Genomic DNA, 57,123 nt, shown 5'->3' with positions numbered 1-57,123 from the left:
GCCGGATTCGACCAACCGACGACGCGGTGGCTCGCCACCCACCGGGATCTGTGGCTGACCACCGCCCTGAGGGTGGTGACCGGAGCGGGGAGTCCGCTTTTCCTGGCCGCGGTCGCCTTGCCGATCTCGGTTGTCGCCGGTTGGCGGTGCCGGTCGTGGCGGCCCGTGGTGCTGGCACTGGTTGCCGGTGTGGGCATCCCCCTGGTGCTGTTCACGGCGAAGGTCTTGGTGGGCCGGCTACGCCCGGCCCTGCCGTTCGCCCTGGTCGACGCGGACGGCTATTCGTTTCCGTCCGGGCACGCGACCGGCACCGCCGCGAGCATGGTCATCTCCGCGTGGCTGCTGACCCGCTGGCTCGTCCCGTGGTGGACCGGGCGGGTGATCGTCTGGGCGATGGCCACCGCCGTGACGTTCGTGGTCGGGTTTTCCCGCGTTTATCTGGGGGTCCACTACGTCAGCGATGTGCTGTCGGGCTGGCTGCTGGGGATGGCCTGGGCCGGCACCGTCATCCTCGTCGGCTCCTGGTGGGACGACACCCGACGGGCAGGCGGCTCAGCGTCGGTCGCCCCGTAAGTACGCCGGCACGGCGGTGCCCGGAGTCAGGTCGCCGGCCGGCACGGGCGGCCCGGCCGTCAGGCTCAGCGGCAGCACGCCCGCCCAATGGGGCAGCGACAGGTCCTGCGGATCGTCGGCCGGCGGGCCGCTGCGCACCTTCGCCGACACCTCGACGAGGTCGAGGGCGAGCACCCCGGTCGCGGCGAGCTCGCGCGCATCGGGGGCTCGGCAGTCGGCGGCGCGCCCCGGCGCGATGTGATCGAGCAGGCCGCCCAGCGCCCGCGACTTCTCCGCCGGATCGTCCACCACGCGCGCATCGCCCAGCACCACCACCGAGCGGAAATTCACCGAGTGGTGCATGGCCGAGCGGGCCAGCACCAGACCGTCGACCAGGGTCGCGGTGACGCAGACCGGCAGGCCCGACCCCGCGGCTTCGGCCGCCTTCGCCGCCAGCACCGGGCCGCCGCCGGACGAACCGTGCAGGTAGAGCGTTTCGTCGAGCCGGGCGTGCGTGGTGGGCAAGACCACCGGTCGACCGGCGCTCAGGTAGCCCAGGTGGCAGATCAGCGCCTCGTCCAGGATGGCGTGCACCGTGGGCCGGTCGTAGTGCGCCCGCTCCCGGTAGCGGGTCGGCGTGGTGCGTGCGGTCGGTTGGTATGCGGTGTCCACGGCGTTGCCCTCAGATTTGTTCTAGTACATAATATATTGCGTGCCAGTACAAAACAGCATAACCGGAACCGGCGCGGAGTCCATAGCCGCCAGCGTCGAGGCGGCGATATCGGGCGGCGCTTTGGCGCCCGGCGACGCGCTACCGCCGGTGCGGGAGCTGGCCACCCAGCTCGGCGTCAACGCCAACACCGCCGCCGCCGCCTACCGCCTGCTGCGTCAGCGCGGTGCCGTCGAGACCGCCGGCCGGCGCGGCACCCGCGTGCGCCATCGCCCGGCGACCACCCCGCGCTCGCTGCTCGGGCTGGACGTGCCCGCCGGCGTGCGCGACCTGTCCACCGGAAATCCGCACCCCGCCCTGTTGCCCATCGCGGGCACGTCGCCGCCCGGCCCGGACGCGAAGCCACCGGTGCTCTACGGCGAGCCGGCCGTCTCGGCGGCGCTGGGGGAGTTCGCCCGCCGCGCGCTGTCCGCCGACGGGGTCCCCGCCGACCACCTGGCGGTGACCAGCGGCGCGCTGGATGGCATCGAACGCGCGCTCACCGCGCACCTGCGGCCCGGCGATCGCGTGGCCGTCGAGGATCCGGGCTGGGCCAACCTTCTCGATCTGCTTGCCGCACTGGGTCTTTCGGCAGAACCGGTGCGGGTCGACGACGACGGCCCGCTGCCCGACGATTTGGCCCGCGCGCTGGGTGGCGGGGTGCGCGCGCTGGTGCTCACCAACCGCGCCCAAAACCCCACGGGCGCCGCGTTTTCCGCCGATCGTGCCGCTGCGCTGGGCGCGCTGTTGGCGCGGCGAGCCGACGACCTGCTGGTGGTGGAAGACGACCACTGCGCCGGCATCTCCGGCGCACCGCTGCACACCCTGGCCGGCCGCACCGCGCACTGGGCGTTCGTCCGCTCGGCGTCCAAGGCCTACGGCCCCGACCTGCGGGTGGCCGTGCTTGCCGGCGACCATCGCACCGTCGAGCGGGTGCACGGCCGGTTGCGGCTCGGGCCGGGCTGGGTGAGCCACATCCTGCAGCGGCTGGCCGTCGACTTGTGGTCCGACCCGGCGGCGGCGCAGCTGGTGGCGACCGCCGAGCGGGACTACGCCCAAAGCCGAACCCGCCTTTGCGATGCCCTGGCCGAGCGCGGCGTCGAGGCGCACGGGCGCTCCGGGCTCAACGTGTGGGTGCCGGTTCCCGACGAGGCTGTCGCCGTGTCGCGCCTGCTCGCCGCGGGCTGGGCGGCCGCACCGGGCAGCCGGTTCCGGATGCACACGCCGGCGGGCATCCGCATCACGATCTCCGGGCTGACCGCCGACGAGATCGATCCGCTCGCCGACGCGGTCGCCCGGGCGGTGCGCCCGGCCGGCCGGGCCATCGTGTAGCCGCCGCTCAGGCGCCCTCGTCGTCATTGGCGCCGGGTCCGGGACCGCTCCACAACAGCTCAATGCCGGGATGCGGCGGCATGTCATGGCGCACGGCGTTCCGGCCCGACGGCGGATTGGTGGCGCGGCGGCTCGGCTTGCGCCGGCAGATGCGTCGCAGTGGGTGACCGAATTCAGATTGACTCATGGCGGCATCATCGGGGGTCAGCCCGCCCGGCCGCTATTCAGTTGTCCACAGCCCGCTCACGTCGAGAGAATCGCGATGAAGAATCTGCGAGGATTCCGGCGGCTCGGGCAACTTCGCCGTACGCGGCCGCCAGGCTCGACAACGTCGAATGAGCGTTGCGGCCACTCGGGTTGGGAACCACCCACAGCTCGGTTGCGTCATATGGCGACGCTTGCTTGCCCGCCTCAGCGCGGCGCTGACCGAAAGCGTCTCGGTATGCGGTGATCCCGAGGACTGCGACGACACGCGGGACGAATTTTTCGACCATCCGGTCCAGTTTCCGCTTGCCGTTGATCAGTTCGGCGGCGGTGAGCTCGTCGGCGCCCGCGGTCGCCCTGTCGACCAGGTTGGTAATGCCGATCCCGCGCCGCACCAGGTATTTCCAGTCGTCCGGCGCAAACCCTGACGAGGCGTCGATTAAGTGATCGGTGATGCCGGCGCGGTACAACGCCGGCCAGAACCGATTGCCGCGCGGCGCGAAATGTGCTTGTACGGCAGCGGTTCGCAGGCCGGGATTAATGCCCACGAACAGCAGCCGGACCTGCTCGGAGATCAGGTCGGGCACGGTGCTGCCGTGGAATCGCTTCAGTTCCTCCCGGGTGAAGCGGAGCTCATCCATGGTCGGACGAAGCGCGATCAGCCGGAGCCACCCGTGCTCCGCAATATCGCGAATGAATGCCCAGGCAGCTCGGTGCTGTCGGGATGAACCGCCGGCTCGTCCCAGGCCAGCACCAGCTCACCGGTGACCGGGACGCGCACCTGCTCGGCGCCCAGGTTGCACACGATGCGCAACCGTCCGCGCGCGAGGACGATCCAGCCTTGGTCCTCGTCGTAGTCGACGGTGAGGTTCTCCAGCCAGGGGTCGGCGAGGTCGGGATCCTCGCGCCGCAACGCGATCAGGTCGCGGTAGAGGCGGTGCAGCCGGGCGTGCTCACCGGTGTCGACCTCGGCCCAATCCAGCTTGGAGTTGGCGAACGTCTGCGGGTCCTGTGGGTCGGGAATCTCGTCGGCGTCCCAGCCGTGTTCGGCGAACTCGGCCTTGCGTCCCTCGGCGGTGGCCTTCGCCAGTTCCGGCTCGGGGTGCGAGCTGAAGAACTGGAACGGGGTCGACGCCGCATATTCCTCACCCATGAAAAGCATGGTGGTGTAAGGAGATCCGAGGACGAGCGCGGCCTTGATCGCCAGCTGGCCGCCGGTCAGGTTCTGCGACGGCCGGTCGCCCAGGGCCCGGTTGCCGACCTGATCGTGCGTGCAGGTGTAGGCGACCAGGCGGGTGGCCGGGATGCCGGATTCCGCGCTGGTGTCCAGCGGCCGGCCGTGCCGGCGACGGCGGAACGACGAATAGGTGGCGGCGTGAAAGAAGCCGTGGCGCAACGTCTGGGCCAGGGTGGCCAGGCTGCCGAAGTCGGCGTAGTAGCCCTGGCGCTCGCCGGAAACCGCGGTGTGGATCGCGTGATGAATGTCGTCGGCCCACTGCCCGGTCAGGCCGTAGCCGCCACGCTCGCGCGGGGTGATCAGCCGTGGATCGTTCAGGTCGCTCTCGGCGATCAGCGACAGCGGACGCCCCAATTGCTGGGCCAGCCAATCCGTTTCGGTCGCGAGCTCCTCGAGGATATGGATCGCGGTGGTGTCCACCAGCGCGTGGACGGCGTCCAGGCGCAGGCCGTCGGCATGGAAGTCGCGCATCCAGCGCAGCGCGCAGCCGATGATGTAGCGGCGCACCTCGTCGGAGTCGGCGTCGGCGATGTTGATGCCCTCGCCCCACGGGTTACTCGCCGACGACAGGTAGGGCCCATAGCGCGGCAGATAATTGCCCGACGGGCCGAGGTGGTTGAACACCGCGTCGATCAACACCCCCAGCCCCTTGGCGTGGCAGGCGTCGACGAAGCGCACCAGCCCGTCGGGGCCGCCGTAGGGTTCGTGCACGCTGTACCACAGCACGCCGTCGTATCCCCAACCCTGCGTGCCGGCAAAGGAATTCACCGGCATCAGCTCGACGAAGTCCACGCCGAGCTCGACCAGGTAGTCCAGCTTGTCGATGGCCGAGTCGAAGGTGCCCGCCTCGGTGAACGTGCCGAGGTGCATCTCGTAGATCACCGCGCCCTCGACCGGGCGGCCCGTCCACGCGGTATCGGTCCACGCCGCGGCGGCCGGATCCCACAACTGCGAGCGGGCGTGCACGCCCTCGGGCTGGCGCGGTGAGCGCGGGTCGGGCAGCACGGTGGGGTCGTCGTCGAGCAGGTAGCCGTAGCGGGCGTCCGGCGCGGTGTCCACGCTCGCATGCCACCAACCGTCGGCCGAGCGCGTCATGGCGTGCGTCTGGCCGTCGACGTCGAGGCGAACCAGCGCGGGCTTGGGCGCCCAGACCCGGAAGTCAGTCGTCTGCAATTCAGTCATGGTGGCGCTCCAACAGCACGACGGGCAGGTCGGCGAACAATTGTGCCGCCGAGGTGGGGCCGTCGGCGATCACGCCGGTGAGCGCGTCCTTCCAGGTTCCGTCCGGCAGCGGCACAACCGTATTGCCCCAGCCGCTTTCGGCCAGCCGCACGGTCCAGCGGGTCACCGCCACCACGATGTCCTCGCCGCGGCGAAACGCCAGCACGTGGTCGCTGGCCTCGCCGTTGGCCAGGATCGGGACGTACTCGCCGTGCAGGAAGGTGTCCACGTGCTGGCGGCGCACACGCAGCGCCGTGGTGACGACCCGGATTTTCGGATGTTTCAAGTCCTGCAGGGCGGCGCGCCGGGCCGAGTAGTCCACGGCCCGGCGGTTGTCCGGGTCCACCAGGCTGTCGTCCCACAGCTCGGTGCCCTGGTACACGTCGGGAATCCCGGGCACGGTCAGCGCCAGCAGCTTCTGGGCCAGCGCGTCGCTGGCGGCATGCGGATTGAGTTGGGCGACAAGCTCGGTCAGCTGGCCGGCCACCGGACCGTCGAGCACGCTGTCCAGCCACCGGTGCACCGCGTCCTCGAATTCGGCGTCCGGGTCGTTCCACGAGGTATGCCAGGACGCCTCGCGGATGGCCTTCTCGGCGTAGGCATGCAGTCGCTCGCGCAGCTCGGCGGTGACCTCGCCGCTGACCGGCCATACGCCGAAAATGTTCTGCCACAGGAACTGTCCGGTCGCCGGATCGGGGGAGGGGGCGCGTTTCTCCCAGCGGGTAAGGAACTCGGTCCACAGCGACGGCACCTGCGACAGCACCGAGATCCGGGCCCGCACGTCCTCGCCGCGCTTGGTGTCGTGCGTGGTGAGCGTCGTCATGGTCTGCGGCCACAACCGCGCGCGGGTGGCGGCGCTGTGGTGAAACTCGGCGGCACCGACACCGAAGCGGTGCGGCTCGCCGCCCACCTCGTTCAGCGCGACCAGCCGGGCGTCGCGGTAGAACAGGCAGTCCTCGACGGCCTTGGCGGTGACGGCCCCGCAGAGCTGCTGCAGGCGGGTGGCCGGTTCCCCGCCGCGGGCCAGCGCCGCGGCCAGCACCTGCAGTGCGGGCCCCAATTCCGGTGCGGCCGCTTGGGTTTCGGCCAGCGCGGTGGGCAGCAGCGCGACCAGGCCGGGGTAGTCGCTGCGGTAGACCCCGATGTGGGTGAGCAGCGCGGCCACCGCCTCGGGCAACCGCGGGTGGTCGACGCCGGCCGCGGCCGCGATACTGCGACGCAACCGGCGCAGTTCGCTTGCCAAGGTTTCGGTGGCCGAACGGATCTTGAGGTCCACCAGCATGTCCGGCATCGCCCCGTAGTCCACCCCGGCGGATTCCACCAGCGCGGTCAGCGCGGGGGCGCCGTCCGGATCCACCAGCACACCGCCGATTTCGCGCAACACGTCATAACCGGTGGTGCCGCCGACCGGCAGGGTGGGCTCGAGCGCCTCGTCGACGGCCAGGATCTTCTCGATCACGATCCAGGCTTGCGGGCCGGTCAGTTCGCGCAGCCACGCCAGGTACCCGCACGGATCCGACAGGCCGTCGGGGTGGTCGATGCGGATGCCGTCGACCAGCCCCTCGGTGAACCACCGGCCGACCTCGGCGTGGGTGGCGTCGAAGACCGCGCGGTCCTCCTGGCGCAGCCCGGCCAGCGAGGTGATCGAGAAGAAACGACGGTATCCGCACACGCCGTTGCGCCAGCCGACCAGCCGGTAGTGCTGGCGGTCGTGCACCTCGGGTCCGGTACCCCCCGCGGTGCCGGGCGCGATCGGCAGCGCCAGATCACCCAGCCGCAGCAGGTCCCCCTCGACGGTGAGGTCGGCGGCGTCGTCGTCGGATCCCAGCACCGGCAGCACGATGCGGCCGTCGTCGTCGAGGTCCCAATCGATGTCGAAATACGTTGCGTAGGGCGAGGAACGGCCGTTGCGCAGGACGTCCCACCACCACGGGTTCTGCTGGGGCACGTCGATGCCCACGTGGTTGGGCACGATGTCGACGATCAGGCCCATGCCGCGCTCCCGCGCCGCGGCCGACAACCGCGCCAGGCCGTCGCGGCCGCCGATCTCGGGGGACACCGTCGTCGGGTCGGTGACGTCGTAGCCATGGCTGGACCCGGGCGCCGCGGTCATGATCGGCGACAGATACAGGTGCGACACCCCGAGGTCGTTCAGGTAGTCGAGCAGGTTTTCCGCGTCGGCGAAAGTGAACGCGAACCCACTGGATTCACCACGTAGTTGCAGCCGGTAGGTGGAGATGACGGGTAAGGCCATGCGTCACTGCGTCTTACGCAAGACCAGCAGCGAGCGTGAGGGCAGCGACACCTTCTCCTCGGCGGTCACCACCTGGTCGGCCCCCTCTTTGCGGCCCGTCGGTTCGTTGGTGTCCAGTTCCACGGTCCACTCTTTCGCATAGTCACTGTTCGGCGTCGCGAACTCCACCGGCTCTTCACCGGCGTTGAAACACAACAGGAATGAGTCGTCGACGACCCGTTCACCGCGCGCGTTGGGTGCGCTGATGGCCTCGCCGTTGAGGAACACCGCCACGCACTTGTGAATGCTTTCGCCCCAATCCTCGTGCGTCATCTCGCGGCTGCTCGGATTCAGCCAGGCGATGTCGCGCACCTCGTCGCCGCTGCGGATCGGCTCGCCCTCGAAGAACCGGCGCCGCCGAAACACCGGGTGCCGCTTGCGCAGCGTGCTCACCCGGCGGGCGAACTTCAGCAGGTCGGCGTTCTTGTCGACCAAAGACCAATCCATCCAAGACAATTCGGAGTCCTGGCAGTACACGTTGTTGTTGCCGTTCTGGGTGCGGCCGAACTCGTCGCCATGGGCGATCATCGGCGTGCCCTGGCTGAGCATCAGCGTCGCCCAGAAGTTGCGCATCTGGCGGCAGCGCAGCTCGGTGATGTCGGGGTCGTCGGTGGGGCCTTCGACGCCGCAGTTCCACGATCGGTTGTGGCTCTCGCCGTCCCGGTTGTCCTCCCCGTTGGCCATGTTGTGCTTCTCGTTGTAGGACACCAGGTCGTTCAGGGTGAACCCGTCGTGCGCGGTGACGAAGTTGATGCTGGCGCTGGGACGCCGGCCGGTCGCCTCATACAGGTCCGACGACCCGGTCAGCCGGGAAGCGAACTCGCCCAGGGTTGCGGGCTCGCCCCGCCAGTAATCGCGCACAGTATCGCGATACTTCCCGTTCCACTCGGTCCACAAACCCGGGAAATTTCCGACTTGATAACCGCCCTCGCCGACATCCCACGGTTCGGCGATCAATTTGACCTGGCTGACGATCGGATCCTGCTGCACCAGATCGAAGAACGCGCTCAACCTGTCGACGTCGTGCAGCTCGCGGGCCAACGTGGCGGCCAGATCGAAGCGGAACCCGTCGACGTGCATCTCGGTCACCCAGTAGCGCAGCGAATCCATGATCAGCTGCAGCACATGCGGGTGGCGCGGGTTGAGGCTGTTGCCGGTACCGGTGTAGTCCTTGTACCGCCGCAGGTCGGTGTCGACGAGCCGGTAGTAGGCGGCGTTGTCGATGCCGCGGAAGTTGATGGTCGGCCCCAGGTGATTGCCCTCGGCGGTGTGGTTGTACACCACGTCGAGGATCACCTCGATGCCGGCTTCGTGGAAGCTGCGCACCATCGACTTGAACTCCGCGACGCTCGACGTGCGGTTGGCCGCGTATTGATTGTGGGGCGCGAAATAGCCGAAGGTGTTGTAGCCCCAGTAGTTTCGCAGACCCAGGTCCAGCAGCCGCTGGTCGTGCATGAACTGGTGCACCGGCATCAGCTCGATGGCGGTGACCCGCAGCGAGTGGAGGTGATCGATGATCGCCGGGTGGGCCAGCCCGGCATAGGTGCCCCGCAGCTCCTCGGGGACGCTGGGATGGGTCTGCGTCATCCCTTTGACGTGGGCCTCGTAGATGACGGTCTCGTGATACGGGGTCAGCGGCGCGCGGTCGGATCCCCAGTCGAAGAACGGATTGCTCACCACGCTGGTCATGGTGTGGCCCAGCGAATCGACCATCGGCGGAATCCCCGGGTCGAGCCCGTCGGCGTTGGGACCGTTCGGGCTGACGGCCTTCAGGTCGTAGGAGAACAGCGCCTGACCGAAGGTGAAGTCGCCGTGAAAAGCCTTGCCGTACGGGTCGAGCAGCAGCTTGCTGGGGTCACACCGGTGACCGGCCGCCGGCTCGAACGGGCCGTAGACGCGAAAGCCGTAGCGCTGTCCGGGAGTGATGTTCGGCAGATATGCGTGCCAGACGAATCCATCCACCTCGTCCAAGGGAATCCGCGACTCGCTGCCGTGATGGTCGATCAGGCACAGCTCGACCTTCTCGGCGATTTCGGAGAACAACGAGAAGTTGGTCCCCGCGCCGTCGTAGGAGGCGCCGAGCGGATAAGGGTTTCCCGGCCACACGGTGGCCAGCTTGGGTTGGTGGTTACCGCCTGGTTCTGAAGCGGGACTGTTGGTTGACACCTATCGACCTTATCCGCGCGCGGTTGCCCCCACCCGCGTTAGCGGCCAGGAGTAAGGCGGGTCACCACCAGCCGGTGGCCTCGGCGATCTGGCGGCCCAATTCGGGTGCCATGGTCCGCACATAGGTGGGCGAGAGGTGGTGGGCGCCGTGATAGATCAGGATGTTTCCCTCGACTGGGCGGCACACGTCGGCGCGGCAGATCGCGTCGGTCATGTCGAGCACCTTGAGCTGCGGGAATTGCGTGACGAAGTCCAGCGTCTGGTTGCGGTCGGAGAGCATGTCGGAACGCTTGATGGCGCAGGACTGCGGGGTGCCGTTGCGTTTGGCGAGGCAGTCCGCCGGGTCGAACGGCTGGCCGTTCTTCACCAGCCACGGCGTGTCCCGCATCCCGAGAATCGGAATGTTGTTGTCGGACAACGTCTGCCAGATGCCGATATAGGTGGCGGGCATCACGTCGCCGGACTTGATGTTCCACGGCCGGGTGGTGGTGGTGAACACGTAATCGGGCCGGTCGGTGACCAGTTTGGTCATCGTTCGCTGCACCCACTCCCGGCATTGCGGGTAGGGGGCGTTGTTGCCCATGATCAGCGGGACCTGCTCGGTCGACAGGGGACAGCCCATCTTCAGATACGTCACGACCTTGAAGTGGTGCAGCTTGCCCAGGATGTCCAGCGCGGGCAGCCAGTGTTCGGCGTGCGACCCGCCCGCCAGCGCGATGGTCCGGTCGGCGGCCACATCGCCGTAGGTGCAGGTGACCACCGCGGGGTTGACGAAGTCGCTGATGCAGCCGTCCCGGGTCGAGGCGGGCAGGTCCTGCTTGACCTCTAAGACGGTGGGCCGCATGGGCAGAGCGGGCACCCGCACGCGTTCGGTGAGGGCGCGGGCGCCGGGATAGTCCTGCGGGTTGAGGACGCTGAGCTCCTTGCCGGCCGACCGCAGGACGGTGACGTGCTGGCGCCAGGTGAACGAGGTCGCCGTCAGGGTCACGCCCAGCAGCACGACCGCCGATCCCAGCGCCATCGTCGGCCGGGCCAGGCGCGTCGCCCACGGAATCGCCGGCGCGGCGGCCGGCTTCGAAGAGGCGCGGTAGCGCAGCGGATCCTCGACGAGCCGGTTGGTCAGATAGGCCAGCACCCCCGACACCAGCAGCAGCACCGCGCCTTCGACGAAACTGGCGTGCTTGTGACCGCTGTAGGACAGCCAGAAGATCAGCAGCGGCCAGTGCCACAGGTAGAGCGCGTACGCCATGGCGCCCAGCTCCACCAGGGGCCGCGTCGCCAGCAGCCGGTTGGGCAGCGGCAGCCGGCCACCGGCGCCGCTCTGCAGGTTGGCTCCGACCAGGATCATCAGCATGGCGGCGCCGACCGGCACCAACGCCCACGGGCCGGGGAACTCCTGCACGCCGTCGATCAGCGCCCCGCAGGACAGCACCGCGCCCAGCGCGACGGTGGCCAGCACCGTCCGCAACCACATGGGCCAGTGGACGCGGGTCACCAGCGCGCCGACCAGCGCGCCCAGCAACAACTCCCAGCCCCGCGCGAAACTGTTGTAGTAGGCGGCCGCCTGGTCCTGCTGATGGGCGATGATCGCGTAGACGAATGAGGCCACCGTCAACGCGGACAGGACCACCACGAGCGCGATCCGCAGCCGGGCCGCGCGCCGGAACAGCAGGGCCAGCCCGGCGATCAACAGCAGGAAGCTGACGTAGAACTGGCCCTGCACCGACATCGACCAGATGTGCTGCAAGGGGCTGACGGCCTCGCCCGCCCGCAGGTAGTCCGAGGCGGTGTTGGCCAGCTCCCAGTTCTGGTAGTAGCCCAGGCTGGCCAGGCTCTGGTCGGCGAAGGTCTCCCAGCGGGTCTCCGGTTGCACCAGGATGGTCAGCACCGCGCACCCGGCCAGCACCACGACCAGCGCGGGAACCAGCCGCCGGACGAGCCGGACCACCTCGGCCACCGGCGACAGCGGCACGGCCGGGTTCAGCGCGGTGCGGATGATCTTGCCGCCGAAGAAGAATCCGGACAGCGCCAGGAACACGTCCACGCCGCCGGAGACCCGGCCGAACCAGATATGGAAGACGGCGACCAGGGCGATGGCGATGCCACGCAGGCCGTCGAGGTCGTAGCGATAGAACCCCTGGGACCCCGTTTTGCGCGCTCCCGTCGCGGCCGGATCGGCGGTGGCGTCCGGTGCAGGAGACGGTGGCGGGGTCGGCATGATCGCCAGTTAATTTACCGAAAACCCGCCACGAGCTCCCGACAGCTCGCGGCGGCGAGGCCGCTCAGCGGGGCGGGGAAGCCAGTGGCGGGTGTCGGACGGCCAACACACGGCCCGGAAATTACCTGCCGATGCCGGCGCCGGTCGGCTGCAACGGCGTCTGCTGGGCCGGCAGCTGCACAGGCGCCTGCTGGAACGGCGACTGCTGCGTCGGGGCTTGTTGCAGCGGGGCCTGCTGGGTGGGCAGCTGTTGCGGGCTCTGCTGGTAGGGCGACTGCTGCAGCGGGGCCTGCTGCGTCGGGGCCTGCTGCAGCGGGGCCTGCTGACCGGGCAGCTGTTGGGGGGCCTGTTGGTAGGGCGACTGCTGCAGCGGGGCCTGCTGCGTCGGGGCCTGTTGGGCGGGGGCCTGCTGGCCGGGCAGCTGCTGCGGTGCCTGTTGCAGCGGCGTCTGCTGCGCCGGCGTGGCGCCGAGCACCCGGACCATGTACGGCGTCATGCCGTTGGCGCGCACCGGGGAGACCTGCACAACGTCGCCGACCTCGAGCATCTGGTTGTTGCCCAGGTACATCGCGACGCTCTGGGTGCCCTCGGGGCCGTAGAAGATCAGGTCACCCTTGCGGGCCTGCTGCGGTAGGATCTTCTGTCCGACCCGGTAGATCGCGCCCGACGACCGGGGCAGCTTGATGCCGGCGCCGGCGTAGGCGTACTGCATCAGCCCGGAGGCGTCGAAACCGACGGTGTTGATGCCGGTGCCGGTGCCGCGGGTGGGGCCGTTGATGCCGCCACCGGCCCAGGAGAACGGCACACCGCGCTGCGACAGACCGCGGGCGATCACCACATCGGTGGCCTGCTGGTAGTCCATCGATCTGGCGCCCGGGTCGGCGGTCGCGATGGTGGGAGCCACCATCGGCGCCCCGAGCAGGGCCAAACCGATCGCGAAGGCGTAGATGCGTTTCATTTTTGTGGCCTTTCCCTGGCCTCTCCAGGCGCTCAATGGGCCTCGACGCGGTGACCTCGCGCGTCCGCCCCCGGTTCATGAACCGAGCGGCGGCCTCCACGCTGGGGCCGACGCCGTCCATGGCACTTGCGAAGTGACTCAGCGGTCGCCCGCTGATTCACATCAGTCACACAAGCCACTTTGACAACAGATGGTGTTAGCCGCCAGGCCCAGGCGGGATTTTTTGTCGTACCGTGACCGGACGGTGACACGAGCACCGAATTCCGTATGCGCAGTTGTGATTTCGGTCTCAGTCGGCGACGAAGCCGCACGCCGGGGCCGACGGGGCCAGCCGGGTGATCAGAGCCAGTAGCGTTCGCTGAACATCGTCAGCAGCGACCCGGCCACCGAGCTGACCATGACCAGCGCCAGCGCCAGCACCGGCCAGAAGGACATGTACCAGCCCTTCAGGATCGAGACGACCGGGCCGACGACGGCGGCGGTGATGGCCGCGCCGATGCCCCCCCACACCACCGGGTGGATGTAGAGGTCCAGGCCGTAGGGGACCGGCCCGCAGGTCTCGTCCTCGCAGACGTTCGCCAGAAAGCCGAAAAGCCGCGTCGGCCAGGTGGTCGCCGTGGCCAGCACGGCGAGCAGGACCAGGAGCACGACCGTGCAGATGATGTCCCAGGGCGCCACCCGCACCCGCAACACGCGGGGCCCTGCGGCGGTTTCGGCGTCGTAGTCCACCAGCGGGTAGTGCGTGTCCCTGGACCAGCCCGGCCCGAGCGCGGGGTCGGCCTCGGGTCCCGGCGCTGCGCCCTCGGACTGCTGCGACGTGGCCATGCTGTCCCATGCTTCCCGACGTCGCAGTTTTGCGCGAATCGGCTGCTTTACCCTCGATCACTATGCCGGCGGCGAAGGCCGGGCTGACGCCCGAGCAGATCAGCGCGATCGACGCCGCGCACCTGTGGCACCCGTACAGCACCATCGGCGCCGAGTCCGTCGCGCCCGTGGTCGCGGTCGGTGCCCGCGGCGCCAACCTCACCCTGATCCGCGACGGCGAGCCAGTCGAGGCGCTCGATGCCATGAGCTCCTGGTGGACCGCCATCCACGGGCACGGCCACCCGGTGCTGGACGCGGCCCTCACGGCCCAGCTCGGCGCGATGAACCACGTCATGTTCGGCGGGCTGACGCATGAACCCGCGGCGCGGCTGGCCCAGTTGCTGGTGGACATCACCCCGGCGGAGCTGCAGACGGTGTTCTTCAGCGACTCCGGCTCGGTGTCGGTGGAGGTGGCGGTGAAGATGGCGCTGCAGTACTGGCGCAGCCGCGATCGGCCCGGCAAGCACCGGCTGATGACCTGGCGCGGCGGCTACCACGGCGACACCTTCACCCCGATGAGCGTCTGCGACCCCGACGGCGGCATGCACTCGCTGTGGACCGACATCCTGGCCCGGCAGGTGTTCGCCCCGCAGGTGCCCCGCGATTACGACCCCGCCTACAGCGCGGCGTTCGAGGAACAGCTGGCCGGCCACGCCGCCGAACTGGCTGCGGTCGTCGTCGAGCCAGTCGTCCAGGGCGCCGGCGGCATGCGCTTCCACGACCCGCAATACCTGCGCGACCTGCGCGACATCTGTCGACGGCACGACGTGCTGCTCATCTTCGACGAGATCGCCACCGGCTTCGGGCGCACCGGCGAACTCTTCGCGGCCGACCACGCCGGGGTGAGCCCGGACATCATGTGCGTCGGCAAGGCGCTGACCGGGGGATACCTCACCCTGGCCGCCACCTTGTGCACCGCCGACATCGCCCACACCATCAGCGCGGGTGAGGCGGGAGCGCTGATGCACGGCCCCACGTTCATGGCCAACGCGCTGGCCTGCGCGGTGTCGGTGGCCAGCGTCGAGATGCTGCTCGGGCAGGACTGGCGGTCACGGGTCGCCGAGATCGGCGCCGGGCTGGCGGCCGGTCTCGAGCCCGCCCGGGCGCTGCCGGGCGTGCGCGACGTGCGGGTGCGCGGCGCCATCGGCGTCATCGAATGCGAGCGGCCGGTCGACCTGGCCGTCGCCACCCCGGCGGCCCTGGATCACGGCGTCTGGCTGCGCCCGTTTCGCAACCTGGTCTACGCCATGCCGCCCTACATCTGCACGCCCCGCGAGATCGCGCAGATCACCTCGGCGATGGTCGAGGTGGCGACGCGAACGGGCTCTCGTAGGCTCTAGGGCGATGAAGGCACCCATCGAGGTCTCCCCGCTGGCCTGGCTGGAGGCGGTGGAACGGCAGCGCCGCGAGGCCGGGCTGCGCCGCGCGCTGCGGCCGCGTCCGGCCGTCGCCACCGAGCTGGACCTGGCCTCCAACGACTACCTCGGGCTGTCGCAGCATCCCGACGTGATCGACGGCGGCGTCGCCGCGCTGCGCATGTGGGGCGCCGGTGCCACCGGATCCCGGCTGGTCACCGGCGACACCGAACTGCACCAGCAGTTCGAGGCCGAGCTGGCCGATTACGTGGGCGCGGAGTCGGGCCTGCTGTTCTCCTCCGGATACGCGGCCAACCTGGGTGCCGTCGTCGGGTTGTCGGGCCGGGGTTCACTGCTGGTCTCCGATGAGCTCTCGCACGCGTCGCTGGTGGACGCCTGCCGGCTGTCGCGGGCGCGGGTGGCGGTGACGCCGCACCGCGACGTCGGCGCCGTGGCGGCCGCGCTGCAGACGCGCGCCGAGGAGCGCGCGGTCGTCATCACCGAGTCCGTGTTTTCCACCGACGGCGCGCTGGCGCCGCTGCGCGAATTGCACGAGGTGTGCCGCGCGCACGGCGCCCTGCTCATCGTCGACGAGGCGCACGGCCTGGGCGTGCGCGGCGGCGGGCGCGGGCTGCTGCACGAGGCCGGCCTGGCCGGGGCGCCCGACGTGGTGATGACCACCACGCTGTCCAAGGCGCTGGGCAGCCAGGGCGGCGCGGTGCTGGGGCCGGCGTCGGTGCGGGCGCATCTCATCGACGCGGCGCGCACGTTCATCTTCGACACCGGCCTGGCCCCGGCGGCGGTGGGCGCCGCGCGGGCCGCGCTGGGTGTGCTGCGGTCCGAACCCTGGCGCCCGGACGCGGTGTTGCGCCACGCCGCCATGCTCGCCGAGGTCTGCGGGGTGGCCGAGGTGCCGCAATCGGCGGTGGTCTCGGTGATCCTGGGCGACCCGGACGTCGCGGTGGCCGCCGCGACCGCCTGCCTCGACGCCGGCGTGCGGGTGGGATGCTTCCGCCCCCCGACCGTGCCCGCCGGGACGTCGCGGCTGCGGCTGACCGCGCGCGCGTCGCTGGACGACGCCGAGCTCGAGGTCGCGCGCAGGGTGCTCTCCGATGTGCTCGCCGAGCTGGGTTGAGGCACACCGGTGACGGTTCTGGTCGTCACCGGCACCGACACCGGGGTCGGCAAGACGGTCGTCACCGCCGCGCTGGCCTGTCACGCCCGTCAGGCCGGCATCGACGTGGCGGTGTGCAAGCCGGTCCAGACCGGCGTCGACGCCGGCGACGACGACCTCGCCGAGGTGGCCCGGCTATCCGGGGTGACGCAGCTGGCGGGGTTGGGCCGCTATCCGCTGCCGATGGCGCCGGTGGCCGCCGCCGAGGCGGCCGGAATGCCGCTGCCCACCCGCGAGCAGCTGCTGGCGCTCATCGGTGAGCTGGACCGGCCGGGGCGGCTCACATTGGTCGAGGGGGCCGGGGGACTGCTGGTCGAGCTCGGCGAAAACGGTGTCACCGCACGCGATCTCGCCGTCGCGCTGGGCGCCGCGGTGCTGGTCGTGGTCGGGCCGTCGTTGGGTACGCTCAACCACACCGCGCTGACCCTGGAATCGCTTGCCGCGCATCATGTTTCGTGCGCTGGTCTGGTCATCGGCAGCTGGCCCCGGCGGCCCGGCGTGGTGGAGACGACGAATCGGTCCGCGCTGGCCCGGCTGGCCGCGGTGCGCGCCGCGCTGCCCGAAGGGGCCGCAGCGCTGGACGCCGCCGACTTTGCGGCGCTGTGCACCCAGGCTTTCGACCGCGACTGGGTCGCCGCGCTGGTCGGCTGATGGTCGGATCCGTCGAGCTGGTCTTCGACCGCGACACCGAGGCGGCGATCCGCAACATCTGGGAGGCGCTGGCCGCGGCGGGGATACCAAGTCAGGCCCCGGCCAGCCGGCCGCACGTGACCCTGGCCGTGGCCGAAGGCATCGCGCCCGACGTCGACGAGCCGCTGCGCGCGGTGAGCGAACGGCTGCCGCTGCCCTGCGTCATCGGTGCACCGGTGTTATTCGGCCGCGCCAGTGCGGTTTTCGCGCGGCTGGTGGTGCCGACCGAAGAGCTGTTGGCCCTGCACGCCGAGGTGCACCGCTGCTGCGGGCCGCATTTGAGGCCGGGACCGATGCCCAACAGCCTGCCCGGCCAGTGGACCGCGCACGTCACCATGGCACGGCGCGTCGGCGGCGCCCAACTCGGCCGGGCGCTGCGCGTCGCGGGCCGGCCCGCCCAGATCGAGGGCAGCTTCACGGGTTTGCGCCGCTGGGACGGCAACAAGAAGGTCGAGCACCCGATTTAGTGGCGATCGCAAGCGCGGCGGGTCGCCGGGCGCGGCGGGTCGCCACCATCGGATCAGCCGCCCGTCGTCGCGAACTCCGGCGCGATCGCCTGCTGCACCCGGGCGCGCCGCTCGTCGATGGTTCGGCCCAGGTCCTGCAGCAGCAGCGGCTTGCCCGTCACCAGCTGGACCAGGTGATCGCGATTGATCTCCAGCGCGGTCACCTCCCCAATGGCCTGCGCGTCGGCCAGGTTCGGCTGACGGGTCAGCGCGGTCACGCCAAGAAACGAGCCCTCGTCCAGCTCGCCGACCGCGACGGCCGTGCCGTCCGTGGCGGTGGCGGTCAACCGCACGCCGCCCTCGACCAGAAACGTGATCTTGGCGGGCACTCGCCCGGCATGCTCGACGATCTCGTCGGCCCCGTACCGAACGATCCTGGCGTGCGCCACCAACGCCTGCTGGTCCGGTTGGCTGAGCCGCAACGCCGGCGCCACCACCGTGCGCAGCGCCTTCTCGACACGCTCGGTCGTCGAGATGTCATCCTGGGCGCCGTCGAGGTGCAGGCCCTCGCGCCGCGCCGCGTACCACAGCCAGCGCAGAAACGCGGCCTGCGCGGCGGAGTCCTCCGCCGGCGACTTCAGCCCGACGGTCACCCGGTACTCGGCGGCCCCGGCGGGCACCGCCGTCGCCACGGCGTTGGGCCTGCGTTGCGGCAGTGCGTTGGCGACCCGCTCCAGCAGCGCGCACACCCGATCCGGCGGATCGATCTCGGAAAACGTTGTGGTGATGGCTAATTGGTGCGCACCGGCCGGGCGGCTGAGATTGGTGAACGAGGTGGTGGCCAGCACCGAGTTCGGCGTGATCTGCAGGCCGTGGCCGGACTGGATGTGCACGGAACGCCAGTTCGCCTCCACGATGCGGCCCCGGGCCGACGGGGTGTCGAGCCAATCGCCGATCCGGAACGGCTGCTCGAACAGCATGAACAGGCCCGACACGATCTGACCGACGGAATTCTGCAGCATCAGACCGATGACCACCGACGTCACGCCCAGCGCGGTGAAAAGGCCGCCGACGCGCACGCCCCAGACGTAGGAGAAGATGACCGCCAGACCCACCCCGATCAGCACGAACCGGGTCACGTCGAGGAAGATGCCCGGGATTCGCTGGCGCCAGGACCCCTGCGGTGCGCCCTCGAAAACCGTTGCGTTGAGCCCGGACAGCAGCAGCACCAGCACCACGAACCCGAACACCGTGGCGAGCACCCGAACCGACGTGAACTGGGCTGGCATCCTGGCCACGTTCACCAGCAACACCAACAGGGCGCCCAGCGGAATCAGGTAACTGCGCAGCAGCAGGACGGGCCGCGCCAGCGGACTGTTCTTGCGCAGGAGGCTCTGATGCCACTCGGTCAGGGCGATCAGCAGCAGCGGCAGACCGAATACCACCCCGGCGGCCCAGTAAAGCGATGACGAGTCGAAGGTTCTCACTGCCCCTGCCCTTCCGACAGTTTCCAGATCTGCTGCTCGACGCCGCCGACCGTGATGGTGCCCGCCGGCGTGAACTGACGGATGTCGTGCATCACCTCGTAGACCTGGGCGGTGACATAGATTCCGGATTGTGTTGTGCTGCTGCGGGTTTGATGGGCCAGGTTGACCGCTGCGCCCCACATGTCGTAGACCACGCTGGATCGCCCGACCAGCCCGCTGATCACGTTGCCGGTGTTGATGCCCGCCCGCAGGGCCAGGTGGTAGCCCGTCTTGCTGTTGAAGCGCGCGATGATGTCGCGCATCTCGACGGCGAATTCGACGGTGCGGTGCACGCTGTCCAGGCGGGGGAAGTTCAGGCCGCAGCTGGCCAGGTAGCCGTTGTGCAGCGTGCGAATCGGTTCGATGCCCAGGGATTCCGCGGCCGAATCGAGCTCGCGGACCAGCTCGTCGACGATGCCCACCAACTCGCGGCCGGACAGCTTGCCCGAGATGTCATCGAGGCCGACGATGTCGGCGAAGATGACCGTGACGTCCTGGTGCTCCTGGGCGATGGTCTGCTCACCCTCGCGGTAGCGCCGGGCCACCGGTTCGGGCATCAGCGAGGCGAGCAGCCGGTCGTTCTCCTTGCGCTGTTCGTTGAGCAGTTCTTCCTTGATCTGCAGGTTGCGGCTCATCTCGTTGAAAGCGGCCATCAGCTCGCCGATTTCGTCGCGTGAGGTGACCGGGATCGAGACGTCGTAGTTGCCGGCGCCGATCTCCCGGGCGCCGGCCTGCAACCTGCGGATGGGCCGCACGAATATCTGGGCGACCAGCAGCGCGGCCACGCAGATGACGAAAACCATTGCGGTAGTGGTCAATATCAGTGTCTGGGTGAGCGACGCCACCCGGGCGTTGGCCTCGGAGGTTTCCCGGGTGGCCACGATCGACCAGTGCAGGTCGGAATTCGGCAGGGACAGCGGGGCGTAGGACGCGAGCTCACGTTGGCCCAGATAGCCGGTGTCGGTCACCGTTCCGGTCTCACCGCGCTGCGCTGCGCGCACGGCCGTGGTGGCCACGGGCTGGACCAGGGTGGTGCCGCCCCATCTGATCGCGGTGTCGACGGTCTCGCGCCGGGCACCGGCGGCCAGCGCCTCTCGCCGGTATCGCTGCGGGTCCTCGATGAATAGCCGTGAATCGGAACGCATCAGGTTGTCCGGCCCCGCGAGATAGGTCTCGGCGGTCTGGCCCATGCCCGCGGCGCGCCACTGCTTGTCGGCGGTCATGATCCGGTTCACCTTTGCGATCGGCAGCGGCAGCGCCAGCACCCCGGCCGGTCTGCCGGGTGGGCCGATCGGTGCGACCAACCAGGCGATGGGCTGGCCGAGTTGTGGCTGATACGGCTGAAAGTCGGTGATCCACACGAAGTTCACCGAGTTCGCGGCCATCGCCTTCTCGTAGGCGTCGCGCAGATTGGACTGGCGATACGGGCCGGTGAGCACGTTGGTGCCCAGCGAGGCGCTTTTCCGGACGGTGTAGACGACATTGCCGCGGGTGTCCAGCAGCAGCGCGTCGCGGTATTCGAAGCGGGTGGCGATCTCGCGGAAGTAGTCGTTGAAGCGGGCGTTGGCCGCCGACCAGGCGCTGCCGTCGCCGGCGTCGTCGGGCGCGGACCCGTTCGAAGACCCGTGCGCCGCAACGGTGTAGTGCGCCTGCAGATAGCGCTGTGAGTTGTTGCTGGGCAGCACCGCATCCAGGGCGAGCCTGTTTCCGGTGTCGCGCTCCAACGGTTTGATCAGCCGCTCGGTGTAGAAATCCACCAGCGCCCGCTGCTGGCCGGGGTCGACGGGCGCGTTGGCCAGCTGGTCGAAGCCGGCCGTGAAGGCCTGCACCGCCTCCAGCGCGGTGGTGCCCCGGCTGTAGACGACCAGCGAATCCGACAGGTCCGAGAACAGCGTCTCGATCGCGCGTTTCTGCGCCTCGCGCAACTGCGTCATCCGCTCGGACGCCGCGGGCAACAACGCGTTGCGCGCGGCGACGTACTCGACGGTCCCGATCACGCCCAGCGACGCCAGGCTGGACACCAGCAGCATCAGCATCACCTTGGACTGAATGCTGATCCAGGACAGCGCGCGCGGGGGACGCATCTTTTTCCGGCCCGGGTCCTGCTCGGCCGCGGGGATCGACTCGGTGGGCCGCATCAACCGACCCGGCGTGGACTCGGCCCCCGACGCCGCGGCGCGGCTTCTTCCGACGGCGTGAGGTAGCGCACGCCCGGACGCCTACCCCCCGAAGAGCAGATACAAACCGGTGAAGGTGTAGCCGACCATCACCAGCATCATCGTCAGCTGCCCGGTGAGCTGATGGCCGGCGGGCAGCAGCCGCAGCGCCTTGTCGTGGGCCGCGATCACCGCGACGATGTGCCCGGTGACCACGCAGGTCACCTTCACCGCGGCGAGTACCGGCGGGTGCATGGACAACACGTACGCCACATGCAGGTGCGCCAGGCCGAGCAGGTTCCAGCCGTGGCCGAACGGGTCGGCCAGCGCGAACACCGCCTGCTGTCCGCGCTCCACCAGGTAGGACAGGTAGTGCGCGAAGATGTAGCCCACCACGATCGGGATCAGCGAATGCGCCATCTGGCCGGGCAATTCGCGACGCTGCTCTGCGCCGACGCCGCCGGTGGCGCGCGCGGCGAGCGAAAAGGTCACCGCCACAACGCAAATGAAGACGATCAGCCCGACGGTACGCAGCATCGACGACGCCAGTGTGGGGGGCGCGCCGAATTCGCGGGTGAGCTGATCGGAGAAGCCGCGCCACGTCGGCGACGACGAGAAGCTGTCGAACGCCGTCGAGCCCAGCAGCACCGCCAGCAGGACCACCACGCCGGGCCGCACCGGCAGCGACGGCAGATGGTCGAGCGGGTTTCCGACGACGATCCGCCGCGTCTCCGGGTTGCGGCGAAACGGCGAGAGCCGGGAGACGGCCACGCTGTACACGCCGAAGGGATCGGCGCGGGCCAGCCAGCGCTGTCCGCACAGCCACGCGCCGACCAACATCAGCACGGCATAGCAGGCGATCCACGTCCTGACCCAGGGCAGCGACGCCGGGTTCGGGCTGGCCAGCTCCATCCAGACGAAGGCGAACAGGCCGAACGCGGCGGGTCGATAGCCCCAGCCTTCCGGGTAGGACAGCCGCGGTCGGCCGAGCCGTTCCGGGGTGACGCGCCGCAGCAGCAGATACATCGTGCGCATCGGCGAAATCACCCGCCACACCGGCCCGATGATCAGCGACACCGCCACCAGCCCGACCCACAGCAGCACGTAGAACGCGCCGAGCAGCCCGTTGGCCTCCGATTCGGGACCCCATACCCCGGCGGCCACCACCCAGGCCGCGAACGCCAGGGCCAGCCCGGCCGCGAACCCCCGCGCCACCCGGGAGTCGACGAAGGTCGTCAGCGCCGTCGGTAGGGGCCGGCCCGGCTTGAGCGGATCGAACCGCGGCCGGCGCCAGGCGAACGCCACGAGGGCGAAGGTGAACGTCAAGGCCCATGCCGCCCCGACCATCGCGTAGGCATAGGGCACCGGGAGATCACCCGAACCACCGAGCCCGTGCGCGAGCACCACCGCCGCGGCGGCGGAGCTCACGGCTGCACTTGGATGGTCGCGATGGTGCGGTCCAGATGATGCAGCTCCACCGCGACGTTGCCCGGCACGTCGACGGCGAATCCGAACGTCTGGTTGGGGGCGGCCTGGACCGCGAACTTGTGATCGGGCGTCGAATGCACGTGCAGCTCGTCGGTGGCGTCGCTGGTCACGTGCAGGGTGATCTGCTGATGCACCTTGGCCTGCAGCGTGGCGTTGGTCGGGGTGACCTGACCGTGGGCGATGGTCACGTCGACGGTCAGCGGTGCCGCCGGCGACTTGTCAGCCGAACCACCGCAGCCGACCAGGCCGCACACCAGCGCCGCCGCCCATGCCGTGCTGAGGGTGCCGCGAAGCGTCATGGGTTCATGCCGCCCGCGGGATCGGCTGCTTGTCTTCCACCGGTTCCGGCTCGGCCAGGGAGTTGTTGAGCCGGCCGGCGCCCCAGGTCAAGCCGGCGATCACCATGAGCGTCAGGAACAGCACCACGATCCCACCAGCGGTGAACAACCAGGCGGGTGCGCTTTGGTCGCGTTCACGCTGCAGGATGGTGACTTCCAGGACGAACGGCCGCGTGCTCGACGTCAGCGCGGGGACCTCTGGGGCCGGGATGGCGGCGTCCGCCGGTTCCCAAATCGGCACGGCCGTCATCGTGCGGCCGTCCTGGACCCGCAGCAGGGTCTTCCAGTCGCCCCACACCGGAACCGGCTGGGTGGAGCGGTAGTGCCCCGGCCCGACCTTGGCGAGCCGGTCGATGATCAGGCCGCGGTCGTTATTCATGCGGCCCTGCCAGGACAGGATCGTCAGCCAGTCCGGATTGTCGCTGACCATGTCGGCGGGCAGGAGTTGGACGTCGGCCGACACCATGCGCTGCCCCGGGGCGCTGGGCAGGTCGGTCAACGTGATGGTGGCGTTGTTCTTGCTCGGCACCAGGATGTGCAGGCCGTTGGCCACCGCGCCGCCGATCACCAGGACCGTGGCCACCACCACCGAGATCCCGATGGCGCGCCCGGGGAGGCGCTGTCCGGTGAGCACCATGCCGAACATGGCGCCACACATACCCATCAGGACCGCAACCGGCACGGCCATCGCCAGGGCCTCGCCCCACATGCTGATCGGCCAGGGGTAGTGGTAGACCGCCGCGATCCACAGCGACTCCAGCCAGAGCCCGATCGTGCCCACTCCCAGCCCGGCGACCGCGCCGAAGACGACGGGGCGCCTGAACACCGGCGTCAGCGCGATCAACTCGACGGCCAGCGCGGGGCCGAGGTAGAGCGGGAACCAGTTGATCGGGGCGCCGAGTATCGGCCCGACCAGCAGGGCGACGCCGCCGCGCAGGGCGATCGCGAAGACGGCCGCGATGACGGCCGCTCCCCGGCCCATGGTGATGCGGGCGGCGACCGCCGCCAGCGCGGCCGCGCCGGCGATCAGCATCGGTTGGAACACCAGCCGGAATTGCGGGACGCCGAAGTCGAACTCGATCTGATAGACCGACAAGCCGATGAACAAGCCGCCGAAGGACAGGTAGCGCAGGAAGGTGATGAAGGCGCCGTGGTAGACGTCCTCGCCTTCGTCGGTCTCACCCTCGCGCTCCAGCATCAGCACCGCGAACAGCGAAAAACAGGCCCCGCCGATCATCATCAAATGTGTTGGGCCCCAGAGGGTTACATCCTGGCCGAAGATGCGGTGCCAGATGTCGTCGAGCGGGAACCCGATCATCGCGTACAGCCCGCAGCCGGCCATCAGCACGCCGCCCACCGGCGCGTGCCAGTTCCGCGTGATCCGCACCGCGGCCGGGCCGGGCTGGTCGAACGGCAGCACGACCGCCGTCATGCCGCCCAGGAAGATGCCGAACAATCCGATGATGATGAAGTAGTGCGCCGGGTTTGCCAGTGGGCCCGGGTCGCGGCCGTTGCCGATATGCCAGCTGACGTCCCAGATGAACCCGAACAGCGCGCAGATGATCGACGTGGTGAACACCAGGACCGGCAGGGCGACCCAACCGGGGCGGTGGAATTTGTCGCCCACCTTGTCGGCGACCCGGGTCAGCCATTCGATGCGATGGGTGCGGTGGGCGTGGCCCACCCACAGCAACAGCAGCGTGATTACCGCCGCGGCGATGGATAACCCGATCACCTGATTGAGCCCGGCGCCGCGTGCCGGTGCCTCAGCAACAATCGTCAGTTCATTCGACCGCATCGTCGTGCCTCCCAACCGCGCCGGGCTGCCCCGGAGAATCCGACTGAAGTCAACCGCTTATTACTGTCAAGTAGGTTCGTGATTGATTGTTTAATGCCCCGATCCCTGGCTCGTCAATCACGCGTTCTGTCCGGCGTGTCGGCATGGGAGGACTCGGGCTCGGACCCCGTGGTGTTGCGGCCCTCGCGCCGGTCACGCAGTGCGATGTACAGGATCACCCCGACGACGATCACCGCAGGCAGAAACGCCGGCGCCGCCAGCAGCAAGTAGTGGTGCGCCAGGATTTCGACGTGCGGAGTCACCATGGTCGTATACCCATAGGTTGGGCGGGCCCTTCGGCCGTTACCCTACTTTGAACACCTTTTCATTCACCGCTGCCACCACCACGTGGCAGATGTGTCCCCACGCGCGGACACCAGAAAGAGGCAGGGGAGTACCTGGTGACTCAAGCGGCAACTCGACCGACGGCCGATACGGGCAACGACGAGGACATCTTGGCGGTGGCCCGGCAGCAGGTGCTCGAGGACGGCCAGGGACTGCGCCGGGACCAGGTGCTGCGGGTGCTGCAGCTGTCCGACGACCGCCTCGACGAACTGCTGGCGCTGGCCCACGAGGTGCGGATGCGCTGGTGCGGCCCCGAGGTCGAGGTCGAGGGCATCATCAGCCTCAAGACCGGCGGCTGCCCGGAGGACTGTCACTTCTGCTCGCAGTCGGGCCTGTTCGCGTCGCCGGTCCGCAGCGCCCGGCTGGACATCCCCAGCCTGGTCGAGGCCGCCAAGCAGACCGCCAAGTCCGGCGCCACCGAATTCTGCATCGTGGCCGCGGTGCGCGGCCCCGACGAGCGGCTGCTGGCCCAGGTCGCGGCCGGCATCGAAGCGATCCGCAACGAGGTCGAGATCAACATCGCCTGCTCGCTGGGGATGCTGACGGCCGAGCAGGTCGAACAGCTCGCCGAAATGGGCGTGCACCGCTACAACCACAACCTCGAGACCGCCCGCTCGTACTTCACCAACGTCGTGACCACCCACAGCTGGGAGGAGCGTTGGCAGACGCTGTCGATGGTCCGCGACGCCGGCATGGAGGTCTGCTGCGGCGGCATCCTCGGCATGGGCGAGACCCTCGAGCAGCGCGCGGAATTCGCCGCCGAACTGGCCGAACTGGGTCCCGACGAGGTGCCGCTGAACTTCCTCAACCCGCGGCCGGGCACCCCGTTCGGCGACCTGGAGGTGATGCCGGCGAGCGAGGCGCTGAAGTCGGTGGCCGCCTTCCGCCTGGCGCTGCCGCGCACCATGCTGCGGTTCGCCGGTGGCCGCGAGATCACCCTGGGCGACCTGGGCGCCAAGCAGGGCATCCTGGGCGGCATCAACGCCGTCATCGTCGGGAACTACCTGACCACGCTGGGTCGCCCCGCCGAATCCGACCTGGAACTGCTCGACGACCTGCAGATGCCCCTCAAGGGGCTCAACGCCAGCTTGTAGGCCGGCGGCCGCGGCTAGGTTGAAGATTGTGGTTGGCGATCTGGGCGCCCTGGGAGCGGCAGTCAGTGCCGGCGTCTACAACGTCTACACCGGGGAATTAGGGGGCACCGCCGTGCCGACAGCGGCCCAGCTGGGCCTTGAGCCTCCCCGCTTCTGCGCGGCATGCGGGCGCCGGATGGTGGTGCAGGTGCGCCCCGACGGCTGGCGGGCCCGCTGTTCGCGGCACGGCGAGGTCGATTCCGCCGACCTGGAGACGCAACGGTGACCGAGCAGACCAAGGCGGACGCCGCCGAACTTTCCGCGCCCATCACCGCGTCGAGCCGCAGGCGCGCGCTCCTGGTGGTGGCGCTTGCGTCGGCGGCGACCGGTCTGGCGATCGGCGGGCTGTGGGCCTTGATCGCCCCGCCGATTCGCGCCGTGGTGGCCCTCACCCGCTCGGGCGAGCGGGTGCACGACTATCTGGGCAACGAGTCCGAGCACTTCTTCGTCGCCCCCGCCCTGATGCTGGGGCTGCTGACCGCGCTGGCCGTGGTGGGCTCGGTCTGGGTGTGGCAGTGGCGCGAGCACCGCGGACCGGGAATGGTCATCGCGCTGTCGGCCGGCATGGTGGGGGCCGCCGCGGCGGCCTCGGCGGTGGGGGCCGGCCTGGTGCGGCTGAGCTACGGCGCGCTGGACTTCGATGCGGTACCGCTCTCGAAAACCCCGTCGGTCGCCTACGTCACGCAGGCGCCGCCGGTGTTCTTCTCCGACGGTCCGCTGCAGATCGCGGTCAGCCTGCTGTGGCCGGCCGGAATCGCGGCCCTGGTCTACGCCGTGCGGGTGGCCGCCGACGCGCGCGACGACCTGGGTGCGTTTCCCCCGCAGCCGGGGCCCGCCGGTGCGGTGCCGGCGCGAGGGGGAGGCGCCGAAGCGCCCGTGTCATAGCGGACGGCGGCCGATCTTGCGGCCCGTGACGACCTTGGCCGCGATCTTCATCAGCCGGGCCATGCCGACGTAGGTCATCGGGTTGAACATCGTCGGCCACGTGGTCCGGACCAGGTGATCGGTCAGCGGGCGGCCTCCGAAGCGATCCGTCAGCCAGCGCAGCGCCATCGGCGCCGACAGCGGATGCAGCATCATGTGCTCGTTGAAGGCGTCGCGGTGGTAGGTGACCCGCGCGCCGCCGGCCGAATACGCGTCGGCCAGCACGTCGATGTCGTGGACGTCGATCAGGTAGTCGTGCACGGCCTGCACGATCAGCACCGGTGGCGTCGGAACGGCGGCGCCCAGCTTGATGTGGTCGAAGACGTGCGTGATCTCCGGGGTGGACAGGATCTGCTCGAGCGGCTCGTCGAGGTAGTCGCCCATGTCCTTGCCGGCCATCCGCACGACGGCTTCCACCGTCGTCATCTTCTCCAGCGAGTCCAGCAGCGCGCGCCCCTCCTCGTTGGTGTGCTCGCGGATCACCCGGTCCAGATCGGGGTAGATGTGCGCGAGCGCGGCCACCACGAGCGCGGGCAGCCCCGACAGGAAGCTGCCGTTGAGTCGGCGGAAGGTGTTGCCCAGGTCCCCGACGGGGGAGCCCAGCACCGCCCCGACGATGTCCAGTTCGGGCGCGTACTCGGCGCACATCTCGGCGGCCCAGGCGCTGGCCAGTCCGCCGCCGGAGTACCCCCACAGCCCGATGGGCGCCTCGGCGGACAGACCGAGGCGCTCCGAACTCAGCGCGGCCCGGATGCCGTCCAGGACGCGGTAGCCGGGTTCATACGGTGCGCCCCACAGGCCGCGCAGGCCCTCGTGGTCGGGCACGGAGACGGCCCATCCCTCGGCGACGGCGGCGGCGATCAGGAAAAGCTCGAACTGGCCGATCGCGCCCAGCGCCTTCGCCCGGCGCCGCAGTGCGTAGGACGGGAAACAGCGGGACGAGACGGCGTCGATCGCGCACTGGTAGGACAGCACCGGGCAGGGACGCCCCGGGGCCAGCTCGGCGGGGACGATCACCGTCGTGGCGGTGGCCTCCGGCTCGCCGTTCATGTCCATCGTGCGGTACAGCAGCTGGACGGCCTTGATCGGCTGCGGGATCAAGCCGAGGAACGCCAGCTCGACGTCGCGCGAGCGCAGCACCGTCCCGGGTTCGGCGTGCTGAAAGCCCAGTGGCGGCTGGTAGAACGGGTCGTCCGAGGGCAGCAGTGGACGAACCTTGTGCTGCAGTTCCTCGTGTGGCGGGCGGGCGATCCATTCCGCACCCTGCGTGCCTGCCAGGTTGCCGAGCTCAGCCATTGAGGCTCCCTTCGTGGCCACCCGGCATTCTTGCGTACGAACGGCAGGTAACCAAAACGCAATCGCCGCACTGTGAGCGACTTCTCGTCACACTAGCCAGGTCAGACGCGATTCACCCCCGCGTCGCCCGCCTTTCGCCCAAGCCTAGCCTGGCGACCCGGGCGGCCTGAGTGCGGCGAACTCGTCGGTGACCCGCAGCGCCGCGTCGGTGAACCGGTACAGCGCGGCCGGGCGTCCGCCGCTGCGGCCGGATTGCGCGATGGTGCCGGTCGCCGTGATGACGCCGCGCCGGGCCAGCACCCGCTGCAGGTTCGTCGCGTCGACCTGATAGCCCAACGCGGCGCCGTAGATGTCCCGCAGCGTGGAAAGCGCGAATTCCCTTGGAGCCAAAGCGAATCCGATGTTGGTGTAGGACAGTTTGGCGTTCAGCCTGGTGCGGGCGTTGTCCACCATCTGGCCGTGGTCGAAGGCCATCGGCGGCAGGCAGTTCACCGGGTGCCAGCGGGTGTCCGGCGGTAGTTCGGGGCTGGCGGGGGAGGGCACCAGGCCCAAGAAGGTGGACGCGATCACTCGGGCGCCGGGCACCCGCTGCGGGTCGGAGAACACCGCGAGTTGTTCCAGGTGCGCCAGCTCTTTGAGGTCGACCTTCTCGGCGAGCTGGCGCCGCACCGAGGTGATCATGTCCTCGTCGTTGCGCAGCCGACCGCCCGGCAGCGACCACTTGCCCTGTTGTGGATCCCGGGCGCGCTGCCATAACAGCACGTTCAGCTGCGGTTTCGCCGGGGGGCGTCCCTTCGTAACCTGTTCGCTCGCTTCGCGAACCTGGAACACGACCGCGAGCACTTCGTGGGCGGTGCTACCATGGGCCATGTTTTCGATTATAAGTCGAAAACCTCCTGGGCTGAAAGGAGCCGCCATGACGGTTATCAATCGCATGGACACGCTCGCCGAAAGCATGATCGCCGACATCACCAACTCGCCCACCGGCTACGCCGGCGTGGCCGGGGATGAGCAATGGGCCGCCGAGGTTCGCCGCCTGGCGAAGCTGCGCGGCGCCACCGTGCTGGCGCACAACTATCAGTTGCCCGAGATCCAGGACGTCGCCGACCACGTGGGCGACTCGCTGGCGTTGTCGCGGATCGCCGCCGAGGCGCCCGAGGACACCATCGTGTTCTGCGGGGTGCACTTCATGGCCGAGACGGCCAAGATCCTGAGCCCGGACAAGACCGTGCTCATCCCGGACCAGCGCGCCGGCTGCTCGCTGGCCGATTCCATCACCGCCGACGAACTGCGCGCCTGGAAGGACGAACACCCCGGCGCGGTCGTCGTCTCCTACGTCAACACCACGGCGGCGGTCAAGGCGCTCACCGACATCTGCTGCACCTCGTCCAACGCGGTCGAGGTCGTCGAGTCGATCGACCCCGACCGCGAGGTGCTGTTCTGCCCGGACCAGTTCCTCGGCGCCCATGTCCGTCGCATGACGGGCCGCGAGAACCTGCACGTGTGGGCGGGCGAATGCCACGTGCACGCCGGGATCAACGGCGACGAACTCAATGACCAGGCCCGCGCCAATCCCGACGCCGAGCTCTTCGTGCACCCCGAATGTGGTTGCGCCACCTCGGCCTTGTACCTCGCGGGCGAGGGCGCCTTCCCGCCGGACCGGGTGAAGATCTTGTCCACCGGCGGCATGCTGGAGGCCGCCAACCAGACCGACGCACGCAAGGTGCTGGTCGCCACCGAGGTCGGTATGCTCTACCAATTGCGCAGGGCGGCACCGCAAGTCGACTTCCGCGCCGTCAACGACCGCGCCTCCTGCAAATTCATGAAGATGATCACCCCGGCGGCCCTGCTGCGCTGCCTGGTCGAGGGGGCCGACGAGGTCGATGTCGACCCCGACGTCGCCGCCGCCGGCCGGCGCAGCGTACAGCGAATGATCGAAATCGGGCAGCCGGGCGGTGGCGAATGATCGCCCGTCCCCAGTGGACGCACAGCGCCGACGTCGTCGTGATCGGCACCGGCGTCGCGGGATTGGCCGCCGCGCTGGCCGCACACCGTGCCGGGCGCAGCGTCGTCGTGCTGAGCAAGGCTGACCAGGCGCGGGGGGCGACCGCCACCCATTACGCGCAGGGTGGCATCGCGGTGGTGCTGCCCGACAACGACGACTCGGTGGAGGCCCACGTCGCCGACACTGTGGTCGCCGGCGCCGGCCTGTGCGACCCGCAGTCGGTGTACTCGATCGTCGCCGACGGATATGCGGCGGTCGCCGAATTGGTCGGCGACGGAGCACGATTCGACGAGTCCGCGCCGGGCAAATGGGCGCTGACCCGCGAAGGCGGACACTCCCGGCGCCGCATCGTGCACGCCGGCGGCGACGCCACCGGTGCCGAGGTGCAGCGCGCGCTGGACCATGTGGCCCGCACGCTGGACATCCGCACCGGCCATGTCGCGCTGCGCGTGCTGCACGACGGCGCCGCGGTGACCGGCGTCCTGGCGGGCAACCCGGACGGCTACGGAATCATCAGCGCGCCTTCGGTGATCTTGGCCTCCGGGGGCCTCGGGCACCTGTACGGCGCGACCACCAACCCCGAGGGCTCCACCGGCGACGGCATCGCGCTGGCCCTGTGGGCCGGTGTCGCGGTCAGCGATCTCGAATTCATCCAGTTCCACCCCACGATGCTGTTCACCCCCGACGCCGCGAGCGGACGGCGCCCGCTGATCACCGAGGCCATTCGCGGCGAGGGCGCGAGACTGATTGACTCCCAAGGCAATTCGGTGACCGCCGGCGTCCACCCGATGGGCGATCTGGCGCCCCGCGACGTCGTCGCCGCGGCCATCGACACCCGGCTGAAGGCCACCGGCGATGCCTGCGTCTTCCTCGACGCGCGCCACATCGGTGACTTCGCCAACCGGTTCCCGACGGTGACGGCCGCCTGCCTGGCCGCCGGCATCGATCCGGTGCGTCAACCCATTCCCGTTGTCCCCGGGGCGCATTACAGCTGCGGCGGCATCGTCACCGACGTGTACGGCCAAACCGAACTGCCCGGATTGTTCGCCGCCGGCGAGGTGGCACGCACCGGACTGCACGGCGCCAACCGGCTGGCGTCCAACAGCCTGCTGGAAGGGCTGGTCGTCGGCGGGCGGGCCGGCAGGGCCGCGGCCGCGCACGCCGCGGCGACCGGGCGGGTGCACGCGGTCGCCCCCGAGCCGCTCGTCCACACCGCGCCGGCGCGCGCCGACCTGCAGCACGCGATGAGCCGGGACGCGTCGGTGGTGCGCGACGCCGCCGGCCTCACCCGGCTGTCGACCGTGCTGGCGCAGGCGAAGGTCCGCCCCGTGACCGGCCGCCGCGACTTCGAGGACGTCGCGCTGGCCGTCGCCGCCCGCGCGGTCACGACCGCCGCCCTGGCCCGCACCGAGAGTCGCGGTTGCCACCATCGCGCCGAGTACCCGCGGACCGCCTCGGAGCTGGGACGCAGCAACGTGTTGCGCCTGGCCGACGACCAGAGCGCGGTGCTGGTGGAGGCATTGGCGGCGGTCGTATGACCGCGATGTCCGACTGCGAACTGACCGCCGCGCGCGAAACCATCAAGCGCGGCCTGGTGGAGGATCTGCGCTACGGGCCGGACATCACCACCCTGGCGACGGTGCCCGCCGAGGCGGTGGCGACCGCGTCGATGGTGCCCCGCGAGCCGGGCGTGATCGCCGGGATCGACATCGCGTTGCTGGTGCTCGACGAGGTGCTCGGCGCCCGCGGCTACGAGGTGGTCGATCGCGTCGAGGACGGCGCCCACCTGCAGCCGGGTGAGTCGGTGCTGACGCTGCGAGCCGAGACCCGCGGCCTGCTGACCGCCGAGCGGACCATGCTCAACCTGATCTGCCACCTGTCCGGGATCGCCACCACGACGGCACACTGGGTGGCCGCCGTGCACGGCACCAAGGCCCAGGTGCGCGATACCCGCAAGACGCTGCCCGGCCTGCGCGTGCTGCAGAAATACGCGGTCCGGGTCGGCGGCGGCGTCAACCACCGGCTCGGGCTCGGCGACGCCGCCCTGATCAAGGACAACCACGTGGTGGCCGCGGGATCGGTGGTCGACGCGCTGCGGGCCGTGCGCGACGCGGCACCGGACCTACCCTGCGAGGTGGAAGTGGATTCACTCGAGCAGTTGGACGAGGTGCTGCCCGAGAAGCCCGAGCTGATCCTGCTGGACAATTTCCCGGTGTGGCAGACACAGATGGCCGTGCAGCGCCGCGACGCGCGCGCACCCGCCGTGCTGCTGGAATCGTCGGGCGGGCTCAGCCTCGACAACGCGGCCGCCTACGCCGCGACCGGGGTGGACTATCTGGCCGTCGGCGCCCTGACCCATTCGGTCCGGGTGCTCGACATCGGCCTCGACATGTAGGTGGGGCTTCCGGGCGCGTCGAGTGGGCGCCCGACGCCGGACCGTCGGCCGCGCGGGGCGCCTCAGGCGATGTCGGCGACGAAAACGCCGATCCGGCGCAGCTGCAGGCGCGCCATCGCCGGCAGACCGGCGCCGTCCGAGCCGGCGGGCAGGATCCGCGGGTTGGTCAGGTGCACGGTCCGGTGGCGGCTGAACTCCACGTCGGCCTCGCCCGCGGCCAGCACGTTCTTCACCCAGTTCGTTTTGCCGTGACCCAGCGCGATCGCCAGCACGTTGCCCTTGCGGTAGGGCGTGACGATGGTCTCGTACGGCTTGCCGGAGGTGCGGCCGCGATGCTTGATCGTGGCCGTCCCGGGCAGAAAGCGGGCGATCGGCTTGACCGCCCGGTTGAAGTACTTGATCTGAAACCGCTCGAACCAGGGCGGAAACACCATCGGGACGCCCGGGGCGTTGTTGGGGTGATCCTTGGCGGACATGGCGGCTCCCTGGGTCGGCGCTACGTTTCAGCGCGGGGTATGGCCTCGATACCGGCACTGTACCGGTCGAATATCGACTTGAGTTCCTCTGGGACAATGGACAGCGTGAGCCCGACCCAACCGTCGCCGATGGCCCGTATCGACCTGCGGGGCGCGGAGCTGACGGCTGCGCGATTGCGGTCGGCGCTGCCCCGCGGCGGTGCCGACGTCGAGGCGGTGCTGCCCAAGGTCCGGCCCATCGTGGCCGCCGTCGCCGAGCGCGGCGCCGAGGCCGCCCTGGAATTCGGCGCCACCTTCGACGGGATCCGGCCCCCGGCCGTCCGTGTGCCCGGCGCTGCCCTCGAGAAGGCCCTGACCGAACTGGACCCGCGGGTGGCCGACGCCCTGCGGGTGATGATCGAGCGCACCCGCGCGGTGCACGCCGACCAGCGCCGCACCGACGTGACGACCACCCTGGGCCCGGGCGCGACGGTCACCGAGCGGTGGGTTCCCGTCGACCGGGTGGGTCTCTACGTGCCCGGGGGCAACGCCGTCTACCCGTCCAGCGTGGTGATGAACGTCGTGCCGGCCCAAGCCGCCGGGGTCGCCTCGCTGGTGGTGGCCAGCCCGCCGCAGGCCCAGTTCGACGGTCTGCCGCACCCGACGATCCTCGCCGCGGCCCGGCTGCTGGAGGTCGACGAGGTGTGGGCCGTGGGCGGCGCGCAGGCGGTGGCGCTGCTGGCCTACGGCGGCACCGATCTCGACGGCGCCGAGTTGGCGCCCGTCGACATGATCACCGGGCCCGGCAACATCTACGTCACCGCCGCCAAGCGGCTGTGCCGGTCGCGCGTCGGCATCGACGCCGAGGCCGGCCCGACGGAGATCGCGATCCTGGCCGACCACACCGCCGACCCGGCGCACGTGGCGGCCGACCTGATCAGTCAGGCCGAGCACGACGAGATGGCGGGCAGCGTGCTGGTCACCCCCAGCGCGGAGCTGGCAGCGGCCACCGAGGCCGAGTTGGCCGCCCAGCTGCGCACGACCGTGCACCGCGACCGGGTGACGGCTGCACTCGGTGGCCGCCAGTCGGCCATCATCCTGGTCGACGACCTGGACGCCGGGGTCACCGTCGTCAATGCCTACGCCGCCGAACACCTGGAGATCCAGACCGTCGACGCGGCGGCCGTGGCGGGCCGAATCCGTTCGGCCGGCGCCATTTTCGTCGGCCCGTATGCGCCGGTGAGCCTCGGCGACTACTGCGCGGGATCCAACCACGTGCTGCCGACCGCCGGCAGCGCCCGGCATTCCAGCGGACTGTCCGTGCAGACCTTCCTGCGCGGCATCCACGTCGTCGACTACACCGAGGCGGCCCTGAAGGACGTATCCGGACACGTGATCGCGCTGGCCGAGGCCGAAGACCTGCCGTCACACGGCGAAGCGGTGCGGCGGAGGTTCGAGCGATGAGCATCGAGCGGCCCACGCGCCAACCGACACTGGACGACCTGCCGCTGCGCGAGGACCTGCGCGGCAAATCACCCTACGGCGCACCGCAATTGGATGTCCCGGTGCGGTTGAACACCAATGAGAACCCGCATCCGCCCAGCACGGCGCTCGTCGACGACGTGGTGCGCTCGGTGGGCCAGGCGGCCGCCGATCTGCACCGCTATCCCGATCGCGACGCGGTGGCCCTGCGCACCGACCTGGCCGCCTACCTGAGCGCCCAGACCGGTGTCGCGCTAGGTGTGGAAAACCTCTGGGCGGCAAACGGTTCCAACGAGATTTTGCAGCAGCTGCTGCAGGCGTTCGGCGGCCCCGGGCGCAGTGCCATCGGGTTCGTCCCGTCCTACTCGATGCACCCGATCATCTCTGACGGCACCCGCACCGAATGGCTGCATGCCGCCCGCGCCGACGACTTCAGCCTGGATGTGGATACCGCCGTGGCCGCGATCACCGACCGCCGGCCCGACGTGGTGTTCGTCGCCAGCCCGAATAACCCGTCCGGACAGAGCGTTTCGCTGCCGGACCTGCGGCGGCTGCTCGACGTGGTGCCCGGCATCCTGATCGTCGACGAGGCCTACGGCGAATTCTCCTCGCAACCCAGCGCGGTCGAGCTGGTGGCGGAGTATCCGACCAAGCTCATCGTCTCGCGCACCATGAGCAAGGCGTTCGCGTTCGCCGGCGGCCGGCTGGGCTACCTGATCGCCACCCCGGCGGTGATCGACGCGATGCTGCTGGTGCGGTTGCCGTATCACCTGTCGGTGCTCACCCAAGCCGCCGCGCGGGCCGCCCTGCGGCACGCCGACGACACGCTGGGCAGCGTGGCGACCCTGATCGCGGAACGCGAACGCGTCTCGACGGCCTTGACCGGCATGGGTTTTCGGGTGATTCCCAGCGACGCCAACTTCGTGCTGTTCGGCGAATTCGCCGACGCGCCGGCCACCTGGCAACGCTATCTGGACGCCGGAGTGCTGATCCGCGACGTCGGAATCCCCGGCTACCTGCGCGCCACCACCGGGCTGGCCGAGGAGAACGACGCCTTCCTGCAAGCCAGCGCCCAGATCGCCGCCACCGAACTGGCCCCAGCCACCTCAGTAGGAGCGATCGCAAGCGCGGCCAAGCCGCGTGCGGCGGGTCGCGACCATGTGTTAGGAGCCCCGTGAGCACCGAAACCCGCCGCGCCCGCATCGAGCGCCGCACCAAGGAATCCGACATCGTCGTCGAACTCGACCTCGACGGCACCGGCCGGGTCGACATCGACACCGGTGTGCCGTTCTACGACCACATGCTGACGGCCCTGGGCAGTCACGCCAGCTTCGACCTGACCGTGCGCACCAAGGGCGACGTCGAGATCGAGGGGCACCACACCATCGAGGACACCGCGATCGCACTCGGCCAGGCGCTCGCCAAGGCCCTGGGTGACAAACGGGGCATCCGCCGGTTCGGTGACGCCTTCATCCCGATGGACGAGACGCTGGCCCACGCGGCGGTCGACGTGTCCGGCCGGCCCTACTGCGTGCACAGCGGGGAACCGGATCACTTGCAGCACACCACCATTGCCGGCAACTCGGTGCCCTATCACACCGTCATCAACCGGCACGTGTTCGAATCGCTGGCCATGAACGCGCGCATCGCGCTGCACGTGCGCGTGCTGTACGGGCGCGACCCGCACCACATCACCGAGGCACAGTACAAGGCGGTTGCCCGCGCGCTGCGCCAGGCGGTCGAGTCCGACCCCCGCGTCTCGGACGTGCCGTCCACCAAAGGGGTGCTGTGACGGCGCACAAGAAAGTCGTCGTCCTCGACTACGGCTCGGGCAACCTGCGGTCGGCTCAGCGCGCGCTCGAGCGGGTCGGCGCGTCGGTCGAGGTGACCGCCGACGCCGCCGCCGCGGCCGCCGCCGACGGGCTGGTGGTGCCCGGCGTCGGTGCGTACGAGGCCTGCATGACGGGACTGCGCGGCATCGGCGGCGACCGCATCATCGCCGACCGGGTGGCCGCCGGGCGCCCGGTACTGGGCGTCTGTGTTGGGATGCAGATCCTGTTCGCCCACGGCGTCGAATTCAGCGTGGAGACCGCGGGCTGCGGGCAGTGGCCGGGATACGTCACGCGACTGCAAGCTCCCGTCATCCCGCACATGGGCTGGAACGTCGTCGAATCCGGGCCCGGCACAGTGCTGTTCAAGGGACTCGACGCCGACACCCGGTTCTACTTCGTGCACTCCTATGCCGCCCAGCAGTGGGAAGGTTCGCCGGATGCGGTGCTGACGTGGGCCACCCACGAGGGCCCGTTTCTGGCCGCGGTCGAGGACGGGCCGCTGTCGGCCACCCAATTCCACCCGGAGAAGAGCGGGGACGCCGGCGCGGCCTTGTTGAGCAATTGGGTCCGGGGATTGTGACGGACCTCGCGCCGGCGCTTTGTGTCAAGCAACCGCCGCGGACGCACGTCACCCGTCGCGTGCCCGGCACACAGGAGGAAATGTGTTGATCTTGTTGCCCGCGGTCGACGTGGTAGACGGCCGCGCCGTGCGTCTGGTGCAGGGCAAGGCGGGCAGTGAAACCGAATACGGCTCGGCGCTGGACGCCGCGCTGACCTGGCAGCGCGACGGCGCCGAATGGATCCATCTGGTGGATCTGGACGCGGCGTTCGGGCGCGGTTCCAACCGCGAACTGCTGGCCGAGGTGGTCGGCAAGCTCGACGTGCGGGTGGAGCTGTCCGGCGGCATCCGCGACGATGACTCGCTGGCCGCCGCCCTGGCCACCGGCTGCGCTCGGGTCAACCTGGGCACGGCGGCGCTGGAAAACCCGCAGTGGTGCGCCCGCGCGATCAGCGAGCACGGCGAGCGGGTGGCCGTGGGCCTGGACGTGCAGATCGTCGACGGCGAGCACCGGTTGCGCGGGCGGGGCTGGGAGACCGACGGCGGTGACCTGTGGGAAGTGCTGGAACGCCTTGACGGGCAAGGCTGTTCGCGGTTCGTGGTCACCGACGTGACCAAGGACGGCACCCTGGGCGGCCCCAATCTGGACCTGCTGGCGTCGGTCGCCGAGCGCACCGACGCCCCGGTGATCGCCTCCGGCGGCGTGTCCAGCCTCGACGACCTGCGCGCGATCGCCACCCTCACCGGCCGCGGTGTCGAGGGCGCCATCGTGGGCAAGGCCCTCTACGCCGGGCGGTTCACCTTGCCGCAGGCGCTGGCCGCGGTGGCGGAGTAGCGCCGCATGGACGTGCACACGTTGGTGGCCCAGGCGTCGGCGATCCTCGACGACGCGGCCGAGCCGTTTCTGTCCGGGCACCGCGCCGATTCCGCGGTCCGCAAGAAGGGCAACGACTTTGCCACCGACGTCGACCTCGCGATCGAGCGTCAGGTGGTCGCCGCGCTCGTCGAGGCCACCGGGATCGGGGTGCACGGCGAGGAGTTCGGCGGTTCGGCCGTCGACTCCCCGTGGGTGTGGGTGTTGGACCCCGTCGACGGCACCTTCAACTACGCGGCCGGATCGCCGATGGCCGGGGTCTTGTTGGGCCTGCTGCACCACGGCGACCCGGTGGCCGGGCTGACCTGGCTGCCGTTCTTCGACCAGCGCTACACCGCGGTAACGGGCGGACCGTTGCGCAAGAACGGGGTGCCGCAGCCGCCGCTGACCTCCATCGACCTGGCCGACGCCCTGGTCGGCGCCGGGTCGTTCAGCGCGGACGCGCGGGGCCGGTTCCCGGGACGCTACCGGATCGCGTTGCTGGAGAACCTGAGTCGGGTCTCGTCGCGATTGCGCATGCACGGCTCCACCGGACTCGACCTCGCGTTCGTCGCCGACGGAATATTAGGCGCGGCAGTAAGTTTCGGCGGCCACGTGTGGGATCACGCCGCCGGGGTCGCGCTGGTGCGAGCCGCCGGCGGTGTCGTCACCGACCTGGCCGGGCAGCCGTGGACCCCCTCGTCGGATTCCGCGCTGGCGGCGGGTCCCGACGCCCACGCCGAGATCCTGGAAATCCTGCGCGCCACCGGCCGACCGGAAGATTACTGAGATGCCCCCGAGTCCCAAGGGCCTGGCGGTGCGGGTGATCCCGTGCCTGGACGTCGACGGCGGCCGCGTGGTCAAGGGCGTCAACTTCGAAAACCTCCGGGACGCGGGCGATCCCGTGGAGCTGGCGTCCGCCTATGACGCCGAAGGCGCCGACGAGCTCACCTTCCTCGACGTGACGGCGTCGTCGTCCGGACGGGCGACCATGCTCGACGTGGTGCGCCGCACGGCCGAGCAGGTTTTCATCCCGCTGACCGTCGGCGGCGGCGTGCGCACCGTGGCCGACGTCGACGTCCTGCTGCGTGCGGGCGCCGACAAGGTCTCCATCAACACCGCCGCGATCGCCCGGCCCGAGCTGCTGGCCGAGATGGCACGGCAGTTCGGTTCCCAGTGCATCGTGCTGTCCGTCGATGCCCGCACGGTGCCCCCGGGGGCCGTGCCGACGCCGTCGGGCTGGGAGGTCACCACCCACGGCGGGCGCCGGGGCACCGGTCTCGACGCGGTCGAATGGGCTTCGCGCGGAGCCGATTTGGGGGTGGGGGAGATCCTGCTGAACTCGATGGACGCCGACGGCACCAAAGCGGGGTTCGACCTGGAGATGCTGCAGGCGGTGCGTTCGGCGGTCACGGTCCCGGTGATCGCCAGCGGCGGCGCCGGGGCGGCCGAGCACTTCGCGCCGGCGGTCGCGGCCGGCGCCGACGCGGTGTTGGCCGCCAGCGTGTTCCACTTCCGGGAGCTGACCATCGGGCAGGTGAAGGCGGCGATGGCCAAGGCGGGAATCGCGGTAAGGATGGCCCGATGACGCTCGACCCGAAGATCGCGGCCCGGCTGAAGCGCAACGCCGACGGCCTGTTCGCCGCCGTCGTGCAGGAGCGCGGCAGCGGCGACGTGCTGATGGTCGCCTGGATGGACGACGCGGCGCTGGCCCGCACCCTGGAAACCCGTGAGGCGACCTATTATTCGCGGTCCCGCGGCCAGCAGTGGATCAAGGGGGCGACGTCCGGTCACACCCAGTACGTCCACTCGGTGCGGCTGGACTGCGACGGCGACACCGTGCTGCTGACGGTCGACCAGGTCGGTGGGGCGTGTCACACCGGTGACCACAGCTGCTTCGACGCCGACGAGCTGCTGCCCCCGCCGAGCTGACCCGACGGACCAGCCGGCACCGAGCCGTCCAGCATGTCCGGACGTGTCTAGGGTCACCTTCCGCGCGCATGGGGCCATGACATCGACAAGAATGGCAGTCAATGTCGAAATGGCTGTCCTGGAACATCGTTGTGCCGGTGCTTTCCGTCATCGTGCTGGCAGTGATCTGGGGCGAGAAACTGGGACCGGTTCTTGTCGGGGTGGCGGCGCTGTTTCTCATCGGTGCGGTGGTTGCCGCGGTGCACCACGCGGAGGTGGTCGCCCACCGGGTCGGCGAGCCCTTCGGGTCGCTGATACTCGCGGCCGCGGTCACCATCATCGAGGTGGCCCTCATCGTCACCCTGATGACATCCGGCGGCAACGAAGCCGCGACGCTGGCCAGGGACACCGCATTCGCCGCGCTGATGATCACCACCAACGGGATCGCCGGGTTATCGCTGCTGCTCGGCTCCCGACGCTATGGCGTGACCCTGTTCAACGCTGAAGGCGCTGGAGCCGCCCTGGCCTCGGTCACCACGGTGGCCACGTTGAGCCTGGTTTTGCCCGCCTTCACCACTGGGCGCCCGGGCAGGGAGTTCACCCCCAGCCAGCTCGGCTTCGCCGCGATCGCCACGCTCTTGGTGTACCTGCTGTTCGTGTTCACCCAGACCATGCGGCACCGCGATTTCTTTCTGCCGATCGCGCAGAGGGGCCAAAAGCGCGTGTTCGAGGACGAGAGTCACGCGGATCCACCCACCAGGCGGCAGGCGCTGAGCAGCCTGGTGCTGCTGCTCTGCGCGCTGGTGGCGGTGGTCGGCCTGGCCGAGGAGGAATCACCGGCCGTCGAACACGCGGTGGTGATGGCGGGCTTGCCGCAGTCGTTCGTGGGCGTGATCATCGCGGCGCTGGTGCTGCTGCCCGAGACGCTCGCGGCGGCTCGGTCGGCGCGAAAGGGCCGCATCCAGATCAGCCTGAACCTGGCGTACGGCTCGGCGATGGCCAGCATCGGGCTCACCATCCCGACGATCGCGCTGGCGTCGATCTGGCTCAAGGGGCCGCTGGTGCTCGGCCTCGGCGCCATCCAGCTGGTGTTGCTTGCCCTGACGGTCGTGATCAGCATGCTGACGGTGGTGCCCGGGCGGGCGACCCGCCTGCAGGGCGAGGTACATCTGGTGCTGCTGGCCGCCTACGTGTTCTTGGCGATCAACCCCTGACCGCTACGCGCGGCCCCGCAGCGTCGCCAGCGCCTTGTCGGCGTGGCCGTTCATGTTGAATTCGCTGGAGATCACCTCGAGCACCGTGCGGTCGGTGTCGATGACGAACGTCGTGCGCTTGACCGGCATCAGCTTGCCGAGCAGGCCGCGCTTGACGCCGAACTGGGTGGCGACGGCGCCGTCGGTGTCCGACAGCAGCGGGTAGTCGAACTTCTGCAGGTCGGCGAACTTGGCCTGCTTGGGCACGGCGTCGGCGCTGATGCCCACCCGGTTAGCGCCGACCGCGGCGAACTCGGCGGCCAGGTCGCGGAAGTGGCACGCTTCCTTGGTGCAGCCGGGCGTCATCGCGGCCGGGTAGAAGAACAGCACAACGGGCCCGCCGGAGAGCAGTTCGCTGAGCTTGCGCGGCGTCCCGGTCTGATCGGGCAGTTCGAAGTCCGCGACGGTGTCACCAGGTTTCATGGCGGACACGCTACGCCGGACGCTGTCCCGCTCGGGTTTCCACGCGTCTGGAAGGATGGATCGGTGCACGCCCACCCTGCCGCGACGACCTCACGAGAGGCTTTTCGCCAGCTGGCGGCCGAGCACCGTGTGGTCCCGGTGACCCGCAAGGTGCTGGCCGACAGCGAGACTCCGCTGTCGGCCTACCGCAAACTCGCCGCCGACCGCCCGGGCACCTTCCTGCTGGAGTCCGCCGAGCACGGCCGGTCCTGGTCGCGGTGGTCGTTCATCGGCGCGGGATCGCCGTCGGCGCTGACCGTGCGCGACGGTGAAGCCGTCTGGCTGGGCGTGGTGCCACGGGACGCGCCGACCGGGGGCGACCCGCTGCAGGCCCTGCGCACCACCCTGGAGGTGCTGGCCACCGGCCCGCTCGAGGGGCTGCCCCCGCTGTCGGGCGGCATGGTCGGGTTCTTCGCCTACGACATGGTGCGGCGCCTGGAACGGCTGCCCGAGCTGGCCGTCGACGACCTCAAGCTCCCCGACATGTTGCTGCTGCTGGCCACGGATGTGGCGGCGGTCGATCATCACGAGGGGACCATCACGCTGATCGCCAACGCCGTGAACTGGAACGGAACCCAGGACGGCTTCGACGAGGCCTACGACGACGCGATCGCCCGCCTGAACGTGATGACCGCGGCGCTGGGTCAGCCGTTGCCGTCGACGGTCGGCACGTTCGAGCGGCCCGAGCCGCGCTACCGCGCGCAGCGCAGCGTCGAGGAGTACGGCAAGATCGTCGACTACCTCGTCGAACAGATCGCCGCGGGCGAAGCTTTCCAGGTGGTGCCCTCGCAACGGTTCGAGATGGACACCCAGGTGGACCCGATCGACGTGTACCGGATGTTGCGGGTCACCAATCCGAGCCCCTACATGTATCTGCTGCATGTGCCGAATGACGCTGGCGGAACCGACTTTTCGATCGTCGGCTCCAGCCCGGAAGCGCTCGTCACCGTCTGCGAAGGCGTCGCGACCACCCACCCGATCGCGGGAACCAGATGGCGCGGCGACACCGACGAGGAGGATCACCTGCTGGAAAAGGAGCTGTTGGCCGACGAGAAGGAACGCGCCGAGCACCTGATGCTGGTCGATCTGGGCCGCAACGATCTGGGGCGGGTCTGCGCTCCGGGCACCGTGCGCGTGGAGGACTACAGCCACATCGAGCGCTACAGCCACGTCATGCACCTGGTGTCGACGGTGACCGGGACGCTCGACGAGGGCCGGACCGCGCTGGATGCGGTGACGGCCTGCTTCCCGGCCGGCACCCTGTCCGGCGCCCCGAAGGTACGGGCCATGGAGCTGATCGAAGAGGTGGAGAAGACCCGCCGCGGCCTGTACGGCGGCGTGGTCGGCTACCTGGACTTCGCCGGCAACGCCGACTTCGCGATCGCCATCCGCACCGCCCTGATGCGCGACGGCACCGCGTACGTGCAATCCGGGGGCGGGGTGGTGGCGGACTCCAACGGCCCCTACGAGTACACCGAGGCGACGAACAAGGCCCGCGCGGTGCTCAGCGCGATCGCCGCCGCCGAGACGCTGACCGAACCGGGGTGCGATGAGTGAGGCCGGCGCGGACACCGGTCGGCCGGCCGGCCGCTGGCTGATCCGGATCGCCCAGATCGTCCTGGTGGTCGCCGCGGGGGCGTTGTGGGTGGCCTCGCGGCTGCCGTGGGTCGTCATCCGCTCGTTCGACGGGCTGGGGCCGCCCAAACAGGTGACTTTGGCCGGCGGCGCCTGGTCGACGGCGCTGTTGCCGTTGGCGCTGCTGCTGCTGGCCGGGGCCGTCGCCGCCATCGCCGTGCGGGGGTGGCTGCTGCGCGCACTCGCGGGGCTGCTGGCGGTGGTCAGCCTGGCGGTCGGCTACCTCGGGATCAGCCTGTGGGCGCTGCCCGACGTGGCGGTCCGCGGCGCCGAGCTGGCCCACGTGTCGGTGATGACGCTGGTCGGAAGCGAACGGCGGTACTGGGGCGCCGGCGTCACGGTGGCGGCCGCGGCGTGCACGCTGATCGCGGCCGTCCTGCTCATGCGATCCGCGTCGGACTCGCGATCCGCCCGCTCGAGCGCACGAAAGTACGCGACACCGGCGACGCGCCGGTCGATTGTGCAACGCGAAGAGGCCGACGGGGCGATGCTGGAGCAGCCGGAGACGCCGGGAATGTCGGAGCGGACGATCTGGGACGCGCTTGACGAGGGGCGCGACCCGACCGATCGGGCGGGTGGGTCTGACACCGAGGGTCGGTGACGGGCCGCAAGCCGCGGGCCGCTACCCTTCATTCACGTCGTCGCGATCGGCTGGGGACACCAAAGTGGCCGTGGGATGACAGCGGACGAACAGGGCGAAGGGAAACGACAGGCATGAGTCCGGCAACCGTGCTTGACTCCATCCTCGAGGGAGTCCGGGCCGACGTTGCCGCGCGGGAAGCGCTCATCAGCCTGTCCGAGATCAAAGCCGCCGCGGCGGCCGCGCCGCCGCCACGCGATGTGATGGCCGCCCTGCGCGAGCCGGGAATCGGCGTCATCGCCGAAGTCAAGCGCGCCAGCCCGTCGGCGGGCTCCCTGGCGACCATTGCCGATCCGGCCAAGCTGGCCCGCGCCTACGAAGACGGTGGCGCCCGCATCATCAGCGTCTTGACCGAGGAGCGACGTTTTCACGGCTCGCTCGACGACCTCGACGCGGTGCGCGCGGCGGTCTCGATCCCGATTCTGCGCAAAGACTTTGTCGTGCAGCCCTATCAGATTCACGAAGCGCGTGCGCACGGCGCCGACATGCTGCTGCTCATCGTCGCCGCGCTGGAGCAGTCGGCGCTGGTGTCGATGCTGGATCGCACCGAATCGCTGGGCATGACGGCGCTCGTCGAGGTGCACACCGAAGAAGAAGCCGACCGGGCGCTCAAGGCCGGCGCCAAGGTAATCGGCGTCAACGCCCGCGACCTGGCGACGCTGGAGGTGGACCGGGATTGCTTCGCGCGCATCGCACCCGGGCTGCCCAGCAACGTGATCAGGATTGCCGAATCCGGTGTGCGCGGTACCGCAGACCTGCTGGCGTATGCGGGTGCGGGTGCCGACGCCGTGTTGGTCGGCGAAGGTCTGGTCAAAAGCGGTGACCCGCGCGCCGCGGTTGCCGACCTGGTCACCGCGGGCACCCATCCGTCCTGTCCGAAACCGGCTCGCTAGTCGCTTCGTCACTGAAGAGCCCCTGCGCTGATACGTTGAACGCCATGAGCCATCCCCGCGTAGAGCATTGGTGATGGTGGACCTGTCCCGCCCGGACCTTCCGCATCCGAGCGCAGCCATCGCCGAACCCACCCGCCACGAACCGGATGCGGGTGGCCATTTCGGCGTCTACGGCGGCCGCTATGTCGCCGAGGCGTTGATGGCCGTGATCGAAGAGGTCACCGCCGCCTACGAGAAGGAACGGGTCAACCAGGATTTCCTGGACACGCTCGATTACCTGCAGGCGCATTACGCCGGCCGGCCCTCACCGCTGTACGAGGCGCCGCGGCTGTCCGAACAGGCCGGCGCACGGATCTTCCTCAAGCGAGAAGACCTGAACCACACCGGTTCTCACAAGATCAACAACGTGCTCGGTCAGGCGTTGCTGGCGCAGCGCATGGGCAAGAAGCGGGTGATCGCCGAGACCGGGGCCGGGCAGCACGGCGTCGCCACCGCCACCGCGTGTGCCTTGCTGGGCCTGGAATGCGTGATCTACATGGGTGCGGTGGACACCGAGCGCCAGGCGCTCAACGTCGCACGGATGCGCTTGCTGGGAGCGACGGTCGTCGCGGTCGCCAGCGGCTCGAAAACGCTCAAGGACGCCATCAATGAGGCGTTTCGGGATTGGGTTACCAATGCCGACAACACCTTCTACTGCTTCGGCACCGCGGCCGGCCCGCATCCCTTCCCCGCCATGGTGCGCGACTTTCAGCGGATCATCGGCCTCGAGGCGCGCGCCCAGATCCAGGCCCAGGCCGGACGCTTGCCCGACGCCGTGGTGGCCTGTATCGGCGGTGGATCCAACGCCATCGGCATCTTCCACCCTTTCATCGACGATCCGGGCGTGCGGCTGGTCGGTTTCGAGGCGGCCGGCGACGGTGTCGAAACCGGAAGGCACGCCGCGACCTTCAGCGGCGGCTCGCCCGGCGCGTTTCAGGGGTCGTTCTCGTATCTGCTGCAGGACTCCGACGGGCAGACCATCGAATCCCATTCCATCTCAGCGGGTCTCGATTATCCGGGTGTGGGTCCCGAACACGCGTACCTGCGCGAGATCGGGCGCGCCGAGTACCGTCCGATCACCGACTCGGAGGCGATGGATGCGTTCCGCGTGCTGTGCCGCACGGAAGGGATCATCCCGGCGATCGAATCGGCGCACGCCGTCGCCGGCGCGCTGAAATTGGGACCCGAATTGGGGCAGGGGGCGATCATCGTGGTGAACCTGTCCGGGCGCGGTGACAAGGACGTCGAGACGGCCGCGAAGTGGTTCGGGCTGTTGGGGTCCAGCGATCGATGATCGTCAAGCAGAGCGAAGCGAGCAGACTTCAGTCGATCTTCGACGGCTGCCGCAACGACAATCGGGCGGCGCTGATCGGTTATCTGCCCACCGGTTATCCCGACGTGCCGACGTCCGTGAACGCAATGACCGCACTGGTCGAATCGGGTTGCGACATCATCGAAGTCGGGGTGCCCTATTCCGATCCCGGCATGGACGGCCCCACCATCGCGAAGGCGACGGAGGCCGCGCTGCACGCCGGCGTGCGCGTGCGCGACACCCTTGCCGCGGTCGAGGCGATCAGCGCCGCCGGTGGGCATGCGGTGGTGATGACCTACTGGAACCCCGTGTTGCGCTACGGCGTTGACGCGTTCGCCCGGGATCTGGCAGCGGCCGGAGGGTACGGCCTGATCACCCCCGATCTCATCCCCGACGAAGCCGCGCAGTGGCTGGCGGCATCCGAGGGGCACGGCCTGGACCGGATCTTCCTGGTGGCGCCGTCCTCGACGCCGCAGCGGTTGGCGATGACGGTCGAGGCGTCGCGCGGATTCGTCTATGCCGCTTCGACGATGGGCGTGACGGGGGCGCGTGACGTCGTGTCCAACGCCGCCCCCGAGTTGGTGGGCAGGGTCAAAGAGATATCGGACATACCCGTCGGTGTCGGCCTGGGGGTCCGGTCGGGAGAGCAAGCCGCCCAGATCGGCAGCTACGCCGACGGTGTCATCGTGGGGTCGGCGCTGGTGACGGCGTTGGGGGACGGGGGATTGACTGCATTGCGCACGCTGACTGAGGAACTCGCGGCCGGTGTCCGTCGGGGGGCGTCCGCCTCGTGACAAAGCTGCTGGCCTACTTCCCGAGCCCGCCGCAGGGTGTCTGGCACCTGGGGCCGTTGCCCATCCGGGCCTACGCGCTGTTCATCATCGCCGGCATCGTGGCGGCGCTACTGATCGGTGATCGGCGCTGGGAGGCGCGCGGTGGCGAGCGCGGCGTGATCTACGACATCGCGCTGTGGACGGTGCCGTTCGGCTTGATCGGTGGTCGGCTCTACCACCTGGCCACCGACTGGCGAACCTATTGGGGCCCCGGCGGCGCGGGACTCGGGGCGGCCGTGCGGATCTGGGACGGCGGCCTGGGCATCTGGGGCGCGGTGGCGCTGGGCGGCGTCGGCGCCTGGATCGGCTGCCGCCGGCGCGGGATTCCGCTTCCGGCCTTCGCCGACGCGCTGGCTCCGGGAATCATTCTGGCGCAGGCGATCGGCCGGCTCGGTAATTACTTCAACCAGGAGCTCTACGGCCGCGAAACGACGCTGCCCTGGGGTCTGGAGGTGTTCTACCGCCGCGACCCCACCGGGTACATCGACCCGCATTCGCTGGACGGCATCTCGACGGGCCAGATCGCTTTCGTGGTGCAGCCGACGTTCCTCTACGAACTACTCTGGAACCTGCTCATTTTCGTGGTCCTGATCTATGCCGACCGGCGCTTCACGCTGGGCCACGGCCGGTTGTTCGCGCTGTATGTGGCGGGCTATTGCGTCGGGCGGTTCTGCGTCGAGCTGCTGCGCGACGACACCGCCACCCACATCGCGGGCATCCGGATCAACTCGTTCACATCGACTTTCGTGTTCATCGGTGCCGTGGTGTATCTGATGGCGGCGCCCAAGGGGCGCGAAGATCCCGAGAGCCTGCGCGGCAACGAATACCTCGAGGAGGAAGAGGCGCAGGCCGAGTTGGACGCCGAGCCCGCGACGGTGGCGGCGACGACGGCTGCCGCCGGTGCCGGCGCCGTTGCCGCGGCCGATGCGCCGGCAGGCCGCGAAGAGGCGGCGGACTCCGACGAGATCCCCGCCGCCGAGCCGGAAGTCGAAGAACCGGTGGCGGACTCAGCGGAGGCCGTCACCGAGCAGCAACCCGCCGAGGTCGAGGCCGAAGAGCCCGAGCCCGAGGAGGAATCCGAGGAACCAGAGGTTGAGGCGGCGGCGGACGAGGCCGCGACCGAGACCGTGGCCGCGGATTCCGGTGCGGAGGAAGCCGACGTGGCCGAGCTCGAGGCAGCGGAGCTCGAGGCCGACGACGAGGAACCGGAAGAGCTCGAAGCCGAGGAACCCGAAGCGAAAGACGAAGAGCCCGAAGCTGAAGAGGCCGAGGCCGAAGAGCCGGAATCCGAAGAGCCGGAAGCCGAAGAACCGGAATCCGAAGAACCGGAAGCCGAGAAGCCACAGCCCGAACCCGCCACCGAAACGGCCCCGGCTAAACCGGAAACGCGCCGGCGCTGGGGCTCGCGACTGCGCAACCGCCTGGGCCGCTGACCGCCGAGTGCCGCCCCATTTCATCGGCCCGGGCGCACCGGATCTGGCATCCTGAAAAGCGTGACCACCGCAGGGTCAGCTGCTCGATGACCCAACCCCACTCGCCCGCGCACGCCCCGGGACACTCCCATCCGGATGGGATGGGGCGTCATCGCCTCGCCATCTCGGCCGGAACCGGCCTGGCGCTGGGCGGCGCGCTCACCTATGTCGCCCTGGCCGACCCCCACAGTCCCAGTTCGATCTACCCGCCGTGCCCGTTCAGGATGCTCACCGGCTGGAACTGCCCGTTTTGCGGTGGGCTGCGGATGACGTATGACCTATTGCACGGTGACCTGCTGGCCGCCGTCCACGACAACGTCTTCCTGCTGGTAGGAATCCCGCTGCTGGCGGTGTGGGCGCTGGTCCGCCGCGCCCGCGGCAGGTCTTTGCCGTCGCGCGCGGCGTTGCTGACGGTCGTGGCCGCGACGATCGCGTGGACGGCGCTGCGTAACCTGCCCGCCTTCCCGCTGTTTCCCACCGTTCTTGGTGGGTAAGAGCACACTGCCCGGCGTCGGCCATCTGCGGGCCGTGGGGGTTGCACACGACTATGCTGGGTCGGCGTGAGTAGACGCGGAAAGATCGTCTGCACCCTTGGCCCTGCGACCAATTCGGATGAGTCGATCCAGGCCCTGGTTGAAGCCGGAATGGACGTTGCCCGGCTGAACTTCAGCCACGGCGACTACTCGGATCACAAGGCCGCTTACGAGCGCGTCCGTTCGGCTTCCGACGCCACCGGCCGCGCCGTCGGCGTACTCGCCGACTTGCAGGGCCCCAAGATCCGGTTGGGGCGTTTCGCCACCGGTCCCACCTACTGGGCCGACGGCGAAACCGTCCGGATCACCGTGGCGGACTGCGAGGGCGACCACGACCGGGTGTCGACCACCTACAAGAAGCTGGCCACCGACGCCGCCGTCGGCGACCGGATTCTGGTCGACGACGGCAAGGTCGGCCTGGTGATCGAAGGCATCGAGGGCGACGACGTCATCTGCACCGTCGTCGAGGGCGGGCCGGTCAGCAACAATAAGGGCATTTCGCTACCCGGCATGAACGTGTCCGCACCGGCCTTGTCGGAGAAGGACATCGAGGACCTCACCTTCGCGTTGGAACTCGGCGTCGACCTGGTCGCGCTCTCCTTCGTGCGTTCGCCATCCGACGTCGAGTTGGTGCACGAGGTGATGGACCGGGTGGGCCGGCGGGTGCCGGTGATCGCGAAGCTGGAGAAGCCGGAGGCCGTCGACAACCTGGAAGCCATCGTGCTGGCGTTCGACGCCATCATGGTGGCCCGCGGCGACCTCGGTGTCGAGCTGCCCCTGGAAGAGGTTCCGCTGGTGCAGAAGCGGGCTATCCAGATGGCCCGGGAGAACGCGAAACCCGTCATCGTCGCGACCCAGATGCTGGATTCGATGATCGAGAGCTCACGGCCCACTCGCGCCGAGGCCTCCGACGTCGCCAACGCCGTCCTCGACGGCGCCGACGCGGTGATGCTGTCCGGGGAAACCTCGGTGGGCAAGTACCCGATGGCGGCCGTGCGGACCATGGCGCGCATCATCTGCGCCGTCGAGGACAATTCGACGGCCGCCCCGCCGTTGACGCACGTGCCCCGCACCAAACGCGGGGTGATCTCGTATGCGGCCCGCGACATCGGCGAGCGGCTGGACGCCAAGGCGCTCGTCGCGTTCACGCAGTCCGGCGACACGGTCAAGCGCCTCGCGCGCCTGCACACCCCGCTGCCGCTGCTGGCCTTCACCGCGTGGCCCGAGGTGCGCAGCCAACTCGCCATGACCTGGGGCACCGAGACGTTTATCGTCCCGATGATGACCTCGACCGACGGCATGATCCGCCAGGTCGACAAGTCGCTGCTGGAACTAGGTCGCTACAAGCGTGGCGACCTGGTGGTCATCGTCGCCGGTGCGCCACCTGGCACAGTAGGGTCAACCAACCTCATCCATGTGCACCGGATCGGAGAGGACGACGTCTAGCGCGAGGAGAGCGTGTGCCGGCCGGCTGTGAGCCCCAGGAGCCGTACGCGGCGGAACAAGCCGCAGTACCGACCCATTCGGACTTCACCGAACTGCTGGCGACACTCGACCTCGAGCGCGTCGAGGACGACCTGTTCATCGGCTCGCATCCGAGCAAGAACCCCATGCGAACATTCGGTGGTCAGCTCATGTCGCAGTCGTTCGTCGCGAGCAGCCGCAGCCTGGTTCGTGACGACCTGCCGCCGAGCGCGCTGTCGGTGCACTTCATCAACGGGGGCGACACCGCCAAGGACATCGAATTCCGCGTGACCAGGCTGCGCGACGAGCGCCGCTTCGCCAACCGGCGCGTCGATGCGGTGCAGGACGGCACGCTGTTGAGCTCGGCGCTGATCTCCTACATGGCCGGGGGCCGCGGCCTCGAACACGGCGTCGAGCCGCCGGAGGTGGCCGAACCGCACACGCAGCCCACCATCGGCGAACTGTTGCGCGGTTACGAGGAGACTGTTCCGCACTTCGTCAACGCCCTGCAGCCCATCGAATGGCGGTACACCAACGACCCCGCCTGGGTGATGCGCACGAAGGGCGAGCGGCTGCCGCACAATCGGGTCTGGGTGAAGGCGTTGGGAGAGATTCCCGACGACCCCGTATTGCACACGGCAACAATGGTGTATTCGTCGGACACCACCGTTTTGGACTCGGTTATCACCACGCACGGTCTTTCCTGGGGATTCGACCGCATATTCGCCGCGTCGGCCAATCATTCCATTTGGTTTCATCGGCAGGTCGACTTCAACGACTGGGTGTTGTACTCCACATCGTCACCGGTCGCGGCCGATTCGCGCGGGCTGGGCACCGGGCACTTCTTCGACCGGTCCGGCCTGCCGCTGGCCACGGTGGTGCAAGAAGGCGTGCTGAAATACTTCCCTTCGTCCCGTCGTTAAAACGTGACCCGATAGCCGCGAAATCTCCGCGCTAATTCCGCCTTGTAATGGCCGTGATGCGGCGTAGCTTTAACGTAGCCGGGTATTCGGTGCAGAGGCGGCAACCAAGCCGCCCAGCTGTTGTCAGCGCATCGGGAGGTGGGTGTGAACGGGCCGGTGGTGGGCGTCACGGTAGCGAGGCCCCGCGCGCGCGAACGCGTTGTCGTTTCGGTCGATTCACTCGCGGCCCGCTTGCTCGGCGCCCTGGCGCTGTTCGGCGCGGCGTGCTGGCTCATCGAGATCCTCGCCCGCCACCACAGCCAACCCAGTTGGCAGTACACCGACCGGTTGGCGTGGTCGTTGACGGTGCTGGTGGCGGTGGCCTGGATGGCCCGCGGCATCTTTTTGGGCCGGCCTGTGACCACGATGCACGCGGCCGCCGCGGCCTTCTTCGTGCTGGCGGGACTGGGTTTGCATGTGTTGTCCTTCGATCTGCTCGGCGACGTGGTGATCGCCAGCTCGGGCATGGTGTTGATGTGGCCGACGACCTCCCATCCGCGGCCGGGTGACCTGCCGCGGTTGTGGAAGTTGATCGACGCGACCGCCGGCGATGCGTTGGCGCCGTTCACCATGCAGACCGGCAAGAGCTACCACTTCACCGCCGACGGGACCGCGGCGCTGGCCTACCGGACGCGGCTGGGGATCGCCGTGGTCGGCGGTGACCCGATCGGTGACGAGGCGCACTTCGGTGAACTGGTGGCCGATTTCGCCGCTTTCTGCCACGCCCACGGTTGGCGCATCGCCGTGGTGGGCTGCAGCGAGCGGCGGCTCGGCCTGTGGAGCGATTCGGCGGTGCTGGGACAAACGTTGCGGCCCATCCCGATTGGGCGCGATGTGGTCGTCGACGTGGCCGGCTTCGACATGGTGGGCCGCAAGTTCCGCAACCTGCGTCAGGCGGTGCAGCGCACCCACAACTGCGGCGTCACAACCGAAATCGTGTCCGAGCAGGAACTCGATGAGGAGCTGCTGGCCGAGCTGACCGAGGTGGTGCGGGAGTCGTCCAAGGGCGCCCACGCCGATCGCGGATTCCACATGAACCTCGACGGCGTGCTCGAAGGCCGGTTCCCCGGCATCCGTCTGATCATCGCCAGGGACAAGACGGGCAAGGTGCAGGCGTTCCACCGGTACGCCACCGCCGGAGGCGGCAGCGACATCACCCTCGACGTGCCATGGCGCCGGCGCGGCGCTCCGAACGGGCTCGATGAGCGGCTCAGCGTCGACATGATCATGGCCGGCAAAGAGGCTGGGGCACAGCGGGTCTCGCTCGCCTTCGCGGCCTTCCCGGAGATTTTCGACGCCACGAACCGGGGCTGGACCCAGGGCCTGCTCTACCGGTTGACCCACGTGCTCGACCCGCTGATCGCCCTCGAGTCGCTGTACCGGTACGTGCGTAAGTGGCATGCCCTCGACGCCCGGCGGTATGCGGTGATCTCCGTGACGCAGATCGTCCCGTTGTTGTTCGTGCTGCTGTCGCTGGAGTTCATGCCGCGCCGGCGACACCTCTGAGTGCGGCGCCACAACTGTGATGTCGGAAAACGGCTAGCGCTGCGTCGTCCCGGACGGTTGGGTGGGGACCGCACAAGAAGTCAGCTGCGAATTCGTCCGGGAGTTTGTCGACACCATGACAGACAGCGTGAATCTTCGCGATGAAGCCATGCGCGCGTTCATCTCTAGCCTGTCTGGATTGCAGGCATCTGCGCCGACCTGGTGCTCCGGCTGGAGCGCCCACGAACTCACCGCCCATGTCACCGCCGCTGCGGCGGAACGTGCCGACCTCATCGAAGAATATCTGGCGGGCCGACCGACAAGGGCGACGCGCTCGTGGGAGGTGCGCGAGCCGCCGTTTCGGGCGTTGCCCGACCCTGTTCTGCGAAAACAATTGGTGGAACACGCCGCTCGTTTCGAGTCGGCGGTCGCCGCCCTCGACGCGGGGGACACCATCATGTACACGGGCTGGGAGATGACCGCACAGCGGTTAGAGATGCACAGCCATAGCGAAGCGGTGCTGCACCGGTGGGATCTCGTGGGCGACGACGACCTCAGCGTCCGACTGCTCTCGGATCCGGCCATGATCACCCACGCGCTCGCGGCATTCAACGCGCTGCCGGCCCTGGTGGAAGCTTGTCGCTGGCGCGAAGCCGGCGCGATAACCCGGCCGGTGACGCTACGAAACGGCCATCGGCCCGACGTCGTTGTGGTACCGGGAAACGGAGTGTCGGCAACGCCGGCCGAGGCCGGCATTGTGATAGAACTCGCGCCGCACGAGTTACCGCTGGTCTTGTGGGGACGCTGCCCGCCCAGGTTGCGCGACCCGAGCGTCAACGCGGAGACACTCGACGACGTCTTGCGGCGCCTGCTGAACGACGGGTAGTTCGGGGCAATCAATGTCCTCGGGCAGGTGGTGCGTCGCCACCACCACCGTCCGCCGCGGCGACATCAGCCGCGAATCGGGGGCCAACAGGTCGCGCAGTATCCGTTCGGCGTCGGTGACGTCGAGGTGTTCGGTCGGCTCGTCGAGCAGCACGATCCGCGCGTGGGAGATCACCGCGCGGGCCAGCAACAGCCTCCTGCGCTGGCCGGCCGAAAGGGCCTGCGCGCCGCCGGTGAGCACCGTGGACAGGCCATCGGGCAGGGCGGCGAGCCAGGGGCCGAGGCCCACGACGTCCAGTGCTGCCGTCAGTTCGTCGTCGGGGCAGTCCCCGCGCACGACCAACAGGTTGTCGCGGACGGTGGTGGCGAAGATGTGCGCGTCCTCGGCGAAAAACCCGACGGCGCTGCGCAAGTCGACCTCATCGAATTCGGTCAGGGCGATGCCGTCCAGCGTGACCCGCCCGTCCAGCGGCGGCAACAAACCGGCCAGGGTCATCAGCAGGGTCGTCTTCCCGGAACCGCTGGCGCCGGTGACAGCCAGCCTCGCACCCGGCGGCAGGTCGATCGCTGCCCGGGTGGACCGCGCCGCGCCGTCGTGGCCGGAACGCACGTCGGCCGTCAGCCGTCCGGCGCCGACCGGTGTGGGTGCGCTCCCCGTGGGGTTTTCGGGCCCCGACGGAGTCAGATCGAGCAGGCGGCGCGCGGCGATCCGGGACCGCGTCAACTGGATCGCGGCGGCCGGCAACGGCGTCATCGCCTCGAAGGCCGATAGCGGCAGCAGCATCAACACCGCCAGGGTGGTCGGCGCGACCGCGTGCGCCAACCCGATCCCGCACACCACCGCGCCCAGCACGCTGGCCCCGATCGCCGCGGTGGGCATCGCCTCGGCGATGGCGGCGGGTTTGGCGGCGGCGTCCAGGGCATCGCTCCACGCGCGTTGCCGGCGTTGCGATTCGGCGATGACCCCGGGAAGCAGGCCGGCGACCCGGAGCTCCGGGGCATGCTCGAGGGCCAGCATCGCCGACGTGTCGCGGTCGGAATGATGCTGGCGCGCAACGTCTTCCTGGGTCGCGGCGGCCCGACCCGCGAGGCGGGGAGCGACGAACCCGGCGATCAGCAGGCAGACGGCCAGCACGACGGCCGCCGCGGGCGAAATGGCGGCAACGACCGCCGTCGCCGCCAGGGCCAGCACTGCCGCGACGCCGATCGGCACCAGGGCGCGCACCAGGACGTTGGCCAGTTCGTCGACGTCGGTCCCGACCCGGGCCACCAGTTCACCGCTGTGCAGCCGGACGGCGGCCGCCGCGGGCCCGCGCGCCAGCCGCCGGTAGATCTGTACCCGCGCGGCGCCGGCCGCGCGCAGAGCCGTGTCGTGGGTGGCCAATCGTTCGCAGTAGTGCAGCACGCCCCGGGAGATCGCGAACATGCGGACCGCGACCGCCGCGACCGACAGGTCCAGCACGGGCGGCATCTGCCAGGCGCGGGTGATCAGCCACGCCGAGACACCGGCCAGGGCCAGCGCGCTGCCCAGCGAGAGCACCCCGAGCGCGATGGCCGCCAGGACGCGGGGCCACCGGGGGCGCAGCAGTGTCACAGCGTGCACCAGCGGATCACACCGGGGCATGACGCAGCCCCCGCTCGGCGACCACCTCGACGATCCGGTCACCGATGGCCAGCACCGGCGCGCGGTGGCCGACGACGATCACGGTCGCACCGGCCCGCGCCCGTTCGGCGATGGCTCGCAAGACGCGTTGCTCGGTGGGTGCGTCCAGGTGTGCGGTCGGCTCGTCGAGCAACAGCACGGCGGCCGTCGAGCCGAGCGCTCGGGCCAGGCCCAGCCGCTGGCGTTGCCCCAGCGACAACCCGACACCGCCGCGTCCGAGCACGGTGCTGCCCCCATCGGGCAGCTCGGCGAGCACGGCGTCGAATCCGGAATCGGCGCAGGCCTTTTCGACGTCGTCGAGTCGTCCGAGCAGCGCCAGGTTGTCGTCGACGGTGCCCGGGACCAGCACCGGGCGTTGCGGCAGCCAGGACAGTTGTGCCCACCAGCCGGCCGGCTCCAGGTCGGCGACGTCGACGCCGTCCACGATGACCCGGCCCGACGAGGGCACGCCGATGCCGGCGATCGCCTGCAGCGCGGTGCTCTTGCCGGCGCCGTTACGCCCGGTGAGCACCGTCACCGAGCCGGGCTCGATGACCGCGTTCAGGTCGCGCGGCGCCCGGCCGTCGCGGCCGTCCACGCTCAGATGTTCGAGGCGAATCCGCGCGCCGCGCGCAGCGACCGTCCGGGTCCGGGCCGGCGCCGACGTCGGGCCGCCGATGAGGTCGAACGCCGCACCGGCGGCGGCCGTGCCGTCTTGTGCGGCATGGAATTCCACGCCGACGCGGCGCAACGGCCAGTACACGTCGGGCGCCAGCAACAGCACCGTCAGGCCGGTGGTCAGGGTCATCTCGCCGAACACCAGACGTAGGCCGATCCCGACCGCGATCAACGCCACCCCAAGCGTGGCCAGCAGCTCGAGCACCAGGGCCGACAGGAATGCGATCCGCAAGGTGGCCATGGCCGAGCGGCGGTGCGCGGCGGCCAGTTCGGCGATCCGGTGTTCCGGGCCCGAGCTGCGGCCCAGCGCCCGCAGGGTCGGGATGCCGGCGATCAGATCCAGCAACCGGGCCTGCAGCGTGGTCATCGCGGTCAGCGCGGCCGCGGACCGGTCGGCGGTTGCCAGCCCGATCAGCACCATGAAGATCGGTATCAGGGGCAGCGTGATCGCCACGACGGCCGCCGATTTCAGGTCGTAGGCCGCGATCACGGCCACCGTGGCGGGGGTCAGGATGGCGGCGAGCAGCAATGTCGGCAGGTAACCGGTGAAGTAGGGGCGCAGACCGTCGAGGCCGCGGGTGACCACGACGGCGGCGGCGTCGCGTTGCGCCGCGAGGTCACGGGGTTGCCGGTCGGTGACTGCGGTGAGCACCTGACCGGACAGGTCGGCGATGACAGCGCTGGCTCCGCGTTGCCCCAGGCGGGCCTGCAGCCAGTGCGTCACCGCACGGATCATCCACAGCGCCAACAGGATTGACAGCGGGCCGAGCCACCCATGCAGGCTCCGGGCGGAGGTGTCGCCGACGACGCGCGCGACGATGCCCGCCAGCACGATCGCCGAGCCGATCGCGCAGCCGGAGATCAGCACACCGCAGCCCACCACGGCCACCAGGTAACGGCGCAACGCCGCCGAGGCCCGCCACAGTCTCGGATCGAGCGGTGCCCGGTTGGTGCGGTCGCTACTGCTCAGGTCGCGCGCCT

At 69.7% G+C, this 57,123-nt stretch carries 52 protein-coding genes and 1 pseudogene (1 of these 53 only partly in view); 32 read left to right on the top strand and 21 right to left on the bottom strand.

What is annotated here, in order from left to right:
- A protein-coding gene (locus tag A5624_RS07925; protein ID WP_066864204.1) for a phosphatase PAP2 family protein crosses the window boundary here: on the top strand, positions 1–573 show its 3' portion. It extends 336 nt beyond the left edge of the window; only the last 573 of its 909 coding nucleotides appear in the window; its start codon lies off the left edge, out of view; its stop codon occupies positions 571–573.
- Here the strand turns inward: A5624_RS07925 and A5624_RS07920 are convergent.
- The gene (locus tag A5624_RS07920; RefSeq protein WP_066864201.1) at positions 553–1,224 is read right to left on the bottom strand and encodes a pyridoxamine 5'-phosphate oxidase family protein; all 672 of its coding nucleotides are present in this window, start codon (positions 1,222–1,224) and stop codon (positions 553–555) included. The two genes, A5624_RS07925 and A5624_RS07920, sit on opposite strands and share 21 nt — an antisense overlap.
- Positions 1,225–1,264: 40 nt before the next feature.
- Here A5624_RS07920 and A5624_RS07915 point away from each other — a divergent pair, with 40 nt between their 5' ends.
- The gene (locus A5624_RS07915) at positions 1,265–2,593 is read left to right on the top strand and encodes an aminotransferase class I/II-fold pyridoxal phosphate-dependent enzyme (RefSeq protein WP_066864196.1); all 1,329 of its coding nucleotides are present in this window, start codon (positions 1,265–1,267) and stop codon (positions 2,591–2,593) included.
- 7 nt (positions 2,594–2,600) lie between these two features.
- On the opposite strand, the gene A5624_RS07910 is transcribed toward A5624_RS07915, so the two are convergent.
- The 8 genes and pseudogenes from A5624_RS07910 to A5624_RS07875 form a co-directional block, all read right to left on the bottom strand.
- Positions 2,601–2,780, bottom strand: coding sequence for a hypothetical protein (locus A5624_RS07910; RefSeq protein WP_066864193.1), 180 nt, complete (start codon positions 2,778–2,780; stop codon positions 2,601–2,603).
- A gap of 37 nt (positions 2,781–2,817) precedes the next feature.
- The gene (locus A5624_RS07905) at positions 2,818–3,438 is read right to left on the bottom strand and encodes a mismatch-specific DNA-glycosylase (RefSeq protein WP_066864190.1); all 621 of its coding nucleotides are present in this window, start codon (positions 3,436–3,438) and stop codon (positions 2,818–2,820) included.
- A gap of 17 nt (positions 3,439–3,455) precedes the next feature.
- A complete protein-coding gene (gene treZ, locus A5624_RS07900; protein WP_066864187.1) occupies positions 3,456–5,216 on the bottom strand; it encodes a malto-oligosyltrehalose trehalohydrolase in 1,761 nt (586 codons plus the stop codon).
- The gene (gene treY / locus A5624_RS07895; protein ID WP_066864185.1) at positions 5,209–7,509 is read right to left on the bottom strand and encodes a malto-oligosyltrehalose synthase; all 2,301 of its coding nucleotides are present in this window, start codon (positions 7,507–7,509) and stop codon (positions 5,209–5,211) included. The genes treZ and treY overlap by 8 nt, the downstream gene beginning before the upstream one ends.
- Before the next feature lie 3 nt (positions 7,510–7,512).
- Positions 7,513–9,714, bottom strand: coding sequence for a glycogen debranching protein GlgX (gene glgX / locus A5624_RS07890; protein WP_066864183.1), 2,202 nt, complete (start codon positions 9,712–9,714; stop codon positions 7,513–7,515).
- A gap of 61 nt (positions 9,715–9,775) precedes the next feature.
- Positions 9,776–11,932: an acyltransferase family protein gene (locus A5624_RS07885; RefSeq protein ID WP_066864180.1), complete on the bottom strand. Its 2,157-nt coding sequence runs from the start codon at positions 11,930–11,932 to the stop codon at positions 9,776–9,778.
- Positions 11,933–12,215: 283 nt separating this feature from the next.
- Positions 12,216–12,890: pseudogene (ripD, locus tag A5624_RS07880) on the bottom strand (NlpC/P60 family peptidoglycan-binding protein RipD); the annotation flags it as partial.
- A gap of 339 nt (positions 12,891–13,229) precedes the next feature.
- Positions 13,230–13,715, bottom strand: a complete 486-nt coding sequence (locus tag A5624_RS07875) for a hypothetical protein (protein WP_082972110.1) — start codon at positions 13,713–13,715, stop codon at positions 13,230–13,232.
- Positions 13,716–13,777: 62 nt separating this feature from the next.
- Between A5624_RS07875 and A5624_RS07870 the strand changes: the two genes are divergently transcribed.
- Genes A5624_RS07870 through A5624_RS07855 form a run of 4 tightly spaced genes read left to right on the top strand, consistent with a single transcriptional unit; the run spans position 13,778 to position 17,440 of the window.
- Positions 13,778–15,094 carry an adenosylmethionine--8-amino-7-oxononanoate transaminase gene (locus tag A5624_RS07870; protein WP_066864174.1) on the top strand — a complete coding sequence of 439 codons (1,317 nt, stop codon included), beginning with the start codon at positions 13,778–13,780 and terminating at the stop codon, positions 15,092–15,094.
- A 4-nt stretch (positions 15,095–15,098) separates the two neighbouring features.
- Positions 15,099–16,244 (top strand): 8-amino-7-oxononanoate synthase, encoded by a 1,146-nt coding sequence (locus A5624_RS07865; RefSeq protein ID WP_066864171.1) that lies wholly within the window; start codon positions 15,099–15,101, stop codon positions 16,242–16,244.
- 9 nt (positions 16,245–16,253) lie between these two features.
- Positions 16,254–16,934, top strand: a complete 681-nt coding sequence (gene bioD / locus A5624_RS07860) for a dethiobiotin synthase (RefSeq protein WP_066864168.1) — start codon at positions 16,254–16,256, stop codon at positions 16,932–16,934.
- Positions 16,934–17,440, top strand: a complete 507-nt coding sequence (locus A5624_RS07855; protein WP_066864163.1) for a 2'-5' RNA ligase family protein — start codon at positions 16,934–16,936, stop codon at positions 17,438–17,440. Before bioD ends, A5624_RS07855 begins: the two co-directional genes overlap by 1 nt.
- 53 nt (positions 17,441–17,493) lie before the next feature.
- On the opposite strand, the gene A5624_RS07850 is transcribed toward A5624_RS07855, so the two are convergent.
- The 6 genes from A5624_RS07850 to A5624_RS07825 form a co-directional block, all read right to left on the bottom strand.
- On the bottom strand, positions 17,494–18,906 hold the full coding sequence (locus A5624_RS07850) for a mechanosensitive ion channel domain-containing protein (protein WP_066864160.1): 1,413 nt from the start codon (positions 18,904–18,906) through the stop codon (positions 17,494–17,496).
- On the bottom strand, positions 18,903–21,083 hold the full coding sequence (locus A5624_RS07845; protein ID WP_066864157.1) for an adenylate/guanylate cyclase domain-containing protein: 2,181 nt from the start codon (positions 21,081–21,083) through the stop codon (positions 18,903–18,905). The genes A5624_RS07850 and A5624_RS07845 overlap by 4 nt, the downstream gene beginning before the upstream one ends.
- A gap of 81 nt (positions 21,084–21,164) precedes the next feature.
- Positions 21,165–22,529, bottom strand: a complete 1,365-nt coding sequence (locus tag A5624_RS07840; protein ID WP_066864153.1) for a hypothetical protein — start codon at positions 22,527–22,529, stop codon at positions 21,165–21,167.
- Complete coding sequence (locus A5624_RS07835) at positions 22,526–22,888, bottom strand: hypothetical protein (RefSeq protein WP_066864150.1); 363 nt, start codon at positions 22,886–22,888, stop codon at positions 22,526–22,528. The genes A5624_RS07840 and A5624_RS07835 overlap by 4 nt, the downstream gene beginning before the upstream one ends.
- Positions 22,889–22,892: 4 nt before the next feature.
- On the bottom strand, positions 22,893–24,725 hold the full coding sequence (locus tag A5624_RS07830; RefSeq protein WP_066864220.1) for a hypothetical protein: 1,833 nt from the start codon (positions 24,723–24,725) through the stop codon (positions 22,893–22,895).
- A gap of 113 nt (positions 24,726–24,838) precedes the next feature.
- Positions 24,839–25,030: a hypothetical protein gene (locus A5624_RS07825; RefSeq protein ID WP_066864147.1), complete on the bottom strand. Its 192-nt coding sequence runs from the start codon at positions 25,028–25,030 to the stop codon at positions 24,839–24,841.
- 135 nt (positions 25,031–25,165) lie between these two features.
- Between A5624_RS07825 and bioB the strand changes: the two genes are divergently transcribed.
- From bioB to A5624_RS07810, 3 genes are read left to right on the top strand one after another with little or no spacing between them, the layout of a single operon-like run.
- Entirely contained in the window at positions 25,166–26,203 is a 1,038-nt protein-coding gene (gene bioB / locus A5624_RS07820) for a biotin synthase BioB (RefSeq protein WP_066864144.1), read from the top strand.
- A gap of 28 nt (positions 26,204–26,231) precedes the next feature.
- The gene (locus tag A5624_RS07815) at positions 26,232–26,468 is read left to right on the top strand and encodes a hypothetical protein (protein WP_066864141.1); all 237 of its coding nucleotides are present in this window, start codon (positions 26,232–26,234) and stop codon (positions 26,466–26,468) included.
- Positions 26,465–27,127: a DUF2567 domain-containing protein gene (locus tag A5624_RS07810; RefSeq protein ID WP_066864138.1), complete on the top strand. Its 663-nt coding sequence runs from the start codon at positions 26,465–26,467 to the stop codon at positions 27,125–27,127. Before A5624_RS07815 ends, A5624_RS07810 begins: the two co-directional genes overlap by 4 nt.
- Here A5624_RS07810 and A5624_RS07805 read toward each other — a convergent pair.
- Together A5624_RS07805 and A5624_RS07800 are read right to left on the bottom strand one after the other, a co-directional pair.
- Positions 27,122–28,462, bottom strand: a complete 1,341-nt coding sequence (locus A5624_RS07805) for a lipase family protein (RefSeq protein ID WP_066864135.1) — start codon at positions 28,460–28,462, stop codon at positions 27,122–27,124. The genes A5624_RS07810 and A5624_RS07805 overlap by 6 nt on opposite strands.
- Positions 28,463–28,606: 144 nt before the next feature.
- Positions 28,607–29,332 (bottom strand): NUDIX domain-containing protein, encoded by a 726-nt coding sequence (locus A5624_RS07800; RefSeq protein ID WP_066864132.1) that lies wholly within the window; start codon positions 29,330–29,332, stop codon positions 28,607–28,609.
- Positions 29,333–29,378: 46 nt separating this feature from the next.
- Between A5624_RS07800 and nadA the strand changes: the two genes are divergently transcribed.
- The 3 genes from nadA to nadC are packed head-to-tail and all read left to right on the top strand — an operon-like array spanning position 29,379 to position 32,862.
- The gene (gene nadA, locus A5624_RS07795; RefSeq protein WP_066864129.1) at positions 29,379–30,428 is read left to right on the top strand and encodes a quinolinate synthase NadA; all 1,050 of its coding nucleotides are present in this window, start codon (positions 29,379–29,381) and stop codon (positions 30,426–30,428) included.
- Complete coding sequence (locus A5624_RS07790) at positions 30,425–32,005, top strand: L-aspartate oxidase (protein ID WP_066864126.1); 1,581 nt, start codon at positions 30,425–30,427, stop codon at positions 32,003–32,005. The genes nadA and A5624_RS07790 overlap by 4 nt, the downstream gene beginning before the upstream one ends.
- On the top strand, positions 32,002–32,862 hold the full coding sequence (gene nadC, locus A5624_RS07785; protein WP_066864123.1) for a carboxylating nicotinate-nucleotide diphosphorylase: 861 nt from the start codon (positions 32,002–32,004) through the stop codon (positions 32,860–32,862). Before A5624_RS07790 ends, nadC begins: the two co-directional genes overlap by 4 nt.
- 62 nt (positions 32,863–32,924) lie before the next feature.
- Here the strand turns inward: nadC and A5624_RS07780 are convergent, their stop codons facing one another.
- Positions 32,925–33,338 carry a nitroreductase family deazaflavin-dependent oxidoreductase gene (locus A5624_RS07780; RefSeq protein WP_066864118.1) on the bottom strand — a complete coding sequence of 138 codons (414 nt, stop codon included), beginning with the start codon at positions 33,336–33,338 and terminating at the stop codon, positions 32,925–32,927.
- A gap of 96 nt (positions 33,339–33,434) precedes the next feature.
- On the opposite strand from A5624_RS07780, the gene hisD reads away from it, so the two are divergent.
- The 9 genes from hisD to A5624_RS07735 all read left to right on the top strand — a co-directional run bounded on the left by hisD (position 33,435) and on the right by A5624_RS07735 (position 41,168).
- Positions 33,435–34,781, top strand: coding sequence for a histidinol dehydrogenase (gene hisD / locus A5624_RS07775; RefSeq protein ID WP_066864114.1), 1,347 nt, complete (start codon positions 33,435–33,437; stop codon positions 34,779–34,781).
- Positions 34,778–35,977: a histidinol-phosphate transaminase gene (locus tag A5624_RS07770; protein WP_066864111.1), complete on the top strand. Its 1,200-nt coding sequence runs from the start codon at positions 34,778–34,780 to the stop codon at positions 35,975–35,977. Before hisD ends, A5624_RS07770 begins: the two co-directional genes overlap by 4 nt.
- Positions 35,974–36,591 (top strand): imidazoleglycerol-phosphate dehydratase HisB, encoded by a 618-nt coding sequence (gene hisB / locus A5624_RS07765; protein ID WP_066864107.1) that lies wholly within the window; start codon positions 35,974–35,976, stop codon positions 36,589–36,591. The genes A5624_RS07770 and hisB overlap by 4 nt, the downstream gene beginning before the upstream one ends.
- Positions 36,588–37,211 carry an imidazole glycerol phosphate synthase subunit HisH gene (gene hisH / locus A5624_RS07760; protein ID WP_066864106.1) on the top strand — a complete coding sequence of 208 codons (624 nt, stop codon included), beginning with the start codon at positions 36,588–36,590 and terminating at the stop codon, positions 37,209–37,211. Before hisB ends, hisH begins: the two co-directional genes overlap by 4 nt.
- Positions 37,212–37,293: 82 nt before the next feature.
- A complete protein-coding gene (gene priA / locus A5624_RS07755) occupies positions 37,294–38,025 on the top strand; it encodes a bifunctional 1-(5-phosphoribosyl)-5-((5-phosphoribosylamino)methylideneamino)imidazole-4-carboxamide isomerase/phosphoribosylanthranilate isomerase PriA (protein WP_066864104.1) in 732 nt (243 codons plus the stop codon).
- Between the two features lie 6 nt (positions 38,026–38,031).
- The gene (locus A5624_RS07750) at positions 38,032–38,832 is read left to right on the top strand and encodes an inositol monophosphatase (protein ID WP_066864103.1); all 801 of its coding nucleotides are present in this window, start codon (positions 38,032–38,034) and stop codon (positions 38,830–38,832) included.
- Position 38,833: 1 nt separating this feature from the next.
- On the top strand, positions 38,834–39,631 hold the full coding sequence (gene hisF, locus A5624_RS07745; protein WP_066864100.1) for an imidazole glycerol phosphate synthase subunit HisF: 798 nt from the start codon (positions 38,834–38,836) through the stop codon (positions 39,629–39,631).
- A complete protein-coding gene (hisI, locus tag A5624_RS07740) occupies positions 39,628–39,975 on the top strand; it encodes a phosphoribosyl-AMP cyclohydrolase (RefSeq protein WP_066864097.1) in 348 nt (115 codons plus the stop codon). Before hisF ends, hisI begins: the two co-directional genes overlap by 4 nt.
- Positions 39,976–40,076: 101 nt before the next feature.
- Positions 40,077–41,168 (top strand): calcium:proton antiporter, encoded by a 1,092-nt coding sequence (locus tag A5624_RS07735; protein WP_066864094.1) that lies wholly within the window; start codon positions 40,077–40,079, stop codon positions 41,166–41,168.
- 3 nt (positions 41,169–41,171) lie between these two features.
- On the opposite strand, the gene A5624_RS07730 is transcribed toward A5624_RS07735, so the two are convergent.
- The gene (locus A5624_RS07730; protein WP_066864091.1) at positions 41,172–41,630 is read right to left on the bottom strand and encodes a peroxiredoxin; all 459 of its coding nucleotides are present in this window, start codon (positions 41,628–41,630) and stop codon (positions 41,172–41,174) included.
- Between the two features lie 63 nt (positions 41,631–41,693).
- Here A5624_RS07730 and A5624_RS07725 point away from each other — a divergent pair, with 63 nt between their 5' ends.
- The 11 genes from A5624_RS07725 to A5624_RS27290 all read left to right on the top strand — a co-directional run bounded on the left by A5624_RS07725 (position 41,694) and on the right by A5624_RS27290 (position 53,823).
- Positions 41,694–43,226 carry an anthranilate synthase component I gene (locus A5624_RS07725; RefSeq protein ID WP_066864088.1) on the top strand — a complete coding sequence of 511 codons (1,533 nt, stop codon included), beginning with the start codon at positions 41,694–41,696 and terminating at the stop codon, positions 43,224–43,226.
- The gene (locus A5624_RS07720; protein WP_066864085.1) at positions 43,219–43,905 is read left to right on the top strand and encodes a TIGR02234 family membrane protein; all 687 of its coding nucleotides are present in this window, start codon (positions 43,219–43,221) and stop codon (positions 43,903–43,905) included. Before A5624_RS07725 ends, A5624_RS07720 begins: the two co-directional genes overlap by 8 nt.
- A 113-nt stretch (positions 43,906–44,018) precedes the next feature.
- The gene (gene trpC / locus A5624_RS07715) at positions 44,019–44,837 is read left to right on the top strand and encodes an indole-3-glycerol phosphate synthase TrpC (protein WP_066864082.1); all 819 of its coding nucleotides are present in this window, start codon (positions 44,019–44,021) and stop codon (positions 44,835–44,837) included.
- 70 nt (positions 44,838–44,907) lie between these two features.
- The gene (gene trpB / locus A5624_RS07710) at positions 44,908–46,170 is read left to right on the top strand and encodes a tryptophan synthase subunit beta (protein WP_197499380.1); all 1,263 of its coding nucleotides are present in this window, start codon (positions 44,908–44,910) and stop codon (positions 46,168–46,170) included.
- Positions 46,167–46,982, top strand: coding sequence for a tryptophan synthase subunit alpha (gene trpA / locus A5624_RS07705; RefSeq protein WP_066864076.1), 816 nt, complete (start codon positions 46,167–46,169; stop codon positions 46,980–46,982). Before trpB ends, trpA begins: the two co-directional genes overlap by 4 nt.
- The gene (locus A5624_RS07700) at positions 46,979–48,454 is read left to right on the top strand and encodes a prolipoprotein diacylglyceryl transferase (protein ID WP_066864073.1); all 1,476 of its coding nucleotides are present in this window, start codon (positions 46,979–46,981) and stop codon (positions 48,452–48,454) included. Before trpA ends, A5624_RS07700 begins: the two co-directional genes overlap by 4 nt.
- 140 nt (positions 48,455–48,594) lie before the next feature.
- Entirely contained in the window at positions 48,595–48,987 is a 393-nt protein-coding gene (locus tag A5624_RS07695; RefSeq protein ID WP_232002221.1) for a DUF2752 domain-containing protein, read from the top strand.
- Between the two features lie 66 nt (positions 48,988–49,053).
- Positions 49,054–50,472 carry a pyruvate kinase gene (gene pyk, locus A5624_RS07690; RefSeq protein ID WP_066864067.1) on the top strand — a complete coding sequence of 473 codons (1,419 nt, stop codon included), beginning with the start codon at positions 49,054–49,056 and terminating at the stop codon, positions 50,470–50,472.
- A 92-nt stretch (positions 50,473–50,564) separates the two neighbouring features.
- Entirely contained in the window at positions 50,565–51,413 is an 849-nt protein-coding gene (locus A5624_RS07685; protein ID WP_156748920.1) for an acyl-CoA thioesterase II, read from the top strand.
- A 144-nt stretch (positions 51,414–51,557) separates the two neighbouring features.
- Positions 51,558–52,958, top strand: coding sequence for a bifunctional lysylphosphatidylglycerol flippase/synthetase MprF (locus A5624_RS07680; protein ID WP_066864058.1), 1,401 nt, complete (start codon positions 51,558–51,560; stop codon positions 52,956–52,958).
- A 148-nt stretch (positions 52,959–53,106) separates the two neighbouring features.
- Entirely contained in the window at positions 53,107–53,823 is a 717-nt protein-coding gene (locus tag A5624_RS27290; protein WP_197518932.1) for a maleylpyruvate isomerase N-terminal domain-containing protein, read from the top strand.
- Here A5624_RS27290 and cydC read toward each other — a convergent pair.
- Both cydC and cydD read right to left on the bottom strand, forming a co-directional pair.
- The gene (cydC, locus tag A5624_RS07675) at positions 53,719–55,446 is read right to left on the bottom strand and encodes a thiol reductant ABC exporter subunit CydC (RefSeq protein ID WP_066864055.1); all 1,728 of its coding nucleotides are present in this window, start codon (positions 55,444–55,446) and stop codon (positions 53,719–53,721) included. The two genes, A5624_RS27290 and cydC, sit on opposite strands and share 105 nt — an antisense overlap.
- Entirely contained in the window at positions 55,433–57,022 is a 1,590-nt protein-coding gene (gene cydD, locus A5624_RS07670; protein WP_232002220.1) for a thiol reductant ABC exporter subunit CydD, read from the bottom strand. Before cydD ends, cydC begins: the two co-directional genes overlap by 14 nt.
- Between the last annotated feature and the right edge of the window lie 101 nt (positions 57,023–57,123).

Source organism: Mycobacterium sp. 1482292.6, assembly GCF_001672995.1.
In the GTDB taxonomy this organism is placed as follows: domain Bacteria; phylum Actinomycetota; class Actinomycetes; order Mycobacteriales; family Mycobacteriaceae; genus Mycobacterium; species Mycobacterium europaeum_A.
The sequence above is the reverse complement of the archived record's forward strand: the minus strand, read 5'-3'. Positions and strand labels throughout refer to the sequence as shown.

Excerpts from the sequence above, each read along its gene's own strand:
- A5624_RS07910 (WP_066864193.1), bottom strand. The coding sequence starts at position 2,780 with ATGAGTCAATCTGAATTCGGTCACCCACTGCGACGCATCTGCCGGCGC.
- A5624_RS07905 (WP_066864190.1), bottom strand. The coding sequence starts at position 3,438 with ATGGATGAGCTCCGCTTCACCCGGGAGGAACTGAAGCGATTCCACGGC.
- treZ (WP_066864187.1), bottom strand. The coding sequence starts at position 5,216 with ATGACTGAATTGCAGACGACTGACTTCCGGGTCTGGGCGCCCAAGCCC.
- treY (WP_066864185.1), bottom strand. The coding sequence starts at position 7,509 with ATGGCCTTACCCGTCATCTCCACCTACCGGCTGCAACTACGTGGTGAA.
- A5624_RS07885 (WP_066864180.1), bottom strand. The coding sequence starts at position 11,932 with ATGCCGACCCCGCCACCGTCTCCTGCACCGGACGCCACCGCCGATCCG.
- A5624_RS07875 (WP_082972110.1), bottom strand. The coding sequence starts at position 13,715 with ATGGCCACGTCGCAGCAGTCCGAGGGCGCAGCGCCGGGACCCGAGGCC.
- A5624_RS07870 (WP_066864174.1), top strand. The coding sequence starts at position 13,778 with ATGCCGGCGGCGAAGGCCGGGCTGACGCCCGAGCAGATCAGCGCGATC.
- A5624_RS07865 (WP_066864171.1), top strand. The coding sequence starts at position 15,099 with ATGAAGGCACCCATCGAGGTCTCCCCGCTGGCCTGGCTGGAGGCGGTG.
- A5624_RS07855 (WP_066864163.1), top strand. The coding sequence starts at position 16,934 with ATGGTCGGATCCGTCGAGCTGGTCTTCGACCGCGACACCGAGGCGGCG.
- A5624_RS07845 (WP_066864157.1), bottom strand. The coding sequence starts at position 21,083 with ATGCGGCCCACCGAGTCGATCCCCGCGGCCGAGCAGGACCCGGGCCGG.
- A5624_RS07835 (WP_066864150.1), bottom strand. The coding sequence starts at position 22,888 with ATGACGCTTCGCGGCACCCTCAGCACGGCATGGGCGGCGGCGCTGGTG.
- A5624_RS07830 (WP_066864220.1), bottom strand. The coding sequence starts at position 24,725 with ATGCGGTCGAATGAACTGACGATTGTTGCTGAGGCACCGGCACGCGGC.
- A5624_RS07825 (WP_066864147.1), bottom strand. The coding sequence starts at position 25,030 with ATGGTGACTCCGCACGTCGAAATCCTGGCGCACCACTACTTGCTGCTG.
- A5624_RS07805 (WP_066864135.1), bottom strand. The coding sequence starts at position 28,462 with ATGGCTGAGCTCGGCAACCTGGCAGGCACGCAGGGTGCGGAATGGATC.
- A5624_RS07800 (WP_066864132.1), bottom strand. The coding sequence starts at position 29,332 with ATGGCCCATGGTAGCACCGCCCACGAAGTGCTCGCGGTCGTGTTCCAG.
- nadA (WP_066864129.1), top strand. The coding sequence starts at position 29,379 with ATGACGGTTATCAATCGCATGGACACGCTCGCCGAAAGCATGATCGCC.
- A5624_RS07790 (WP_066864126.1), top strand. The coding sequence starts at position 30,425 with ATGATCGCCCGTCCCCAGTGGACGCACAGCGCCGACGTCGTCGTGATC.
- nadC (WP_066864123.1), top strand. The coding sequence starts at position 32,002 with ATGACCGCGATGTCCGACTGCGAACTGACCGCCGCGCGCGAAACCATC.
- A5624_RS07780 (WP_066864118.1), bottom strand. The coding sequence starts at position 33,338 with ATGTCCGCCAAGGATCACCCCAACAACGCCCCGGGCGTCCCGATGGTG.
- hisD (WP_066864114.1), top strand. The coding sequence starts at position 33,435 with ATGGACAGCGTGAGCCCGACCCAACCGTCGCCGATGGCCCGTATCGAC.
- A5624_RS07770 (WP_066864111.1), top strand. The coding sequence starts at position 34,778 with ATGAGCATCGAGCGGCCCACGCGCCAACCGACACTGGACGACCTGCCG.
- A5624_RS07750 (WP_066864103.1), top strand. The coding sequence starts at position 38,032 with ATGGACGTGCACACGTTGGTGGCCCAGGCGTCGGCGATCCTCGACGAC.
- hisF (WP_066864100.1), top strand. The coding sequence starts at position 38,834 with ATGCCCCCGAGTCCCAAGGGCCTGGCGGTGCGGGTGATCCCGTGCCTG.
- hisI (WP_066864097.1), top strand. The coding sequence starts at position 39,628 with ATGACGCTCGACCCGAAGATCGCGGCCCGGCTGAAGCGCAACGCCGAC.
- A5624_RS07735 (WP_066864094.1), top strand. The coding sequence starts at position 40,077 with ATGTCGAAATGGCTGTCCTGGAACATCGTTGTGCCGGTGCTTTCCGTC.
- A5624_RS07730 (WP_066864091.1), bottom strand. The coding sequence starts at position 41,630 with ATGAAACCTGGTGACACCGTCGCGGACTTCGAACTGCCCGATCAGACC.
- A5624_RS07720 (WP_066864085.1), top strand. The coding sequence starts at position 43,219 with ATGAGTGAGGCCGGCGCGGACACCGGTCGGCCGGCCGGCCGCTGGCTG.
- trpC (WP_066864082.1), top strand. The coding sequence starts at position 44,019 with ATGAGTCCGGCAACCGTGCTTGACTCCATCCTCGAGGGAGTCCGGGCC.
- trpA (WP_066864076.1), top strand. The coding sequence starts at position 46,167 with ATGATCGTCAAGCAGAGCGAAGCGAGCAGACTTCAGTCGATCTTCGAC.
- A5624_RS07695 (WP_232002221.1), top strand. The coding sequence starts at position 48,595 with ATGGGGCGTCATCGCCTCGCCATCTCGGCCGGAACCGGCCTGGCGCTG.
- A5624_RS27290 (WP_197518932.1), top strand. The coding sequence starts at position 53,107 with ATGCGCGCGTTCATCTCTAGCCTGTCTGGATTGCAGGCATCTGCGCCG.
- cydC (WP_066864055.1), bottom strand. The coding sequence starts at position 55,446 with ATGCCCCGGTGTGATCCGCTGGTGCACGCTGTGACACTGCTGCGCCCC.